Genomic DNA, 57,671 nt, shown 5'->3' with positions numbered 1-57,671 from the left:
CAGCTGTCGCGATAATCGCTGATATGCTTGCCCCACGAAAGGGCTTCGAACGCGATACGAAGGCCGCGCTTTGCCGCCCGATCACCAAGTTCCGCCAAATCCTTTGCCGCGCGGTCAAGCCCGCCAAGCGACTGCGGGGAAACGTTCGAACACACCATCAAAAGATCGGTGCCAAGTTCCTCCATCAGGTCGAACTTGCGTTCTGCCCGTTCAAACGCGCGGGTGCGCTGGGGTTCGGGCATGCCCTCGAAATCGCGGAACGGCTGAAAGGTAACAAGCTTAAGGCCAAGGTCCCGGATCGTCTTGCCGACATCGGCCGGTGACCCGTCAAAGGACAAAAGATCGTTTTCAAAAATTTCGACACCGTCAAAGCCGGCTGCGGCTATGGCATCAAGTTTTTCCTGAAGGTCGCCAGACAGTGAAACTGTGGCAATCGAGGTCAGCATTTTATCCCTCCGGACTACGCAAAGAGTGTTCCGGCCCCGTCGGGATACCTGCTGTGACTTGCCAGAATGGTCTGGTCAAATGCGTCGGGCGGCCAACCAAAAGCACCACCCCAAACAGGTCAGTCCTGCGAACGATGCCGGTAGGTTTCAATATGATCGGTCAGCCGTGCGATCGCGGCATCTGCATCACGTGCAAGTGCCAGTTCGCAAAGTGCCCGATGCTCATCGATAATTTCCTGACCACGGAAACCGTGGGTTTTCAGTTCGATCACGACATAGCGCCGGAACTGATCGAAAATCTCGCGGTGAAGACGCAGATGAAGGTCCGAACCGCATGCCGAAATCAGGGCCTGATGAAATTCGCGGTCATACTGGCTCCAGCGAACGGTCAGTTCGCGGCTGTCTTCAACCATCATCTTCTTTTCAATGGCAGCAAGCTTGTGATGGGCCGCGGCAACCCGGGCTTCCCATTCAACATCGCCGTCCTTCATCGATGCACTCAGCCCGTCGCGTTCAAGCAGAAGCCGCATCGCCGTCAATTCCTTGAAATTGGACGGCGATGTTTCGACGACACGAAAACCCTTCTGGCCTTCGACAAAGACAAAGCCCGATGCCACAAGACGGTTAAGAACTTCGCGCAGCGTGTTGACCCCGACGCTATAACGTTCGCGCAGCGCCTCAAGCTTAAGCTTCACGCCCGGCTGCAATTCGCCATACAGAATGTCATCGCGAATTTCGTTATAGACTGTCTCGGCAACGGTACTGCTGCTCATTTCTTGCTCCCTACCCTGTCAATGCCTCGGGATAGGCATTGAAGTATTCTGTTCTTGCAGCATCGGCATCGATTTCTGCCCCGCTGAAAACCTCGAATGCTTCAATACCCTGAAAGAAGAAGAGTTCAAAGCCAGTCATGACTTCAATCCCCGATTTCGCCGCCGAGGTCAGAAACGCCGTCTGCACCGGGGTATAAACCGCATCAAACGCCCATTTCTGTCCCCCAAACAGGGCCGTATCAAACGGACAGCCGGGATATTGGTTCATCCCGACCGGGGTACAGTTGATCAACCCGTCGGCTGATCGCACCGCATCGGCAAGATCGGCTTCGCCAACAAATTCGGCCGCGGCATCAGCGGCAACAAGGGTTGCCACAAGTTCTTCACCACGCGCGGCATCCTTGTCATGGATCAGGATTTTGTCCGCCCCGAGGCCGCGCAAACCAAATGCGGTTGCAAGCCCGACGCCCCCCGCGCCGAGCTGCAAGACCGTACCCGGCTTTGCATCGCCAAATTGCTGGCGATAGCCGCGCATGAAACCGACGAAATCGGTGTTGTCCCCGCGCCATCCGTCTTCACGAAACACCACGGTATTGACCGATCCCAGGGCTTCGGGAAGGCGCTTGCGCGGGGTGATCAGTTTACGTGCACTGGTTTTGTAGGGATGGGTCACATTGACCCCCGCATAACCGGTCTGTGCACATTTGGTCAGCTGTCTGATCAGATCGAAATCGGCGATCTGATCGCTATCAAGATAGTCGTATGTAACATCCATCCCGCACATACGGCCCAGCAAAACGTGCAGTCGGGCTGACTGGCTCCGTGAAATGCCTTTACCGATAAGACCGAGCTTCAACATGGAATGGTATCCTAAAATCCAAACAGGTTAGGCAAGAAGGTGACGATGTCAGGCACAAAGGTGATGAGGATCAGCACCATAAGTTCGACAATAAAGAACGGCATGATCGCGCGGATCATCCTGGCCATCCCGACACCGGCAATCGCATCGGCGACAAACAGGCAAAGCCCCATCGGCGGTGTGATCAGACCGATCATCAGGTTAAAGATGACAATGATGCCAAAATGGGTCGGATCGATGCCAAGGCTGATCGCAATCGGATGCAGGATCGGCACCAGCACCAGCATCGCCGCAATGCCTTCAAGTACAAGGCCAACCGCCAGCAACATCAGGTTGATCAAAATCAGGAAGGTCGCAGGACTGTCGACATAGCCCAGAACAAACTTGCTGATCGACTGCGGGATACCGGCAAATGTCATGAACCAGTTGGCCGCTGCAACCGTTGCCATAATGATCAGGATGCTTGAAGAATCACGCATTGCCCCGGAAAAGATCCCCGGCAAATCCGATGGTTTGAGTTCGCGAAACACAAACAAGCCAACCACCAGCGCATAAAACACCGCAAAGCTTGCCGCCTCGGTCGGGGTCACGATCCCCGCCAGGATCGAACCGATCACGAATACCGGCATGAAAAGCGGGATCAACCCGTTCCACACGGCTTTGAGCTTTTCACCCATATTCATGCGTTCGCGCGGTTTGGCGTAATTCTTGACAAAGAACCGTACATAAACCGAAAGCGCAATCGCCAGCAGAATGCCCGGCACAATCCCGGCAAGGAACAGGGCTGGAACCGACACATTGGTGGTAATCAGCGCATAGATAATCACCGGAATGCTTGGCGGAATGATCGGACCGATCACCGACGAAGCAGCAGTCAGAGCCGCGGCAAAATCACGCGGATAGCCTTCCTTTTCCATCGACGGGATAAAGATGCGCCCGATTGCCGATGTATCGGCCACCGCCGATCCCGAAAGTCCGGCAAAAATCACTGATGACCAGATATTGACCTGTGCCAGACCGGCCTTGGCATGGCCGACCAGCGCATTGGCCAGATTGATAACGCGCGATGTGATGCCGCTGGCATTCATCAACTCACCGGCCAGAACAAAAAGCGGAATTGCCAGAATGGTAAAGCTGTCCATGCCGGCAAAAATGCGCTGCGGCAGCAAATCAATCCCGAACGTTCCGGTGCTGATATAGGCCACAAGACCAAGTGCGATGGCAAAGGCAACCGGTGAGCCGATCGCCAGCAGAGCCAAAAGGGTAACGCCGGTAATCATGCCTCACCCCCGGTCGAATTCTTGTCAAAAATCGATGCCAGACGCAGCAATGCCGCAATCACAAGGCAAACCCCGCCAATGGTAATTGCGATCTGCGCCCAATACATTTGAATGCCGATGCCCGATGCGACAATCCCGCCGCGCTTGGCGGCAAAAATCCATCCGGCATAGGCAAGAACACCGCCCAGCACCAGCGTTGTGGCATCGACCACAATCGCAAGCTTGCGACGCAAACGGGCCGGCACGGTATCAATCACGATGCTGAATGTGATCTGGGTACCCTGGAGATAGGCCAAAGCCACACCAAACATGCAGCCATAGATCATCGCGTATTTCGCGACCTCTTCGCTCCATTGCAGCGGGGAAGAAAATAAATAGCGGCTGACACTGCCAGCAAAAACAACACCAAACACTACGAGGATGCTGATCCCCGAAAGTCCGGCGAGCAAACGCTTGAACGCTTTCTCTGCGCGTTGCATGGGTTCCCCCGGATCGTCGCAGAAAATTCAAATGCCCCTGGGGCACCATGGCGGGAAAAAAGGGCAGACCAGGAACAAGGAGGAGCCCCCGGTCTGCCAATGCCGATTACATGGAAGCTTCTGCTTCGGAAACGGCTTTCTGCAGTTTTTCAATCCACTCGGCGTCAATCTGGCCCGACAGCCAGTTGATCACAGCCGGCTGGGCTGCATCACGGAATGCCTTAAGCTGTTCTGCGGTCGGCGTGGTGACTTCCATGCCTTCTGCTGCCAGCTTCGCCACACCTTCTGCGGAATTGAACTGCTGGATTGCGCGACCAACATTGGCGGCAATTCCCGCAGCACGACGCAGAAGCGCCTGATCCGCATCCGACAGACCCTGATAGGTTGCTTCATTGATCACGATGAAGTCGGTGCCATATACGTGACGGTCCAGCGTCAGGTATTTCTGCATCTCATAGAATTTGTTGGCATAGATCACGCTGATCGGGTTTTCCTGACCGTCAACCGTCCCGGTGGTCAGTGCAGTCGGAACTTCCGGCCACGGAATCGGGGTCGGATCACCGCCAAGTGCTTTGACCATTTCCACGAACAGCGGAACGGTCATGACGCGAATCTTCAAACCTTCCATATCTTTCGGTTCGGCGACTGCACGCTTGGAGTTGGTAAAGTTACGGAACCCGGTTTCACCATATGCCAGCGTCCGAAGACCGGTTTTTTCCAGGCAATGCTCGGCAAGTTCCTTGCCAAAACCACCATCCAGAACATTCCAGGCTACGTTGGCATTCGGGAAGATATAGGGAATATCAAGAACGGCTGCCTCGGGGCAAACCTTGGAGAACGGACCCGATACCATCGACATGGCCAGCGTACCGTCCTGGGTATTCTGCAACAGATCGGTTTCACCGCCCAGCGCACCGGCCGGGAACAGTGCGACCTCAATACGGCCGCCGGATTCTGCTTCGACAATATTTTTAAAGACCTGGGATGCCGCACCCTTCTTCGAGGTGGTCCACTCTGCCGGATCGACATGGGCAAAGTTCAAGGTCACGTCAGCTGCCTGCGCGGAATAACCGAATGACGCGGCAACCATGGAAACGGCGCCAAACAGGGCACCCTTGGAAATCATCTTCATTACTTCCTCCCAATTGAACGAAATCCCGCAGACCGTGGTTGCTTGTGACAATCTTGTTCTTGCGCAGTCTGATTCGGAATTAGGATAATTTAAAAAACATAGGAGATTTTGTCAAACATTCTATATTTTTACGAAACCCGCCATTTACCGGGCCTTTCGGCCCCGTGATCAAAACCGCCCCGCCTGATTTCTGCCGCCACATGGGTTCCTTGTTGCCCCGTGATTGCGTCATCGAGTTCACATAGACATTGGGTGCTGTGGGCAAATCGCCAATGTGCGCATGCCGATATTCCCCGCCATCGCGCTGTTTCCCAACGATCATCCCCGGTTTGCCCCAAGGACGGAGAAATCGAAAACGCTTGCTGTAAATCGGGTTATTTGTGCTACTTTGGCTTAGAAACGTGACGATTCGTCCCTTTAAGTAACGCTATTTCCAAAGTGAATTCCGTGAACAGTGTCAACGGCCCAACATCACCGCAGCTTGCAAAAATCGCTTCGCGTATTTTGGCGGGCAGCTTTTTGTTTGAGGATCTCGATCCTGAATTGCTCGAACAACTTTCCGGTCAGGCAACCGTACGCCGACTGGAAGACGGGCAGTTGCTGTTTGAAAAGGGTGCACCGGCCGACGGACTTTATGCGGTCGAGGCCGGCAAGGTCCGCATTTCATCTGTTTCGGAAACCGGCAAGGAAATCGTCCTGAACGTTCTGGCACCCGGTGCCGTCTTTGGCGAGATCGCCCTTCTTGATGGCGAACCGCGCACGGCAACCGCACGGGCTGTCGGCCCGACCCGGACCCTGTTCATTTCACGTGATGACTTCTTTGAAATCTTTGACCGCGAAGCACCGCTGCGGCGCCATATCACGGCCCTTCTGTGCCGTCGCCTGCGCTGGGTCAGCGATCTTCTTGAAGATGCCAATTTCCTTGATCTGACCGCACGTCTGATCAAACGCATTCTGTGGCTGGCCGAACGTCATGGCGGACCCGATCCCGAAGGCATCCGCATAGCACTTCCGCTGTCGCAACAGGAACTTGGTCTGATGCTTGGCGTGACGCGCGAAGCCGTAAACAAGAAACTGCGTGAACTTGAAAAACAGGGGATGATCACCCGCCGTGACGGCCGACTGATCATCAAGGACAGCGACGGGCTGAAACAACTTCTTGCTGATGCCATCAAAAACTGAACCTTCGGATTCATTGTTTGACCGCCTTGTCGCACGCGAGGAAAAGCGCGGGCTGATCCTTGTCGCGTTTTTGCGCATCTGCATGCTGGCCTTTATCCTGTTGCTGTTCAGCAAACCCGATTCCCCCACCGGCAAACTTTATACCCTGCTCGAAGTACTTGGCTGGTTCATTCCCGGCGTGTTTATCCAGCTGTTTGTCGCCTTTCGCGGCGGCAAGACATACTGGATGATCTATCTGCTTGCGGTGATTGATGCGGCCCTGATCGTCTATGTTTCGGTCGTGCCCGATCCGCTCAATCCGTTGATTGATCACCCGGCATGGCTTTACGGATTTGTTGTTCGTGACCGTGGCGTCGTCTTTTCGATGATCATGATGGCACTGGTCATCATGACCTTTTCGCCGCGTTTGATTTTATGGTTCGGGTTCTGGCTGTTTGTTGCCTGGTGCGGGGCGATCTGGTGGCTTGTCACCCGTCCGGGCGTGATTGTATCGCAGCATTTCGGCGACGAATGGAACCCGACCCAGCAGGAACTGATCGATACCTATAACCTGCCGGAATTCGTCGATATCTCGGCACTGGCCGAACAGGTCATTATCGTCATCGTCTTTACGCTGGCCTGTGCGGTGATGGTTTCGCGCCTGCGTGTTTTGATCAACCAGTTTGCCGCGGCTGAACGCGCCCATGGCAATCTGGCGCGCTATTTCCCCACCGCCCTTGCCGATCAGCTTGCCGATCGTGATGAACCGGTCCGGGTCGGCGAACGGCGCGAATGTGTCATTCTGTTTGCCGATATCATGGGCTTTTCGCGCTTTGCCGAAAAACGCGACCCACAGGAAGTGATGCGGTTTCTCAATCAGTTTCACCAAATCACCACCAGCCAGATCGGGGCATATGGCGGGATTGTCGAAAAATATATCGGCGATGCCGTAATGGCGAGTTTCGCCGCCTTTGACAATCTTGAACGCCCCGCCGCCAATGCCTTTTGCGCGGCCCAGGCCATCATCAATCAGGTCGCCGAATGGCAGGCCACCGATCCCGCCGATGGTGACGAACCGCTCAGGATCGGGGTCGGTCTGAATTTCGGAGCCGCCGTTGTGGGTGATATCGGCCAGCGCGAAGCCATGACTTCGGCCGTGATCGGCGCCAGTGTAAATCTGGCTGCCCGCCTTGAACAGGCCACCCGCGAACTTGGCAGCGAAATGGTCATCAGTGCCGATTTCGCCAACAAACTCCGCAACGAAGTCCCGGTTTGTGCGCCTGTTCTTCTGGCCCCGTACAGTCAGACCGAAACCATTCAGGTCAAAGGTTTCAGCGAACCCGTCGGTGTCCTTTTCCGGCCCGCCGAACAGGGGTGATCGGAAAATTCCGGCGCATCGGGCAACCCCTTGAAATTCCGGGATACCGGACCAACGTGCTTTGCATTAGGATTGGTTCGATACGCGATCTGATCAGCAGGAGGAAACGATGGTCAAGACGCTTGACGTGAATGCACCGGCTGCGGACGCCGTTCCGACTGCCGTGACGCTAACCACCCTGTTTGGTGAACGGGAATTTGCTTGGGACAAGGCAATCTATTTCCCGGCCGGTCTCAAAGGCTTTCCCGATCATAACGTCTTTGCACTGGCAAGTTTCCCCGGCGACGGGTCCAATGCCTTTATCCTGATGCAATGCCTGACCGAACCGGAATTGGCCTTTATCGTCGCCCCCTACAATCTTGATAGCGACACCATCCGCCCCGAACATCTTGAACAGGCCTTTAATATTCACGGCATCAAGAAAAATGACGGCGCGGTGTTGCTGATCGTGACTCTGCACAAACCAGAAGACGGCGATATCAGCATGTCGGTCAATCTGCGTGCGCCGATCATCATCGATACCGCCCGCCAGTCGGCCTATCAGCACCATCTGCCGGAAATGGGTGGCTATTCGTTCCGCCACGTCGTGAACTGACGCAAATCCCCTGACGCCCGGCATTTCAGACGCCGCTTGATACCGACCCCTGCCTGACATGGTCGCGACAATAGCGACCATGTCAGGCAGGGCGTATTTTTGCGGCAATGACTTGGCCTTGTCCGCCGCTTTTGACGCGGCACTTAAAATCGTCCAGCCCTTTCCTTGATCCTGCCATCTTTTCACGCGATGGTAGCAGTCATTACTTCTTTAAAATCAATCAAGGGACCGGAAATGGCTGGAACTTTGCGTAACCGTTTTGCGCTGGCTGCGATGTTGGGCACGGCGGTATTTTTCGGACAGGATATCGAAGCGGCCAGTGCCCAAAGCACGGTCGAGGAACGCAACAATCTTGGCCCGGCCATCCCGCTTTCGACGGATGCGCGCACCAAGTTGCAGTTGACGGTTTATCCGGGCAATCTGTCACTGATCGCCGAACAGCGCAAAGCCACCATTCCCGATGGCCAAAGCACGCTACGCATCAGCGGGCTTCCCACCACTCTGATTGATGATTCATTTCTGATCGGTACTGCGACCGACAGTGATCTGGTCTGGACGTCACTACGCAATCGCGGCAATGGCTACAACGCGTTTGAAAGCCTGCTGCGCGATCAGATCGGCAAAACCGTCACCATTCGCCGTGGCGATGACGACCTGATCGAAGGCAAACTTGTTGCCCTGACCCATCTTGCACTGGTTCAGACCGATGCCGGGATCGAACAGGTGCCAATGGATCGGATCATCATCAACGACCTGCCGGACGATTTCACCACCGGTCCGTCGATTGATGCCGACATTGCCACCACAGCCCCTCTTGACCATGTCTCGATGGCCTATCTTCTGGGCGGGATTGGCTGGAACACGTCCTATGTTGCGGTTTATGACAGTCAGACAAACCAGATCAAACTCTCGGCCATTGCGCGTGTCACCAACAATTCGGGCAGCACCATCGATGGCGCACAGCTTCGACTTGTTGCCGGCGACATGAACCAGGTCGGCGCATCACCGATGGCCAAAGGTGCGCGCACCGAAATGATGATGTCCGCCATGGCCGACAGTGCCGCACCGGGTGCCGGTGCCCCGGACCGCGAGACATTTGAAAATCTGCATGTCTATGGTCCGTTCAACGATCTTTCGATGAAAAACGGCGACACGGTCATCCTGCCATTGATTGATGCCCAGATTTTGCCGGTTGAACGCCGGGCCATTTTCCAGGCATCAAGCAACCCTTATGGCATGGGCCAAAGCAGCCAGACCGATTTTGTCCGCCCCGATCTTGAACTGAAACTGACCAATGATGGTGGCGCGGATGAAAACAGTCCATGGCCTGCCGGCATCACCCGCATCTTTGCCAAGGCCCCGTCGGGTGACACCGGATTCCTTGCGGAAAATTACATGTCGCTGACCCCGGTCGGACGCGATGCGATCCTGCCGATCGGTCAGGCCAGTGAACTTTCAGGCACCCGGGAAGTTACCGCCTTCTCGCGCACGGCGCGCCCGAACCTGCCTGATGCGGTCAAGGCAGATCTGAACTGGACCATCCGCAACACCAGCGACCGCGAAGAAACTGTCACCCTTCGCGAAAATGTACCGTCTGACTGGACGGTCACCAAGGAAAGCCACAAGCATGACCGCCCGGATCCCGGTCTGATCACCTGGACGGTCAAGGTCCCGGCAAAATCCGAAATCAAGGTCAGCTGGTCAGTCGAAAGCAGCCGCTAGGCCCTTTCCACCCACCCGTCCCGACGGCTGCAAGACCCATGGTTTTGCAGCCGTTTTTTGTTTGGCCGGGCGGTTACGTGCGGCCTTTTCGTGTGCTGTAGAACGCCTTGGCCAATGGCAATAGCAATGCGGCATCGGGCAGACGCCCGATCACATTGCATAAATCGGCGTAAATGCAGATCAGCTTGGTCAGAAGAACAAACGCTTCCTGATTGTGCATCCCGGCAAACTTGCCCAATACGTGAATTGCCTCGGCCGCGGCATCACAGGCATGATCGTTATGCCCGGCACCGCGCATGGCCAGAACAAGTGCTGCCAGCGAATAACCAAGATCAAGGCGCTCTGTATCATCCTTCCGCCCGACGCAATTGCGCAGCCTGTCGCGTCTGAGTGCCACGGCCTGACTGGCCGCATCAATCGCCCAGTCCCATTCTTCGGCCTCCAGTTCAAGTGCCGCCCGGTTATTCAGACTAAGTGCAAGACCGGCAATCGCCGCATCGCGTGATGTCGGAAGATGTTTGGCGAAAATCGTATCGGCCTTGTCAAACAGGCTCAGGGCATATTCACGGTCGCGATAATGCTGGCCGCTTGCCATTTCCAGATACAGTCGCGCCACCGCCAGCGAATTGGCATCTGCCTGTTCAAGATAGGACAAACGCAACGCATATTCGTCCGATTTGTCCCCCATCCTGATCCCGCCAGTTTGTTGTTCAACCCTCATGCTGCACGATGACCGCGCCTCAAAAAGACGTTTCGAACAGGTGTTTTGTGAAGGATCGTACCTCTTGGGGGGATAACCCGCGATAAGCTGTTTCACTGTACTGGGCAGCCTGATAGGCTTGGGGACCTGATTGCATTTCAACTTGCCCCACTGCCCGGAAATCAGTCTTCAATGAGCTTACAAACCGAAACTCTGCGTGCCTTGTATGGCACATGGCGTATCGCCCGTGGTGATACGGGTGGACTTGCGTTTTTCAATTTCTCGCTCGAAGGATTCTGGCGGTCCTTTCTGGCGGCTGTGATCATCTTTCCGGCATTTGCGTTTCTGCGCTGGCATGATCTTGTTTCCGCCCCGGATGACTTTCCGGTCCTGCGCTATATGACGACCGAAGTCATCGCCTATGTCATCAAATGGGTCGCCTTTCCGCTTTTGATGTTTCACATCACCCCGATGCTGGGCCGCGCCGAACGCTATGTCGCCTTTATGACCGTCTATAACTGGGCAAGTGTCCTTCAGATGGGTGTCTATCTGCTGGCTTTGGCACTCGGTGTGCTGTTTCCGATGCTTGGCACCGGCGGATTTGTCATGATTGCGGTGATCGCGACACTGATTTACAGCATCTTTATCACCCGCCTGACCCTGTCCGTACCAATTCCCACTGCCAGCGCCATTGTCATTGCCGACTTCCTGTTATCGATTGTCATCACATCAATCGGTATCCGTTTGGCCATCGGGCAGTTATTCTGACTTTATAACGATTTGAAAAATCACCTTCATCAGGGAGAAACACAAAAATGAAACCCGTCCTTGCCGTCACCCGTCAATTGCCCGAAGCCGTCGCCAAACGCGCCGCCCAAAGCTATGACATCCGCACACAGGAAGGGGACGACCCGCTGTCGCGCAATGAAATCCTGGCCCTGTGCCACGGCGCAGACGCGGCCCTTGTTTCCGTCGGCGATCCGATTGATGCGACCTTTTTTGAAGAACTGCCCGACAGTGTCAAAATCGTCGCCACCTTCTCGGTCGGGACCGATCATATCGATCTGGCTGCAGCCCGGAAAAAGGGCGTGATTATCGGCAACACACCGGGCGTTCTGACCGATGCGACGGCCGATATCGCGTGGCTTCTGATCCTTGGCGCGGCCCGCCGTGCCAGCGAAGGCGAGGCCGAGGTCCGCAACGCCACCTGGTCAAGCTGGCGTCCGACCCATCTGATGGGCACCCAGGTCACCGGCAAACGTCTTGGCATTGTTGGTATGGGCCGCATCGGTCAGGCCGTTGCCAAACGCGCGCGCGGCTTTGATATGGAAATCCACTATTACAATCGCCGCCGGCTGCCCGCTGATCAGGAACTCGGCGCGACCTATCACGACAGCATTGATGGCCTGCTGCCCCATTGTGATTTTCTGTCGCTGCATTGCCCGTCGACCCCGGAAACCCGCGGCATGGTCAATTCCGACTTCATCGCCAAGCTGCCCGATGGCGCGATCATCGTGAATACCGCACGTGGTGATGTGGTCAATGATGGTGACCTGATTGCGGCCCTGAAATCGGGCAAACTCACCGCGGCTGGCCTTGATGTCTTTGCAGGTGAACCAAACATCGAACCGGCCTATCGCGATCTTAAAAACACGTTCCTTTTGCCGCATCTGGGATCAGCCACGGTTGAAACCCGCAATGCCATGGGTTTCCGTGCGCTTGATAACATCGACGCCTTTGTCGCTGGCAAGGAAGTCCCCTATTCGGTCTGATCGGTATCCCCGAACCCGAAACAGGAAAAGGCGCTGATACCAGCGCCTTTTTCATTTCCCGAACCTGTTTGCTGTCTGGCGGCCCTATCGCCACCTATCCCAGATCGCTTTCCTCGCCAGCAGGCAGGATACAGGCGATCTCGCGGCCATCGCGGCTGATCTTGACGCGACCGCCATGGATTTCGACCACCGCACGGACCATCGCCATGCCAAGAGCACGGCGGGCGGATGGCGATTCCCCATCACGCAACCCTTCAAACAGCATCGGTTGCGGGGCTTCATCGGAAAGCGAGATCGAAATTTCGATATCCTCGCCACGGCGGCGTGCCACCACGGAAACCTCGCTGCCTTCAGGGGCGGTGCGCAACACGTTGGTCACCAGAATGAACAAGGCCTGTTTCAGGCGGCGTTCATCGGCCACCATCCAGCCGATATTGCGCGAACAATACAGGCGCAGCGACACATTAAGTTCCGCCAGGCGGGCCCGCGTCAGGGCCTCCAGCGACCGTAACAGGCGACGCGGATCCACCGTATCAAGTTCAAGTGCGACCTGCCCCGATCCCAATGTCGCCAGATCACGCATATCATCAACAAGGGCCAGCATGCTTTGCGCTTCGGCCCGGATGGTTTCGACCGAACGCGCCACATTGCCGGTCAGATGCGGGATCAAACGATCAGATTCGCCATTGATATGATCAAGCGGCTTGGTCAGTTCGCGCGATACCGTGGAAATGAAATCCGACTTCATCTGATCGGCGGTGCGCAGCGCCTCGTTACGTTCACGAAGCGCACGTTCGACCCGGATGGTATCGGTCACATCGATATAAGACATCATCACCGCCCCGTCAGGCAGCGGCACAATGGCGAAATCAATGATGGTGTTATCGGCCCGTTCAAGTCGTCCATTCATCGGCTCGTGATTGGTGATACGTGCCACCATCCGGCTTTTGAACTTTTCCCAGTCTTCGCGTTCGCGCCAGTAGTCCCGGGATTTTTCAACGACCTCGGCCAGATGCGGTGCCGCATCAAGGAAGGCCGGATCAAGTCCCCACAGATCGGCAAAGCCATGGTTATACAAGCGCAACCGCCCGTCGCCACTGATCACGCCAACCGCTTCATGCAGACTTTCAAGCGTCTCGCGCTGAACCGCAATCAGGGTGTTATAGGAACTTTCAAGCACCAGCTTGTCTGTCACATCCTCATAGACAAACATCAAACCGCCAAACGGGTGGGGCGATATGAACCGGCGCAAGGTCATGCCATTTGGCAGATGCATCAAATCTTCTTCAGGCTTCAAAAGATCTGTAAATCGCTGATTTTCGGCATTGCGGAACTGGGTAAAATCGGTGACTTCGGGCAATTTGCGTTCATCGCGCAGGCGGCGCAAAACATCGTCATGGGTTGGCTCCGACCACAGCCATTCGTCATCCAGATCCCAAAGCTTGGTAAAGGCGGTGTTAAAGAAAATAAGCCCCTTGTCCCCGCCATAAACCGCAATTGCCGTTCCCAGATTTTCCAGAACTTCGGCATGGGCGCGAATATGGCGCGACAGATCGGACTGCAATTCCTCGACCGGGGTACAATCAATCGCAAATCCGATCAGCCCGTCCGATCCATTGGCATCGGTGGACGGGGATTCGGTAATACGCAGCAATTTGCGGTCGCCCCTGATCACCACATGATAATCCCGTGTCAGGCTTTCGCCATTGCGCTGAACCGATGCGGCAAGCGACCGCCCGTGATCGGGAATGATCCCCGCCCCGATTTCGGCCTGATTGGCCAGCGCATCTTCGATGCTTGGCTGTTCGACCGCATCGGCATAGGCCGCATTGCAATCAATCAGACGCAATTCGCTATCGCGCCGCCATACCGGGAACGGCAAACTGTCCAGCAACACCCGAAGGCCCGATACCTCGTGCTTCAGGGCCTGAAAATCACCAAACTGGCTTTCACGCTCGCGCGTATGGCGGGTTTCATCGCGGAACCACAATCCATGGGCCAGAACCTCGCTTGACCGGTCCTTGCGCGCCGCCATGCCGGTAACATGGAATTTGCGCTCATCAAGGGTCGTGATCCACAATTCAAACCGGTCATGTCCGGCCTTAAGGTTGCGCACACGCTCCTTCAGGGCCTTGGCATCCTCGTCGCGCAACAGATCAAGCAAATCGGGGAACCGGCCATCCGTGCCCAGTTGAAACGCCCGGCGCAAAGACGGGCTTGCGCCTTCGGCAAAGCCCTGCTGGCTCCAGTAATAAACCGGATCGGGCCCGGCAAACAAAAGATGGGTGAAAAGCTCGCTCTCACCGGCCAGCTCATGTTCGTGATCTTCAACTTCTTCAAGATGGCGGCGCATCCGAAGCGACATCCGCCAGCCGATCCAGCCGGCAATCGCCGCCCCGCCAACAGCGGCAAGTGCAACCACCAGCCAGTCACGGTCGCTTAGTCCGGCAAGGCTTCCGAAAATTGTCGCACCGATTCCTTCGGGCGCGGCGGTTTGCGCCGGCGCATTCAGGCGAAATTTTTCCTGGGCAACAAGGTTTGCAGCAGGAAACAGCATCGATGCGATCGCCGTTCCGCCCGCAAGAAGGGCAGACAGCCGACATCTGGGCAAGTTGCGCAAAAATGCCCTCACCTGTTTCCTTCCCCCGCTCAGTTTGGAAGCTTGCTCGGATGCGTTCCGTGTCACGTGTTGTTAACCGTTTGTGTTTATGAGCTATTATTATGGTGAAAACAGGGTGCTTTTACCACCGTTTCGCATCATCTCGGCAACAGCCTTGTGCAAAGCCGTGTTTCACGGGGTTCGCCTGTGGAAAAACCGCAATGACATGGGCACTGAATCCGTTTATGTCTGCGGGACCGACATTCGTAACAGATCAAGTGTATCTATAATCTCAGATGAGTCCCAAACCGCAGCTAGATCTTTTTGCTCCACGTGCGGCGGCCAAGCCGGCCGCACCACAAAAGGACTCTGCCGCGCTGAAGGCCGCGCAAAATACCGGCCCTGAAATCGGCGATCTGTTTGACAGCAATTTCAACGCCGATGACATTGCCGAATGGGAACTGCTGTTTCGTGATGTCCCGCAATATAACTACCATTTCAAACGCGCCCAGATCGCCTCGGCCTTTGACCGGCCGCTGCATAAAAAGCTGATCGCATCGCACGCCTTTGAACGGCTGCGTGAAATCTCGTTTTTGGGCGCGATCGACTATCTGTTCCATCCCAATGGACGCCCGGCCAATATCCGTCATTCGCGCTATGACCACACCATCGGCGTTGCCCTTCTGTCGCAACGCTATTGCCGCCTGATGGGGTTATCGGATGCCGATTGTGATTTGCTCGGTGCTGCGGCACTTTTGCATGATATCGGCCATGGACCGTTTTCCCATACGCTGGAACCGGAATTTGCCCGGCGGTTCAACCTGAACCACCATCAGCTGACCGAAAAAATCATCACCGGCGAAGTCGAACTTGATCTGTCGGTCAATCATCTGCTGGTCAAACACAATGTTGATCCTGATGAAGTGATCGCGCTTCTGTCGAAGAAATCAAACCACCCGCATGCCAGCCTGTTTTCCGGTCCGGTCAATATCGATACCCTCGAAGGGATCAGCCGCACGAAAACCTATGTGCATCCCAATCACGTCCATTGTCACCCGCGCCTGCTGCTCGAAGCTGCCGTCAAACTTGATGCGGACTCGCTCAAACGCCTGGACAAATTCTGGCAGCTCAAAGAAGACATCTATCGCAATTTCATCTTTGGCCCGATGTGCTTTGCCACCGACCATCTGTGCCGCGAATTTGTCGTTAAAAATGCGCCGGACTTTGCCGCCGATGACTTCCTTCTGACCGAAAAGGCGTTCCTGAACAGCCACCCGGCCTTCAAGAAATTCCTCCATAGCCTGAAAAACCGGATCGAGCTTGATGGCGTTGCCGACGCGGTTGACCACCAGATCAGCGCGTCGGCCAGCACCTTTGACCTGAACGAGGCCAAAGTCCCGCGCCGCGAGTTTCACATCAACAAGGATGTCGAAGTCCGCTGCTTTGCCGATCTGTCAAAACGCTATTACGAGGAAAAGCATTCCTTCCTCAGACGCGTCGGCAGCCTGACCGACCCGGCCCAACAGGCCGCAGCAGCAAGCCTGTTTGACTGATAACAAAGGTCGTTATCACCTAGTCACGGTGGATTGATGCCACGAATGTCTGGTGTGCCGTTGCCAGATGACGTTCAAGCGCCTTCACGGCTCCAACCTGATCCCGATCCAGAATCGCATCAATAATTTCAAGATGTTCGCGGATGGCAAGAATGATGCGTTCAACCTGGTTCTTGTTGGACCAGCGATAATGGAAATGGAAAATCAGTGATATCGAATCCTGGAAGCCATCCATGAACCGGTTGCCGGTCGCGGCATTGAGGATGCGGTGAAAACGGCTATCAAGTTCTGAAAACTCGATAAATCTGGTGTCGATCTCTTTGCGCAATTGAATATGTTCTTGCCGGATGCGCAGCATCTTTCCCCAGAACGGGGCTTCCTTGGGGATTGTAAAAATCGCGCTGATCGCACGCGTCTCGAACATCTGGCGCACCTCGTGCAGCTCAAGGGCATATTGTTCGGTAAACCCTTCAAGGATCCAGCTGCGCTGTGGTTCTTTGCGAATGAAGCCAAACCGGCTTAGGCCGATCAGAAATTCACGAATGGTTGTATTTGAAACGCCGAACTGTCGGGCCAGAACGGCTTCGCGCAGGCGACTGCCCGGGGGCGGCTGCGTGGTACGAAGCCACATCATGAAATCGGTTTCAAGTTGCTCTTCAAGGCTTCTGATATCGGCGTTCGAAAAGTAATCGGACTTGGTCGTCTTGCGCAAAAACACAACCGGGAAGCTGTCCTCGGCAATCAGGCCGATCTCGCGCGCACGGTGCAGGATACTGCGCGCCAACGTCCGGCTCACTCCCAGCAATCTTGCCAGTCCCGATATGGATTCCGGGCAGTTTCCGACCGCAACACTGTCAAGCCAGGTATTGAAGCTGGTTTTGAATTTCTGGTCCGAACGCGCCACCAAAGCCCCTGTCTTTATGGATGTTTTTTAAGCATTAAAGACAGTTGAGGTCCTTGGCAACTGTTCCCTAAGATCAATTGGAAAAAACAAAAAATAAAAATAACCACAATCAAGGAGGACTAAATGTTCACTCGGAAATTGTCCCGTACGCTTCTGATGGGATTGACGGCCTTTGCAACCCTTGCAGGAATGTCCAACGCATCCAAGGCGCAAGAAGTCTTGAAATTCGGCCATGTTTACGAAGTCGATACTCCGTATCATCGCGCCGCACTTGAAGCCGCATCGATGTTTTCGGAACGTACAAACGGCCGCTATGAAATCAAGGTTTATCCTGCCTCCCAGCTTGGCAAGGAAGCCGCCATCAACGAAGCCCTGACGCTGGGTTCCATTGACATCATCTATACCGGCGTTGCCTATCTTGGGCAGACTTACCCGCCGATCTCGATCTCGGACTATCCCTTTGCGCTTCGCGGCTATGATCATTGGTCAAATTACGTCAAATCCGATCTGTTTGCCGAATTGTCCAAGGAATATACCGACGTCACCGGCAACCAGATTGCAGGGCTTGTTTACTATGGCGCGCGTCATGTCACGTCCAACAAACCGGTCCTGACCCCGGCGGATATGAAGGGCCTGAAAATCCGCACGCCCAATGCACCAGCCTATCAGATGTTCCCCAAGGAAACCGGTGCCAATCCGACACCGATGGCCTTTTCCGAAGTCTATCTTGCCTTGCAACAAGGCGTTGTTGATGCACAGGAAAACCCGCTTCCGACCATCAAGTTCAAAAAGTTCTATGAAGTTCAGTCAAACATCAATCTGACAGGGCACATCATCAACTCGCTGATCATGCTGGTTTCACCTTCGACCATGTCCAAACTGGGTGAAGAAGACGGAAAACTGTTGCTTGATACCCTTCAGGAAGCCGGCATTCACGCATCCGATGAAATCGTCAAAAGCGAAAAAGAACTGGCTGACTGGTTCACCACACAGGGCGTTACGGTCAACAAGGTTGATCGTGGTCCGTTCATTGACGTTATTGCTCCGCGCCTGAAAAGCGACGACATGCCATGGGATCCGGAAATTTATGAACGCCTTCAGGCGATCAAGGGTTAACCCCGCCTGACCTTTCCATCCCGAATCCGGCCGGGGGAAACCATTTCCCCCGGTTACGTCATGTCCCGTTCCCAACGGAGAGACAAAAATGTCTGACATCAACGGGGATCTTTTCAAGGAACAGGAACAACAAGAAGCCGAAACGAATTTCCGCTTGAACATCACTTGGGCCGACTTTCCGGCTTTGCTGGTGTTTTGTGCCTTGTTCGTCACGGTGTTCCTGCAATTCTTCACCCGCTACGTCCTGAATGACTCACTGGCCTGGACAGAGGAAGTCGCACGTTACCTGCTTATTCTCCTGGCCTTTGTCGGGGCGATCAAATGCCAGCTTGTCGACAGCCATATCCGCCTTGAATTTATCGACAAACTTGCCGGGCGGGGTCTGACCAAGCTCAAACTTGTCGCACTGTTGCTGTCATCAGGCTTCTTTGGCTTTGCCATCTATTCCCTGAACGAGCTGATGACCAAGACCTCCTACCAGAAGATGGTCTCTCTGCCACTTCCCAAATACTACTTCTATGGATTGATCCTGGCTGCCCTTGGCGTCCTGATGGTCGTCCATCTTTACCAGATCTATCTTTTGCTGCGGAGACCGCGCTGATGAGTTTCATTCTTCTTCTGGTATCGCTGGTCGTCCTGATCGCCCTGCGCTTGCCGATTGCCGTGGCACTTGGTCTTTCCTCGCTGCTTTATATCCTGCTTGAAGGCATGCCGCCTGTCGTGCTGCTTCATAACATGATCAACGGCATGAACAGCTTTCCGCTTCTCGCCATTCCATTCTTTATCCTTGCTGGCGGATTGATGAATTCGGCCGGTATCACCAGCAGGATTTTTGCCTTTGCCCGCGCCCTTGTCGGCTGGGCCCATGGTGGTTTGGGCCACGTGAATATCGGCGCCAGCATTGTGTTTGCCGGCATGTCCGGTGCCGCTGTTGCCGATGCCGGGGGCCTTGGATCAATTGAAATCAAGGCAATGCGCGACGCCGGATATGATGACGACTTTTCGGTCGGCATCACGGCCGCGTCCTCAACCATCGGGCCGATCATTCCGCCTTCGCTGCCGCTTGTTATTTTTGGTGTCATGGCCTCGGTCTCGATCGGGGAACTGTTTGTCGCGGGTATCATCCCGGGTCTTCTGATGGCGGCATCCCTGATGGTCATGGTCTGGTGGATGGCGCGTAAACGCAACTATCCGCGCGACGTCGCCTTCAGCCCGAAGCTTGTCGGATCGACCTTCAAGACCGCCTTTCTGCCACTTCTGACCCCGGTCATCATTGTCGGTGGCATTGCATCTGGCATGTTTACCCCGACCGAGGCCGCTGTTTGCGCAGCAAGCTATGCCATCCTTCTGGGCATGGCGGTTTACCGGACCCTAAGCTGGAAAAAACTGATCCGGGTTTCGATTGAAACCATCGAAACAACTGCATCGATTTTGCTGATTGTCGGGACCGCCAGTGTCTTTGCCTGGATCCTTGCCGCCAATCAGGCCGCCGTTGTGTTCTCTGAGACCCTGCTTGGCCTGACCCAGAACAAGGCCCTGATTCTTCTGATCATTACCCTGATCGTGCTTGTGATCGGGCTGTTCATGGAAACCATTGCGGCAATTTCCATTCTGGTACCGGTCTTGCTGCCCGTCTCGCTGCAGCTTGGCATCGACCCGATCCATCTGGGCATCATCGTCATCCTCAATCTGATGATCGGCCTTCTGACACCGCCCATCGGCATGGTGCTTTATGTGCTGTCCAAGGTGTCGGCCATATCATTTGAACGCTGTGCCAAGGCCACCATGCCGTTCCTGGTTCCGCTGATCGCTGTGTTGTTGCTTTTGACCTATGTTCCTTCGATCACCCTGTTCTTGCCTGAACTTCTTTATCGGCAATAAAGCACGAAAATAGATGCAAATGACCCAATCCCCACCCATCAGCATCTTGCTGCATCCCGGCGACAATGTCGAAATTGCCCTGGCGGACCTGAAAACGGGGGCAGAACTTTCGCAAAGTTCTGTCACCCTGACTGCTCCGGTCGCACGTGGCCACAAAGTCGCAATACGTCCAATTGCCGCCGGCCAATCTGTTCTGCGCTATGGTCAGATCATTGGTGTTGCCACCACCGACATCAAACCCGGCGATCATGTTCATACCCACAATCTCGGCATGAGCGACCATCGCCAGAACTATGATTTCAGCAAAGATGCCAAACCTTTGCCTCCCGCATCGGATACGCGCTTTTTCATGGGTTATCCGCGCAGTGACGGACGCTTTGGCACCCGGAACTATATCGGTGTTCTGACATCGGTGAATTGCTCGGGCAGTGTCGCGCGTTTCATTGCCGAACAGGCGAAAAAAACCGGCTGGTTTACCGATCTTGAAAATGTCGATGGCATCGTGCCGATCGTGCATGGCAGTGGCTGTGGCATGGGCCGCCATGACGAGGGCTATGACACCCTGTTTCGAACCCTTGCGGGCTATGCCAAACATCCGAATTTTGGCGGTATCCTTCTGGTCGGTCTGGGGTGCGAAGCCATGCAGGTCGAAGATCTTGTCGGTGCTGAAAAACTGCGTCATGACGGCAATTTCCACTACATGACCATCCAGAACAGCGGCGGCACACGCCAAACTGTCGAACGCGGCGTTGATATTGTTCGTGATCTGGCCCTTCGCGCCAATCAGGCCAAGCGGGTCCGCGCACCGGCATCCGAATTGATTGTCGGTCTGCAATGCGGTGGATCGGATGGATATTCCGGCATTACCGCCAATCCCGCACTCGGCTATGCGTCCGATTTGCTGGTCCGTCACGGCGGTACAACCATCCTTTCGGAAACACCTGAAATCTATGGGGCCGAACATCTTCTGACCCGGCGCGCCATCAATGACGCGGTTGGCCAGAAACTGGTCGACCGGATTTTGTGGTGGGAAAACTACACATCGGTGCGCGGCGGCGAAATGAACAACAACCCGTCGCCGGGCAACAAACGGGGCGGCTTGACCACCATTCTGGAAAAGTCACTGGGCGCCGTTGCCAAGGGCGGCACCGCCCCCCTGACCGATGTCTATGAATTTGGTCAGATCATCACCAACAAGGGCTTTGTCTTTATGGACAGCCCCGGCTACGACCCATGCTCTGTCACCGGCCAAATCGCAAGCGGGGCTACCCTGATTGCCTTTACAACCGGTCGCGGATCGGTTTCGGGCTATGTGCCAAGCCCGTGCATCAAGCTGGCAACCAACAGCACGATGTATGAAAACATGTCCGAAGACATGGACGTCAATTGCGGGACCATTGTCGATGGTGCCGTTACAATCGAAGAAAAAGGCCGCGAAATATTCGACCTGTTTCTTGGGATTGCATCGGGCACCAAAAGCAAAAGCGAGGCCCTTGGCTTTGGCAGTGCGGAATTTGTCCCCTGGCAAATCGGGGCGGTGATGTAGCGATCATGAACCTCGGATGCGAACTGTCGCATGACGTCATATTTTCAAGGATGTCGGAAACCGGGCTGGCTTGAGCACGCCGTCAAATACGATGCCCAGCAAGGCAGTCCTTCCTGTTACGCGGGACTGCCTGACGCGCTGGCCGATATCGCCCCGCAACGCGCTGACACAATGTCAATCGACCACAAACAAGGTCGCACCGCTTTTGGTTGATGAACGGTGGGCTTCGGCATTGTCGGCCACCTGGTAGCTCATACCGGGTTTGAGAATGAAGGTCCGGCCATCGTCAAGTTCGGTCACAAGTTCGCCTTCAAGGCACAGCAGGATATGCCCCTTCGAACACCAGTGATCGGCAAGATAGCCCGGTGAATATTGCACCATTCGAACCCGGATCGGACCGAATTGTCGGGTGCGCCAGGTGGCAAATCCGGTCTCGCCGGGATGTCTGGTGGCTTCAACACTTGACCAGTCGGTCGTGCCGAATGGCAAATTGGCGATGTCCATGGCGGGAATCTTTTCTAAAAATCTGTGGGGCGCGGTTTCCGGTGCCGAAACCCGGGCGCCAAGTTTGGGCTTTTTAACCGGACCGTCAATCATCTTAATCCCCCACACCCCATATAAGTTAAACGCGGTATTAATCTTTAACCGTTACGCAGATAGTTGGTAATCAACGAGTCGCACCAAGAGGCTGTCCCGATCTTGTTACCCGCAACCATCGCCATCAATCAGGATTACTCTGCCCGTCGCCTGGCAGAGATGCGTGATGCGTTGGGCAACCGCCTGACGGGTGATAATTTTTGCGTTGTGGTAACCGGTTCCTATGGCCGGCACGAGGCATCCGATCAATCCGATCTTGATTACTTCATCATTGGCCGCGAAGCCGAACGTGATCAGGCCCCCCATCAGGATGTCGCCGATATCCTTGGCAAAATGGTGACCCGCAAACCGGCCGTAAACGGCCCGTTTTCATCCTATGTCACCGCCGAAGAACTGGTAAATCGCATCGGTCTGGATGGCGATACCAACTCGATTACTACCCGGCGGCTGCTGTTCCTACTGGAATGCGAATGGCTTTATAACGAAGCGGGCAAACGCAAATTCTTTGACGATCTGATCGCCAATTACGTCACCACATCGGTCACCCGGGACTCGATTGCGCGATTTCTGGTCAATGATGTGATCCGCTATTACCGGACCATCAGTGTCGATTTTGAAATCAAAACCCGCGAAGGCGACGCCAGCAAGGCCTGGGCGCCACGGCGGCTGAAACTCGTCTTTTCACGTAAAATGCTTTATTTCGGCGGCATTATTGCGGCTGCTGAAACTGCGGGTCGTGATTATGCGGGGAAACGTGAAAAACTGTCGGAACTTTTACAACTTCCGCCTATTACGCGCCTGCAAACCGTGTTTGGTGAAAAAAGCCTACCTGCGCTTGAACTTTATGACCGGTTCCTGCGCGAATTGTCCGATCCCGATGTGCGCGCACGTCTGGACGGGGTCGGCCCGCATGATCGCAATGATGCGGAATTACGGTCGTTGCTTGATGCCGGAAAGGAATTCTCGCGTGAGCTGATCAAGCTTCTCAATGACCGATACGGGCCAGATCACCCGATCCACGAAGCCCTTCTGATGTAATCAGCCGGGCACCTGTGCAACACCGGTGACATGTTTGTGGTAATTGGCCCGGTCAAGGTCATGGACCTCGACGGTAAATTGCACCGCATAATCCCCAACCAGCCATTCCAGCCGGTCGCGCAAGGCCGCAAGGGCCGCTTCGCCGGTGGCAAATTTCGCCCGTTCACTGCGCCCCGACAATAAGCGGATATCAAGATGAACCATGGCATGCCGGTCACTGCCATCGGCAATCACCACATTTTCAAGCGGTGTAATCCGGGTTTTGAAAGACCCAAGATCCGCATCGGCTTCGCGCGCGACAACATAATGAAGATCAACCGCAAGCTTGGACAACTCGTCGGCAATCGGCAGTTTGGCGGAATATTCGATTTCAAGCTGGGGCATGGATCGATTTCTCTGTGGTGGCGGAATGGCGCTGACAAGCCGGAAAGAACCGGCTCACATCAGTTCAGCTTCCCATACAATCATATAAGTCACACCCGATCCTAGAACCTTTTCAATTTGCTGTGCATCGATTTTGTTTCTGCCCGGTCAGGCGTCGATCCCATGGGTATAAAACACAAAAAAGCCGGTCTGAACGAACAGACCGGCTTTGATGCAGATCGGTGATAACCGATTAGTAGCGGTAATGATCCGGCTTGAACGGACCAGCCTGCGGAACGCCGATATAATCAGCCTGTTCCTGGGACAGTTTGGTCAGTTTCACGCCAAGACGGTCAAGATGCAGGGCTGCAACTTTCTCATCAAGGTGTTTGGGCAGGACATAAACCTTGTTTTCGTAGTTCGCGTGGTTTTTCCACAGCTCGATCTGTGCCAGCACCTGGTTGGTGAAGGATGCCGACATCACAAAGCTCGGGTGACCGGTTGCGCAACCAAGGTTGACCAGACGACCTTCGGCCAGAACGATCAGACGTTTGCCATCCGGGAACTCGACTTCGTCGACCTGCGGCTTGACGTTGTCCCACTTGTAATTGCGCAGCGAACCGATCTGGATTTCGGAATCGAAGTGACCGATGTTGCAAACAATTGCGCGGTCTTTCATCGCACGCATGTGGTCAAGCGTGATGATGTCGATGTTACCGGTGGTGGTGACAAAGATATCGCCAACCGGGGCTGCGTCTTCCATGGTGGTGACTTCGTAACCTTCCATTGCGGCCTGAAGCGCGCAGATCGGATCGATTTCGGTTACCAGAACGCGGGCACCCTGACTGCGCATCGAAGCAGCAGAACCTTTGCCCACGTCGCCAAAGCCGGCAACAACCGCGATCTTGCCCGCAACCATCACGTCGGTTGCGCGCTTGATGCCATCAACAAGCGACTCACGGCAGCCATAAAGGTTGTCGAATTTCGACTTGGTGACCGAGTCATTGACGTTGATCGCCGGAACCTTGAGCGTGCCTTTTTTCGCCATTTCATAAAGGCGATGTACACCGGTGGTGGTTTCTTCCGACAGACCTTTGATGTCTTCGAGAAGTTCCGGATACTTGTCATGGATCAGCTGGGTAACGTCGCCGCCATCATCAAGAATAAGGTTCGGCTTCCAGCCGTTCGGACCGGAAATGGTCTGCTCGATGCACCACCAGAATTCTTCCTCGGTTTCGCCTTTCCATGCGAAGACCGGAATTTCAGCAGCCGCAATCGCCGCAGCAGCCTGATCCTGGGTCGAGAAGATGTTGCACGACGACCAGCGAACTTCAGCACCAAGTGCCGTCAGCGTCTCGATCAGAACTGCGGTCTGGATGGTCATGTGCAGGCAGCCGACGATGCGTGCGCCAGCAAGCGGTTTTGCATTGCCATACTCTTCGCGCAGCGCCATCAGGCCCGGCATTTCGGTTTCGGCAATCGCGATTTCCTTGCGGCCCCACGAGGCCAGCGAAATGTCCGCGACCTTGTAATCGGTAAAGTTCGACATGTCGTCTCCAATCAAACAGGAATGGCGCATCCGCCAAAGACTTCTGGTCTTGCCGATACGCCGAGAAATTCTGTTGCGATCACTTCTCTGACCGCGATGGGTCACATATAAAGATTTCTTTATATCGTTTTCAAGTCTTTTTTTTGCCCAAATACGCAACATGCATCGCGCAAACGGCAACGCGCCGCCGAAATCCGCCGGATCGCCGTGCAAATTGACTTGGGTGTCCCCTATGTCGGGATGATTGTCTGTTTGGGCAAGACCGCCCGGCCATGCAATCAGGCCAGATCGTTAAAATCGTCAAGCATCATGGCGATCCGCGCCGAATCCCATTGTTCCATGACCCGATTGGCCTGATGGTGGGAATTGCGGGTATCAAGCCGGCGCAGCCGCTGTTTGACCGGCAACAGATTGACCGGCGACATCGAAAGATTGCGCAACCCGAACCCGATGAAAAGCGGCACATAGCGCGGATCACCGGCCATTTCCCCGCAAACACTGACCGGAATGTCGCGTTCGCCCGCCACCCGGATCACATCCCGGATCAGGCGCAGCACAGCCGGATTAAGCGGATCATAAAGACCCGCGACCTGATCATCGGTTCGATCGATCGCCAGGGTATATTGCGTCAAGTCATTGGTCCCGATCGCAAAGAAATCGCATTCCCGCGACAGGGTATCAATGGCAATCGCCGCGGCGGGAATTTCGATCATTGCGCCCAGCGGTGGCAAGGTTTCGGGGATGGCATGCCCCTCCTTGCGCAGGCGTTTGGCCACGGTTTCATATATCTGGCGCGCCCGGGTCATTTCATGCACCCCGACCACCATCGGGATCAGAACCCGCACCGGTCCATGCAATGACGCCCGCAAGATGGCGGCAAACTGCACTTCAAGAAGTTCCGATTTCCGAAGCGACAACCGGATACCGCGCAAACCAAGGGCCGGGTTTGGCCCCGATGCGATTTCCGACTGCAAGGCCACGGCCAGCTTCTCCCCCCCGATATCAAGGGTACGGATCGTCACCGGCTTGCCGTCCATCCGCTTTACGATATCGGCCAGTTCTTCGTATTGCTCATCCTCGTCGGGCAGGTAATCCTTGTTCATGAACATGAATTCACTGCGCAAAAGCCCGATGCCCGTCGCCCCGTTTTCAAGGGCGGCCGAAAGTTCGATCGGCAATTCGATATTGGCATGAAGATCAATATCCACCCCGTCGCGGGTCGCCGATGGCACATCACGAAGGGCGGCAAGCTTGTCACGTGCTGCCAGCCAGTCGGCACGACGCTGACTGTAATGTTCGATATCGGCGTCCGTCGGCGACAGAATGACTTCACCGCGCCCGCCATCGACAATGATCTGGTCCCCGCCAGATACCCCGCGAATAATATCAGCCGCCCCGAGAACCGCCGGAATGCCAAGGGATCGCGCCATGATCGCGGTATGCCCCTCGGCCCCGCCAAGGGCCGTGACAAACGCGGTCATTTGTCCCGGTTCAAACCGTGCCATGTCGGCCGGGCTGACATCTTCTGCAATCAGGATCGCCCCCTTGGGCGCCTTGTCCACCGCCCGGTCGGTTTCCCCCATCAAACAGCGCATCAGACGCAGGCCAACTTCGCGGATATCGGTGGCACGTGCGGCGATATAGCGATCATCCATGCCCGAAAACTGGGTCGCGATGGCGTCGATCACCTCGCTGACCGCATGCACCGCATTAAGGCGGCGCGACACAATCAGTTCTTCTGCTCCGCGCACCAGACGCGACTGGGTCAGCATGTGGATATAGGCATCCAAAAGGAAGCCAAGCTCCTCGGAGGCGGCACTGTCGGCGGTCGATGATTGGGATTTCAGCCGTTTTAGCTGATCGATACTTTCGCCAACACCGTCATGCAGACGTTTGCATTCGGCCTGAATGGCGTCTTCGGCAACCGGTTTGCGGCTGATCTGGATATATTGCCGGTCCAGAACAAAGGCCCGACCAATCACAATTCCACCCGATGCGCCCAGCCCGGTAATGACGCGGCGTGCGCCGGTTGCGTGATCGTCGGTGATGGTTGTGTCTTTTGGCGGAACTTGCAAACCTAGGGTCAGAACCTGTTCTTGTTGTTTTCCCGAAAGTCAGAAGTCTTGGTTTCAGAAATCTTGGGTATTGCCGGTCGGCTTATTCTTCGTCGAACTTTGCATCGACCAGTTCGTTCAGGGCCTCGATCGCCTTGGTGGCGTCCGGTCCGGTGGCTTCGACTTCGATCTCGGTACCGATCGATGCCGCAAGCATCATAAGCCCCATGATCGATACGCCCGAAACTTCGGTGCCGCGATTGCGGACCATGATGCTGGATTCAAATTCACCAGCCAGTTTAACAAATTTCGCCGCCGCCCGCGCGTGCAATCCACGCTGGTTGCTGATCGTAAGGATTCGTTTTTCCTTTTGCGCCATCTATGTCCCCGCCAGCCGGATGCGTGATCGCGATACATCCGGCCTTCTTATTTTTGTTGCTGACTTATTCCTCGCCGCTTAGCAGACGCGACGCGACGTTGATATATTTGCGTCCGGCATCCTGGGCCGCATTTACCGTCTCGGCCAGTGTCCCGTCGATGCGAACAGATGCCAGTTTAATCAACAAAGGTAAATTTACCCCTGCGATAACTTCGACATTTGCCTGTTCCATGATGGAAATCGCCAGATTGGACGGAGTCCCGCCAAACATGTCAGTCAAAAGGACAACCCCCTTGCCGCTATCGACCTTTTCGACGCTGGCAAGAATGTCCGAACGGCGTTGTTCCATGTCATCATCGGGTCCGATACAGACCGCTTCGACATTTTCCTGCTCGCCAACGACGTGCTGCAAGGCAGATACGAACTCTTTCGCGAGATCGCCATGGGTGACCAGCACCATCCCGATCATGCAGTTTTCTCCATTTTAGTCACTCCCCCGATGTCGGTTCATCTGGCTTGTCTCGATGTCCGAGATGTGTGTCATATCCCAGATCGGCAATCCAGTCATTGAGTATCCGCGCGATATAAACCGAACGATGTTGTCCACCCGTACATCCGATCGCAATGGTCAGATAGCTTTTCCCTTCTTGCGCATAGCGCGGCAAAATCGGCTCCAGCATTGCCTTCAAACGGGTGATGAACCCTGCGAAGTCCGGGTCTTCTTCAATATATTTGCCCACCCGGTCATTCATCCCGGTCAAAAGGCGAAGCTCGGGATCATAATGCGGGTTGCGCAGAAAGCGAACGTCAAAAACCAGATCGGCTTCTGCCGGCACACCCTGACGGAACGAAAAGCTTTTGACAAAAATCGCCATGCCTTCGTTTTCGCCAATGTCGAACTGGTCCTGAAGGATCTTGCGAAGTTCGGCCGATTTCATTCTGGATGTGTCGATCCGCATGTCCGCCGTCGCCGCAATCGGCGCCATCAGGCGTTTTTCATGCTCGATCGCATCCACCAGCGGCCGGTCGTGGCTTAACGGATGGGGACGCCGCGTCTCGGTGAAGCGGCGCTGCAATACCGATGTCTCGGCATCGACATAGATCATCAACGGTTCCATGCCGGTCTGTTTGCGCAAACGTCCGACAATGTCGACAAACTGGTCCACGCCGAAATCACGGGTACGGATATCCAGTCCGATGGCAATCGGACGGTCGGGGCGGCAATCGCTTGGCACCAGTGCCGACAACATCCTAAGCGGCAGGTTATCCACCGCATCAAACCCGAAATCTTCAAGGATCTTAAGGGTGGTCGTCCGACCGGCCCCCGATACACCGGTGACAAGAACAAGACCGCTTTTGCCATCAAAACTGCCAAGCGCGGTTTGCAGGTCATCAGACGATTTGACAGGCGTTTTCTGCAAAACAGAGTCCTTAAGCTTCAAGTCGCATTTCACCGGTCGCAACTGCCAGCGCGACCCTGATCTTGGCATCAAGTGCCCGATCGGTTGCACATAATGTCCAACGCGGGACAGTTATGCCACAAATCTCTTCGGCAGTGCAGTGCGGCATTCTTTCAACCTGGGTTGCGTCCGCCACCAGATCAATCAGAACCCTGACATCGCCTTCGGCGGCAATCGGCAATCCGCGTACAATGCCGATGCCGCGCACTTCGCACAACCCGGCAATCGTTGATGGCGCTGTTGCGATCAAACGTCCGTCACGCGCAACAAGGTCCGTCCGATCATCCGAAATCAGACAGCCCCCCGCATCAATCAGGCGCAAGGAAATACTGGATTTTCCCGAACCGGACGGCCCGCGCAATAACAGCGCATGGGCACCGATCTGGACACAGTTTGCATGAAGTTGGGACATAATGGGAAAACGATGCGGGGCCGGGCGTTTGTTGTCAAACACCAAACAAGCGGATCGGGCGCAACCTGACCTTCCGCATAAGCGTTTGGCGGTTTCTGATCGGAAAATTCTTATTCCAGCGGCAGGCGAATGGTGAATATCGCGCCCTTGACCGCGTCATCAACCACCCGATTCTGTGCACTCAGTTCGCCGTTATGGGCAGAAATGATCCGCTTGGAAATCGAAAGACCAAGCCCCGAATGCTGCCCGAATTTCTCGGTCGATGGCCGCTCGGTATAGAAGCGGTCAAAGATCGCCTCTTCCTTACCCGGCGGAATGCCCGGCCCGTCATCTTCGATCGTGATTACCGCCCAATCCTTGTCACGCCATGCCCGCACGCGGACTTCGCCGCCTTCGGGGCTGAAGGTGATGGCGTTTGAAATCAGGTTTCTGAACACTTGGGTCAAGCGGCTTTCAAGGGCGGGAACATTCAGATCTTCGGGCACAGATACCCGAATGCGCGGGCCGCTCGGATCGGCATTGTAAAGCTCGCCCAGCGTCTGCAACAGAACCCGAAGATCGACCTCTTCGCTTTCGGCACGCGACAATTCGGCATCCATGCGCGAATAGTCGGAAATATCACTGATAAGTCGGTCAAGACGCTGCACGTCTTCGGCAATGATTTCCATCAGACGGCGCTGGCGTTCCGGATCTTTAAGCCGGGTGGCCGTTTCCACCGCACTGCGCAGCGATGTCAGCGGGTTTTTGATTTCATGCGCGACATCGGCGGCAAACCGTTCAATCGCATCCATACGATCCCAAAGCGTTTCGGTCATATCGCGAAGGGTGGTCGAAAGATCGCCGATTTCATCGCGCCGGTCCGAAAGATCGGGGATGGTGAATTGGCGGTTTTTGCTGCGCCGGACCCGTTCGGCGGCGCGCGCCAGACGATTAAGCGGACGGGTAATCACCCCGGCCAGATAAATCGACAGCAACACCGTGATGCCAAAGGCAAAAACAAAGATTTTCAGGATATCAAGTCGCACCGCATGCAGGGCACTTTCGATCTGCTCGCCGCTTTTGGTCAGCATCACCGATGCCAGCACCTGCTTGAACCGTGCCACCGGCACCGATACGGACAAAATACGCCGCCCCTGGCTATCAACCCGGACCACGCCGCGCGAATAGCCGGCAAGGGCTGCGCGCACTTCCGGATAATCGGCTGCACTGGCAACCGGCGGATCAACATAAAGCGGCAAGGGCTGCTCGCCTTCAAACAGGGTCAAAAGCCCGTCTGTCAGTTTGCGCATGATTTCGGCAAAGGCATCTTCATCGCCCGGTGCGGGCAATTCTTCGGCCTGAATGGTGCCCGCGCCAAAGGACTGGATATTGCGGCTATCGGCCATCAATTTGCCGTTGGTGGCAAAAAGCCGCGTCCGCGCGCCGGTAATCCCGACCAGACGGCGCACCATTTCGCGTGCGACTTCAAGTTTCACCCGGTTGGTTGCATCATCTTCGGAACTGACGGCCGATGTCGAAAGCGCAGCAGCATACATTTCGGCCTGTACGGCCATCGCTTCAAGCTCGGAATGAATGAGTTCCTGCTTGTAGCGGCCGAGATACAAAATCCCCGCCACCAAAACAAACAGCGCCAGCGCATTCACGGCAAGAATGCGCCAGGTCAACGGGGAAAACAGCCCGTGGCGTTCCTCTATGCGTGCCGTCCGTGTTTCGGACTGGCTTGTCGTCTGGTCCTGATCGCCAGCGCTTTGATCGCTCATTCAAACCTGCGTAACTGGCCCGTCATGGTCGGGCCGGCAAAAATGACAGATGCCGGAACATATGTGTCCCGGCACCATAATTCGTCTGATCAACCTGCAACAGTGGCAGAGTCGCGATACCGGTATCCGACGCCATACAGCGTTTCGATTTCCTTGAATTCCTTGTCGGTTTCGCGGAACTTCTTGCGCAGGCGCTTGATGTGGCTGTCAATCGTGCGGTCATCAACATAGATATGCTCGCCATAGGCCGCATCGATCAGCTGGTCACGGTTTTTCACATGGCCCGGATGTTTCGCAAGTGCCTGGATCAACAGGAACTCGGTCACGGTCAGGTTCACATGCTGGCCTTTCCAGCTGCACATGTGACGCGACGGATCAAGAACCAGATCCCCACGCTGCAACACATCATCCGACCCGTTCGGGCGCACACCGCCTGCGCGCATGATTTCCGAACGGCGCAACAATGTGCGGATACGTTCAATCAGCAGACGCTGGGAAAACGGCTTCTTGATATAATCGTCTGCCCCCATGCGAAGACCGGTCAGCTCATCAACCTCGTCATCTTTCGATGTCAGGAAAATGACCGGCATTTCGGTCTTCTTGCGCAGATGGGTCAGAAGCTCCAATCCGTCCATGCGCGGCATCTTGATATCAAGCACGGCAAGATCCGGTTCTTCCTTGGTCAGGGCATGCAGCGCCTCCGAACCATCCGAATATGTCAGAACCTCATAACCCTCTTCTTCCAGGGCCATGGAAACAGACGTCAGGATATTACGGTCGTCATCAACAAGTGCGATCTTACTCACCTGGACCTCGTCATCTGGACAGATACAATTTGCGGGCCGAAACCCAATTCAGTTTTGCGACTATACAATTTACATTCCAATGTGGCGAAAAAATAACCGCTTGCGGCATAATTAAGGCCTATCGAATACACGCACAGCAATCACCGCGATTTACCTGTATTTGTTGACTTTACGCCAACCCGCCCAATAACAATCACCATCCCGGGGTCAATTCGCCAATCCATCGGAAACGCGCGACACGGATAATTGATCCCTGATGCTGTCGGAGGCCGCAATTTTTTACTGGTTACGCAATTTCAGCCGCGCAAGCCTGACCTTCGCAGGCACGGTGATTTCGGCCCTGGTGGTGTGGCTTGCCGTCAGTTCGACCGGCAATCTGACGATCCGCGAACTTGAAACCACAGGACAGGCGCGCCTTGCCCTTTATGACAGTTCCCTGCGCGCGGCAATCGACCGGTATCGCTATCTGCCCTATGTCGTGGCCCGCCATCATCAGGTGATTGATGCGATCTCCGATCCGCAATCAGCCCAGATTGCCAATTTCTATCTTGAACGGGTCAATGACCGGTCCGGGGCCGCGGCGCTTTATGTTCTCGACAAAACCGGGATGACCGTTGCCTCAAGCAACTGGAACACGCCCGACAGCTTCGTTGGCGAGGATTATTCATTCCGCCCCTATTTCAGTCAGGCAATCGCTGGCAACGAGGGATTCTTTTTTGGCATCGGGGTCACCACCGGGCGGGCCGGCCTGTTCATTTCCAATTCCATTCGCCAGAATGGCGCGGTTATCGGGGTTGTTGTCGTCAAACTCGAACTCGATGAACTTGAAATGAACTGGCAGGAAGGCGGCGAAACCGTCTTCGTTGCCGATGCCGATGGCGTTATCACCCTGACCAGTCGTGGCGACTGGAAATACCGGACCCTGTCGCCCCTTTCGGATGCCGATCGTGCGCGCATTGTGCGCAACCGCCAATATTCCGGCCGTGATCTGACATCGCTTAATGTCGGACAGCAACTGGCCAAGGGTTCGGGCATCGTCACCATCAGTTCCCAGCGTTTCCTGTTTGACAGCAAACCGATCCGCGGCAGTGACTGGCGCATCTATTATCTGACCTCGATGGATCAGGTTACCGACCGTCAGGCCGCCGTCATGCTGATTGCCATTATCGGCGGGGGGATGATCGTGCTGGTCATCCTGTTCTTGCGCGAACGCGAACTGAAACTGGCATCCCAGCGCGAAGCCCGCGAATTCGAACGCATTCAGGCACTCAACACCCGGCTGGAAGAAGAAATCAACGAACGCCGCAGGACCGAAGAAGAACTGCGCGGCACCCAGAATGAACTGGTTCAGGCCGGAAAACTGGCCGCCCTGGGTCAGATGTCGGCGGCCATCGCCCATGAAATCAATCAGCCGATTGCCGCCATCCGGACATTCTGCGCCAGTGCCAAACTGATGATCGAACGCGGCAAGACCGACCAGCTTGATCAGAATATCGGCCAGATTTCATCACTGACCGAACGCATGGGGGCGATCACCGGACAGCTCAAGACATTCTCGCGCAAATCAACCGGCGTGCTGGAGGCCGTTGACCTCAAGATCGCGCTGAACAACGCCCTGCAACTTCTCAGCCCGCAACTCGATTCTGAAAACTGCACGCTCGAACGCCACGAACCCGAAACACCGCTTTTTGTCCATGCCGATCTGGTCCGTATCGAACAGATTTGCGTCAACATCATCCGCAATGCGCTCGATGCCATGGAAAACAGTTCGGTCAAACGCATCCGCATCGATCTGAGCAGCAACCGTAACGATGTCGTCATGCGCATTACCGATACCGGACCGGGCATGAATGACGAAACGCTGTCGCTGCTTTTTGATCCGTTCTTCACCACCAAGGACCCGGGCCAAGGTGTGGGATTGGGACTTTCGGTAACTTATGGCATTGTGCGGGACTTTGGCGGCACCATCAAAGCCTATAACACCACTACCGGCGGTGCCTGTTTCGAAGTTCGATTGCCGTTGCTCAGGGACAAGAAAACGTGACGTCATCAGATCAGACCCAGGATCAATTCGCAAAACCGCACATCATTATTGTCGATGATGATGCCGCCATGCGCATGGCGCTGTCGCAATGGCTGGAACTGTCTGATTTCGATGTCACCGTCTATGAGGACGCCCGCGAAGCCCTGCGCGATATCCGCCCGGATTTTGCCGGGGTCATCCTGACCGATGTGAAGATGCCCAAACTCGATGGCATCTCCTTTACCCGCTCGGTGCTATCAGCCGATTCCGATATCCCCGTCATCCTGATGACAGGCCATGGCGATGTCCCCATGGCGGTCGAGGCCATGAAAAGCGGCGCCTATGACTTTGTCGAAAAACCGTTTGAACCCAAAGACATTGTCGAAAGCCTCGAACGTGCCATCGAAAAGCGTCGGCTGGTTCTGGAAAACCGCAAGCTGCGCCAACAGATCGCCCAGCGCGGCAGTCTGGACAGTCGCCTGATCGGCAACTCTTTGCCGATGCGCGCCCTTAAGGACGAAATTGCCAATATCGCACCGACCGAAGTCCCGGTCCTGATTTCCGGCGAAACCGGCACCGGCAAGGAACTGGTCGCGCGTGCCATCCATGATCTGAGCGACCGGCGCGACGAAAAATTCGTCGCAGTCAACTGTGCCGCCATTCCCGAAAGCACTGCGGAAAGCGAACTTTTCGGCCATGAAAAGGGTGCCTTTACCGGGGCGGTCAGTCAGCGGGTCGGCTGGATCGAACATGCAATCGGCGGGACGCTTTTCCTTGATGAAATCTCAAGCATGCCGCTTGCCCTTCAGGCCAAATTGCTGCGCGTGATCGAACAGCGCGAAGTCGTTCGCGTCGGCTCAAACGCCCCGGTAAAGGTCGATTTCCGGCTGATCTGTGCCACCAACGAAGATCTGGTCGAAGCCGTCTCAGCACGGAAATTCCGCGAAGATCTGCTGTTTCGCATCAATACTTTTGAACTGGCCATCGCCCCCTTGCGTGATCGCAAGGATGACGTGGCCCTGCTGTTTGATATCTTTGCCGAACGCGCCGCCGAACGGTTTGAACGCCCCTATGAACGTCTGGGACCGGTCCTGATCGGGCAGCTTAAATCCCATGACTGGTCGGGCAATGTCCGCGAATTGAAAAACATGGCCGAACGCTATGTCCTTCTGGTCGGAAGCCCTGAGGAAAGGTTCAAGCGCCTGTTCAAGGCCGGATTTGAGAAAACATCACGCTTGCCCGGTGACCTTGCCCTGGCCGATCAGCTGCGTGATTTCGAAGAACGTGTTATCCGCGATGCCCTTGATCGCCATGACGGCAATATCAAGTCGGTGATGGAAGAACTCGATATCCCGCGCCGGACCCTGAACGAGAAGATGAAAAAGCTCAATATCCGCCGCGAAAAGCCGGTCTGAGCCCCGGCCCATCGGCAAGAATCCGCCGATTGATTCCGGCATATCGGCAAAATTATGCCGATTTGTCAAAAAACTGCAAAATAAGCATTTGATTTTAAATAGTATTTTTTATTTCTGTTTTGGCATACTCATTGCACATTCGAGTACCAAAATGATAAAATGATCGAAATACAGGGAGGAGACCACACAACCAGCCCCGTCCGGGGTGACGGAATGGTTGTTTTCAAATCAACTCTCTTGGACGATTTCAGCGGCCCGTATCAAACGCCCTGCCCGCAGGTGGCGTTGGCGGAAACCGGAACCTGATCGGGAATCTGCCCGACGGATTTTTGTCCGGCCAGTTCGCGAAATCCAAGAATAACAGGCCATGACAATTGGCCGGTCAAGAACGTGAAGAACCGATTTCTAAAGCGATCTTTGATTAATTGGACGTAAAGAGTGTTAACCCTAGGGAGGACTACCATGAAGCTACGTACTCTGCTTTCAGCAGCAGCCGCAGCCATGATGCTGACCGCTATTCCTGCTTCAGCACAGCAGCTTTCAATTGCAACCGGTGGTACCGGCGGTACCTATTATCCGTATGGCGGTGGTCTCGCAGAACTGATCACCAAATACATCGACGGCACCAGTGCTGTTGCCGAAGTTACCGGCGCATCTGTTGAAAACATGGGTCTGATCGCCCGTGGTGACAGTGATATCGCCATCGGTCTGGCCGACACCGTTTATGCGGGCTACACCGGCACCGGCAAATTCGAAGGCCGTACCCTTGATAACGTCCGTGCCCTGGCATCGATCTATCCGAACGCGGTTCAGATCGTCACCATGGCTGACAGCGGCATCAACGGTCTTGCCGATCTTAAAGGCAAACGCGTTTCTGTTGGCGCACCGGGTTCGGGTACCGAAGTTTCGGCCAAAACCCTGCTCGAAGCCAATGGCATCACCTATGATGACATCGAAGAACAGCGCCTGAACTTCAACGAAACCGCTGACGCCCTTCGTGACGGCGACATCGATGCCGGTTTCTGGAGCGTCGGCCCGCCCACCAGCTCGATCCTGAACCTCGCAACCACCCGCGACATCAAGCTGATCGCTCTGACCGACGAGGAAATCCTCGCTGCTCTTGACGCAGAACCGACCTTTGCACCGTACGCCCTGCGTACCGGCGTTTACGAAGGCGTCACCGCACCGGTCAACACCATCTCGACCCCGAACGTTCTGTTCGTGAATGCCGACATGGATGAAGAACTGGCTTATCAGATCACCAAGACCCTGTTTGAAAAGGTCGACGAACTGATCGCCATTCACCCGGCCGCCAACGACACCACCGTTGACTTTGCTCTGAACTCGACTCCGATTCCGATGCATCCGGGCGCACTGCGTTACTACGAAGAGACCGGCAACCCGATTCCGCCGCAGCTCTATCCATGATTTCCAAAAAGTTCGGGCGGCCTTTACTGGCCGCCCTTCTTCTCTCGATCACGGCCTGTGCTGGTCCCGCCAGCCATCAGGAAGTCAAACCCGGCACAACCGTCGACCATCTTGAAGTCATCGGTGCCGACGGATCGGTTCTTGCGCGGACCGATATTGCCCGTCAAACCGGATGGTGCCTTTACTGGAACCATTCTGTTACCGGTGATGGCGTGATCGACTGTTACGTAGACGATCTTGGCAAGATGGTTCTTCATCGCGCCTATCAGCCCGACTTCGCAGCGGGACTGGGACATTTTCCCGGTCGCGGCATTCTGACCAGTGCCGAAGGCGGGGGATACTGGATCGAAGATATTGACGAACCCGTGCCTGGCAATGCCTATGTGCTGCGCGTCGGGTCGCTTGCGGTTAACCATCGTATCGTCACAACCGATGGTGACGAAATCTATCTTTCAAAGATGGCTGAACATACACGTGTCACCATCCGCCTTGATTCCGGGGAATAAGTTTAATGTCTGAACCGGCACCGCTTCCGTCCATGACGGACAAACTGCCACAGCCCAAACTGGTTGTGCTGGCAATTTCGATTGTTGCAGTCGCACTCTCCTTGTTCCAGATGTATGGCGCAGGGATCGAGCCGCTTGGTTTGTTCTACCAACGCAGCATCCATCTTGCCTTCGTCATGTTCCTGGCCTTCCTGATGTTCCCGGTTTTCGGCAGCAACAAGAAACGCGGCGTGCTTGGATGGGCGATTGATCTTGCCTTTCTGGCCGGTGCCTTCACCACAGGCTTCTATCTTTCCTTCTATCTCGACGAAATCATCAACCGCGCCGGTTTCTGGAGCAGCTCGGACCTGATCATTGGCGTGATCGCCACCATCACGGTCCTCGAAGCAAGCCGCCGCGCTGTTGGTCTTGGCATGACGATCATCGGGATTGTCGCCATCGTCTATGCCCTGTCGGGTCCGCGCGGGGCGTTGCCGTGGCTTGGCGAATGGCTGCCGGGCATCCTGTCCCATCGCGGTGCGGATATTGATCGTCTTGTCGGTCAGCTCTATCTCGGTCAGGAAGGCATCTATGGCCTGCCGATGGGGGTTGCGGCGACCTATATCTTCATGTTCGTTCTGTTCGGCGCCTTCCTTGAAGTCACCGGTGCGGGCAAATTCTTTATCGATATGGCCTATGCCGCGACCGGCAAAAAGGCCGGTGGCCCGGCAAAGGCTGCTGTTCTGGCATCGGCCGGCATGGGATCGATCAGCGGATCGGCAATTGCCAACGTGGTCACCACCGGTGCCTTTACCATCCCGCTGATGAAGCGCCTTGGCTATCGCCCGGCACAGGCCGGCGGTGTCGAAGCCGCGGCATCCACAGGCGGTCAGATTACCCCGCCGCTGATGGGTGCGGGTGCGTTCCTGATTTCCGAATACACCCAGGTGCCCTATCTCGATATCGTCATGATCTCGATCTTCCCGGCGATCCTGTATCTTGGCACCGTCTATCTGTTCGTGCACATCGTAGCGCTTAAAAACGGTATGCGCGGCATGCCGGCATCCGAACTGCCTGACTGGCGTCAGGTCCTTAAGGAAGGCTGGCAGTTCATTCTGCCGCTGGGCATCCTGATTTATCTGCTCGTGCTCAATATCTCGCCAATGCGGGTGGGCTTCTGGGCCATTCTGTCGGTCATGGCGGTTGCCGCCCTGCGCTATGTGCTGTGGTACTTCTTTGTCGCTCCGCAAAACGGGGTAAAGCCAAGTCACGATGGCTTGAAACAGGCGATCAAAAAAGGCATCGCAATCACCATTGCCGCCCTTGAACTCGGTGCCAAAAACGCCGTTGCCGTTTCGATGGCCTGTGCGGTTGCCGGCATCATTGTCGGGGTTGTCGGTCTGACCGGCCTTGGCCTGAAATTCTCCTCGATGATGATCGCGTTTTCGGGCGGCAACATCGTTCTGGCACTGGTTCTGGTTCTGATTGCCAGCCTGATCCTCGGGATGGGTCTGCCGGTAACGGCGTCCTATATCGTTCTGATCGTTCTGGTTGGCCCGGCACTTTCGAACGAGTTCGGCATTCCGCTGCTGATCGCCCATCTCGTGGTCTTCTGGTATTCGCAGGACAGTAACGTCACACCGCCCATTGCGCTGGCCGGGTTTGCGGGAGCGGCGATTGCCAATGCCAATCCCATGGAAACCAGTATCCAGGCATGGAAATTCGCCAAGGGTCTCTATCTGATCCCGGCCTTCATGGTCTTCAATCCGGAAATCATCGAAGGCGGCTCGATCCAGATCGTTCTGTGGACCGGCTTTACCGCCATCCTGTGTCTGGTGGCCTTTGCCGCGGCTCTTGAAGGATACCTGTTCGATCATATGGATGTCATTTCGCGCATCCTGATCGTTCCGGCCACCGTCGGTGTCTTCTATCCCGATCTCAAGGCCGAGATTGCCGGCACCGTCGTGCTTCTGATCGTCCTTGGCCTGAACTGGTGGAAAGGCAAAAAGAACGGCCCGACACCAAGCGTCGCGGCCAGCTGATCCAGCCTGATCCGAAACACTACAGAAAAGCCCGCAACATCTTGTTGCGGGCTTTTCTTTTGGCATATCCACCCTACCCGACCGGGCAGTAGACCCAAGCAGATTGAATCGATACAGTAATACTCATACAAATAAATCGGTTCCTGAACGCCCCTGTAACTCCGGACACCCGCCTTTCATGCAGTTCATCCTTCTGCTGCGCCAGGCCCCAAGGCAGCTTGCCTTTGGCGCATTGCACAGTTTCGGCTCATCTTTCGGTCAGACCTTTCTGGTGGCCCTTTTCGTTCCGTTTATTTCGGCCAGCCTTGGCCTGAACGAAACCGAATTTGCCAATATCTATGCCGGGATCACGATTGGCAGTGCACTGTGTCTGCCGGTTGTCGGGCGCTGGATCGATAAAGTCGATATCCTTTCCTACAGCCTTGCGACCATGGCGCTGCTTGCACTTGGCTGTGTGATGATCTCGCTTGCCGGCAATGTCTGGATGCTGATTGCCGCCCTGTTTGTCCTGCGTCTCGCCGGTCAGGGCTTGATGACCCATGTCAGCATGACCGGCATCGCGCGATATTTCACCAAACATCGCGGTCGGGCGCTTGCGGTTGCCAGTTTCGGCTTTCCCTTGGCCGAGGCCATCCTGCCTGCCACCCTGCTTGCCCTGATTGCGGCTTTTGGCTGGCGCTATACCTATGCCGGGTCGGCGGTATTTATCATCATTGTTCTGGTGCCCGTCGCCTTTTTGCTGATCCGCCGCGATCAGAAATTCCGCGCGGTTCCGACCCGCAGTTCCAAAACCGCTGCAAAACAGGCATCCGACTCCAACGGCCCGACGGATACCACCACCGACAGCATGCCCGACCAGTTATCGCCAACTGACCCCGAACATCCCCGGCTGTTCAGATCGCTTTATGTCTGGTTCTGTATGCCGATGCTCGCCGCACCGCCATTAATCATGACCGCCCTGTTTTTCCATCAGGGTGCTATTTCCACCCACAAGGGCATTGAACTTGGCTGGTTTGCTGCGGGCTTTACCGTTTTTGCCGTGACATCGGTTCTGGGCGCTTTTGGCAGCGGCCCGCTGATTGACAAACATTCCGCACGCCGTCTGTTTCCATGGCATCTGATCCCGATGATGGCGGGCATCATTGTTCTGGCAATCAGTCACCAGCCCTTTGTCATTCTGATTTATATGGGGCTTGTCGGCATCACGGTCGGCTTTGCCACCACCCTGCGCACCGCCATCATTCCCGAACTGGTGCCGCTTGATGAAATCGGCGCGGTACGCAGTACCCTTACCGCGGTCATGGTACTGGCCTCGGCCATGGGGCCAGCGATCTATGGCTGGATGTTTGCCGCCGACATTTCAATCGAAGTGATGCTGACAGCCACCCTGATCGTCATGGCCGTGATCAGTGTGCTGTCATGGCTGTCCGAACGTCCGGGCTTCTACGTGCCGCCGGGCATCAGCCCACAGGATTCGCATTGATGAAAAATCGTCCGATGTGACGGTGGATGCGTTTGGCATCGTAATCGGCACCATAATCGGGATCCTATTTGATGCCACATTCGGCACCGCATTTGACGCCATGTTGAACGCGGCGGGCTACCGGATCCGTTGGCATCACAAAGATCGCCTGCAACCAGATACCGACTGCTGATGCCACATGCGCTGCTAGCACGGCTTTGGCACGGTGTTTACCGGTACTGCGCTTGCCGGTACCACGATTCTGGCACCACAACGCCTGATCCCACATTTACCGGCATCGCGATCTTGATCCCGCGACTTCTCATACCCGGGCCCGTGATCCCAAGACTTTGATACCAAGACTTTGATACCAAGACTTTTGATACTGAGGCTCCGGTACCGAGATCCTGCTGCAACGCCCCCCTGATCCCGCACCCCTGACACCACAAAACGACCGATGCCGACGGCACAGACCACGCAGGCAAGCCCCAAAACCGGACAAGATCGTTAGATCATCGCCATTTCGCACGGTCGGGCACAAATCGGTCGGGTGCCGTTTGGCCAAAAAAATGGCCCGGATCACAAAGGTGACCGGGCCAGTCGGGAAAACAGCGTCAAATAGGGAGGAAGACGCTAGATAGAAATCGGTAGTCCAACAAACGGGAGCACCTCTTGGGGAGGAAACTCAATCGGCGCTCGACCGTTTGTATCTCGTCAGATTAGGCAGCACCGCCAACGGTACCAGCCGGATGCTTGATGTCGGATGCCTTGTCCGAACCTTTGAACAGGTTGCGGAAGAAGGAACCTACGAACTCAGCGCGCAGCTGCTGACCTTTACGTACACCTGCTTCGATTTCGGTGGTGGAGATGTAACGGGTGGTGATTTCTTCGTAAGTGGCCATCTTGACCTCCTAAATATTTCGTTCGTTGCGACGCCGTGTCGCTCTCGATGAACTCAATCTAATTTTCTTTACCGGGAAAGAGAATTAGCTCAATATGCACATTACTTGTGAATGATCGTCATAAATAGGAAGTCCGAGATATGGATCGTGCCGCGGAAATGGAAATTTTTGTCCATGCAGTTGAAGAAGGCAGCTTCTCAGCAGCAGCAAGGACAATGCGTCTGTCACCATCAGCCGTGTCGAAATATATTTCCCGTCTGGAAGACCGGCTGGGCGCACGTCTGTTGATGCGCACCACCCGTCAGCTCAGCCTGACCGAGGAAGGCCGGGCCTTTTATGAACGGGCGCGCACCATCCTTAATGAAATCGAAGAAGCCGAAGAAGTCGTCACCCAGCTTTATGCCGCCCCGCGCGGGACGCTGCGCATCAACGCATCGGTGGCCTTTACCAAGATGCAGGTGGTCCCCCTGATCCCGGAATTTCTGGCCCGCTATCCCGATGTGCGGATCGAACTGACCCTTGATGACAAATTCACCGATCTGGTCAACGATGGCTATGATCTGGCCATTCGCCTGTCCGCGCTGGAAGATTCATCCCTGATTGCGCGCAAATATGCGGTCAACCGCCGCATGATTGTTGCCAGCCCGGAATATCTCGAAAAGAACGGCATCCCGCGCAAACCCCAGGATCTCGAAAACCATAACTGTCTGCATCTGTCATCGCGCGAAAGCTTCAATGACTGGCACTTTGAAACCCCCGACGGTCACGTGGCCTTCCGCGCCCAGGGATCATTTTCGGCCAATGACGGTGATGTGCTCCACGAAGCAGTCCTTGCCGGGCTTGGCATGGCGCGTCTGGCCGAATATCTGGTTCACGAAGATATCCGGGCCGGTCGCCTGACGCCGGTTCTGACCGAATATGTGCATGATCAGGCCTGGATTTCCGCGGTGTATCCGCACAAACGCCACCTGTCGCCCAAGGTCCGCGCCTTTGTCGATTTCCTGGCTGAAAAATTCACCCCGGTCCCGCCGTGGGAGCTTGGATATCGCGATGCCCGTTCGGTGCGACGCAGCCCGGATGCCTCAGACAGCACCGCCGACAGCCGCCCGACCGAATCTGCCGATCAGTAACCGCAATGCACATGTCGGGGATATCCCCCTAAAACGACAGCGCCTTCTGATAGGCGCCAAAGTCAAACCGGAACTGATATTCCGAAGATGCGCTCAGATCATCAAGAATGCGGCTTTCGCCTGTGCGCGCAAAGCCGCATTTTTCATAGAACCGATGCCCGGCTTCAAACCGTGTATCGGTCCAGAGCATCACGGTCGCGCAATCAGGATGGGTCTGACCCAGCCACGCCAGCGCCTTGGCCATCAATTTTTGCGCCATGCCCCGACCACGGGTATCACGATGCAGATAGACCTTGTGAAGTTCGGCTTCTTTTGCCGGCGCATCATATTTGATCCCGAAACAGCCAAAAACCCGGTTGTCGGGATCAACCGCAACCCAGATACGCCCGTCCGATGATTTGAAATCATCGGCAATCGCATCAAGTTCCGGGAATTCAAGTGCACGGTCATAGACACAGCCGGGATATTCCGCAAACACGCCCGCGATCAGGGTGCCAATCGCGTCACCGTCACTGTTAAAGGCCGGGCGAATCGTCAAATCGCTGGCGGTTGATTGTCCGCCTTGCGGCTTTGCGACATCGCGCCCCATCAGCCCAGAACCACGCCCTTGGCCAGCTTGTCATAACCGCGCAGCACCGCGTCGGTATCCATCGCCGCCTTGCCGGGGCGCTGAATACGGGTCGGGCGCAGGGCCCCGCTGCCACACCCGATGGTAAGCGCATCATCAAGGATTTCACCCACCGGGCCGGATTGGTCCGTCACCTCGGCGGCCTGCACCTTGATCCGTTCCTTGCCCAGTTCGAAATAGGCCCCCGGCCACGGGGTAAAGGCACGGATTTTCCGTTCCAGACTTGCCGCATCATCGGCAAAATCAAGTTTGGCCTCGGCACGTTCGAGTTTCGCGGCATAGGTCACGCCCTCTTCGGGCTGTTTGGTGGCAACAAGCTCACCTTTCGGAAGCTTTTCAAGCGCCTCGACAATCATTTCCCCGCCAAGGGCGGCCAGATCATCATGCAGCGCATTGGCATAGGTTTCGCCCGTGATCGGGATATCGCGGATCAACAACATGTCGCCGGTATCAAGCCCGACATCCATCTGCATGATGGTGACACCGGTGGCATCATCGCCCGCCAGAATAGCCCGCTGGATCGGGGCTGCCCCGCGCCAGCGCGGCAACAGGGACGCATGGATGTTCAGGCACCCGTATTTCGGTGCATCCAGAATGGCCTTGGGCAGGATCAGCCCATAGGCCGCCACCACCGCTACATCAAGATCAAGATCGGCAAAGGCCTGCTTTTCCGCATCCGACTTAAGCGATACGGGATGGCGGACTTCAATACCCTGATCCGCCGCCCAGGCATGAACCGGGCTTGGCGTTTCCTTGTGCCCGCGCCCGGCCGGGCGCGGCGGCTGTGAATAGACACAAACAACATCATGTCCCGCCGCCACCAGATCCTTAAGCGCCACAAGGGCAAAGTCCGGGGTTCCCATAAAGGCAATGCGCAGCTTGGTCATATCGTCACGTCCATTCATCAAAGGATCAGGCATTCATCACAAGATCGGGGCAAGACCGTTGGTCTTTGTACTTCCAAGCCGGCAATTTGGCGCTATCTTGGCAAAATGACAAGCCAAGCCTTACCCGAACCGCACAAATACCCGGTCAATCATATCTGGCATGCTGACTGGAGCATCTCGGCCACGGCCCGCTGGGTTGCCAAGGCCCGCCGTGTCACTGGCGGCTGGCAGATATATGCGATCGAACCGGTCGGGATGTTAAACCAGTTTCTCGGCGCCCTTGCCGATCACGGGCATAAGGATGCCCTTTGGCTTGGCCTTGATATGCCCGTCGGCTTTGCCGATTATTGGTATGATGGCGCGAATATTCAAAACTTTAAGTCCATATTGAAAAACGGATTGACCGGATCCCTTGAATATTTTTCAACGGTCTGCGAACATCCGGATCAAATCACCTATCATCGGCCTTTCTATCCCAGATCATCCGGGCCAAAGGGCAGTGTCAAACGCGACCATCTCGTAAAGGCCCTTGGCCTTTCGCGATTTGATGACCTGCATCGGCGCTGCGAACGCGCCACCAATGATCGTGCTGCCGCCTGCCCGTCCTTCTGGACCCTTGGTGCCAATCAGGTCGGCAAGGGGATGCTGCATGGTCTTGAACATCTGATCATTCCCGGTACGCGTCTTGGTTTCAATATCTGGCCGTTTGACGGTGATCTTGCCGCCTGTTGCCAGCGCCCTGGCGTGACCCTGATGGAAACATATCCCGGTGAAGTTTATGGCTGGCTCGGAATTAGTGAGTTAACTAAATCAAATCAGAAAAGCCGGGCAAAGGCCGTTGAATTTCTGATCGATTATGCGGCACGTAACGCGGTTGAAATCACCCCGGCGGTCATGGCCGATTGCAAATCGGGCTTTGGCCCGGATCAGGGCAAGGATGATGCCTTTGACGCGCTGGTCGGTGTTTTGGGACTGATCCAAATTGCCGATGGCAAACGCCCCGAATATCTGCCAGATGAGCCGGGCATTCGCGAACGCGAAGGCTGGATCATGGGTCTTGATCCGGCCGATATCAGAACGCCAAAACCATAAACCGCCCAAAATAAAAGGGCCGGAAAACCGGCCCCTTGTCACAGCATATGGCGATCCGTTCAGGCAGACTTTTTCGTCTTCTGAAGCTTCTGGACCTTTTTGATCATCATGTTGCGTTTAAGCGCGCTCAGATAGTCGGTGAACAAAACGCCATCAAGATGATCGATCTCGTGCTGGATACAGGTCGCAAGCAGACCATCCGCCTCGATCTCGTGTTCCTTGCCGTTTTCGTCAAGGTACCGCACGCCGACCTCGGCCGGGCGTTCGACATCGGCATATTGTTCGGGGATCGAAAGACAGCCTTCCTGATAAACCGATGTATCTTCCGATTCCCAGATGATTTCCGGGTTGATCAGTTTCATCGGTTCGGGCTTGTCCTTGTCATCGGAAACATCCATGACGACAACGCGCTTCATCACCCCGATCTGCGGCGCGGCAAGGCCGATGCCCGGGGCTGCGTACATGGTTTCAAGCATGTCATCAAGAAGGTCTCTGATCTCATCATTCACCTCGGTGACCGGTTCGCACTCCTTCTTGAGGCGCGGGTCTGGAACGATAAGAATTTCACGCAAGGCCATGGGTCTTTGATCCGGTTTCGAACTTGATTCTGGTCTGTATTATAGCGAATTTCGCGCTTCGAGATAAGGTTTCCCGTCCCCCAAGTCAAGAAAGCTGCGCCAAATAGACCGGGTAACAGCCATGCTTCGCACCGCATGGCCGCATGATTGCGTCTTACTTTTCCTCTGGCTTGGTATCGGGTTTGTCGTCCGGTCCGGCCAGAAGTTCCATTTTCGTGATGTCACGCACATGGGTTTCCGACGGTGCCGGTTCCTCGATCATGCGGTCATCGGCAACGATATGCTTTTCCTTAAGCTTGCGCGCCGATACCAGAACCGATCCCTCAAGCGTGCCAAGCGTCTTGTTGTAATTCTTGACCGTACTTTCAAGCGACTTGCCCATGGAACTGAAATTCTTGGCAAGCGTCCCCAGACGATCAAACAATTGCTGGCCGATCTCGCTGATATCGCGCGCACTTTCGGCCAATGCTTCCTGACGCCAGCCATACGCCACCGCCTTGAGCAACCCAAGAAGCGTGGTCGGCGTTGCCAGGATCACCCCGTCGCGGAAACTGTCCTCGATCAGGCGCGGGTCGCGTTCAAGTGCGGCCGAGAAAAAGCTTTCACCCGGAAGGAACAGCACCACGAATTCGGGGCTGTCGACCGACTTCCAATAGGATTTTTTCGAAAGCTCCGCGATCACCTTGCGCACATTGCCGACATAGGTCGCAAGCAATGCCTCGCGGCGTTCATCGTCATATTTCTCGTCAATTGCTTCCAAATAGGCCGATGTCGGGGCCTTGGCATCGACCACGATGTTTTTCCCGCCGGGCAGGTGAATGACCATGTCGGGTTTCTGGATGCCTTCGTCGGTATTGAAATGAACCTGCTCGTCAAAGTCACAATGTTTGAGCATCCCGGCAAGTTCGACAATGCGCTTGAGCTGCAATTCGCCCCACTTGCCCGATACTGATGAACTGGACCGAAGGGCGGAACTCAGTGTCTGGGTCTCTTTTGAAAGCCGGGTCTGCGATTGCACAAGGGTCCCGACCTGTTCGCGCAACTCGCCGTATGCTTCCTTGCGGCTTTTTTCAAGCTCGTTAACCTTGTTGTCAAAGGCCTCAAGCCGTTCTTTGATGGGTTTTACAAGGCCGTCAATTGCCTGTTGGCGTTTCTCAAGATCGCCCTTGGCACCTTCCTGAAGGCGCGAAAAGTTTTCACGCGCCAGCTTGAGAAACTCGTCATTATTCATCTTGAGCGCATCGGACGACAGCGCCTTGAAACTATCAAGCAGCTTGGTCTTGGCATCTTCAAGCATCGCAAGCTTTTCGGCCGCTGCCTCGCGCTCTTTCTCAAGGGCGGTTTCAAGCTCCGACCCCTTTTCGCGCCACTGATCAAGGGCGGTGCGCAGCTCCTTCATCTCGGCCTCAAGGATCGGCACCCGGTTGGCCGTGGTTTCGGCAATGGCCCGTTTTTCAGATACCTCGGCCAGTTTGTCGCGCGTGATTGCCAACTCGCCTGCAAGATCGCGCCGGGTTGCTTCGGTCTGTTCAAGCTGGGATGACAGCAATGCGGTGCGCGACTCTGTCTCGGCATCTGCGGCATCCTTGATGCGTTTGATCATCATCGCGCAAAAAACCAGTGCCAGAACCGACGCGCCAAACGCGCCCGCGGCCAAAGAAATCGGATCCATTGTCCCACCATTCAATTATCGTCTGGATTCTTTGTATCTGTTTTGTTCCATCAAATCCAGAACCGAACAAAACCGGTTTTGTTCGGTTCTGATCAAATTTTGTCAAAGCCATTGCTGGCGTGAAACCGAATTTCGACTATATATCAACAAGATATTCAGAAACCAATCACGCCACCCACCAAACCTGTATGTCTTCACATCCCCGGTCTGCACCAGATTGCCGGTTCATCAAAGCCGAATTTAAGCAGGCAATCCGCCAGTTTGGGCAGTCCTAAAGTTGTATTCCCTGAATATCTTCTGCGCACTAGCATAGGGCGCAAGCGACAGGATCATATTGTTTGCCCGTTTTGCGCACTGCACCGAACGGAACCGGCAATACAGAATCTCTGAACCGCACCGAAATACCGCATCGGCACGGACGCCGTTTCCGACACACCGGAAAACAATGGCTGCTACCTGATGCATCAGAGACCACAGGAAACGAACAAGAGGCCACATATGTCTGCGAACGTTTATCCCGTACCCGGCGACATCGCAAAGAACGCCCTGATCGACAAGGCAAAATACGATGCCATGTATAAACAGTCGGTCGAGGACCCGGATGGCTTCTGGGGCGAACATGGCAAACGCATTGACTGGATCAAGCCATACACCAAAGTCAAAAATGTCAGCTATGACGCCAAGGACCTCTATATCAAATGGTACGAAGACGGCACCCTGAACGTCTCGGCCAACTGCCTGGATCGCCATCTTGAAAAACGCGGTGATCAGACCGCCATCATCTTCGAAGGCGATGATCCCAATGTTTCCGAACACATCACCTATCGCGATCTGCATGAACGCACCTGTCGTTTTGCCAATGCGCTGAAATCGATGGGCGTTGGCAAGGGTGATCGCGTTGTCATCTATCTGCCGATGATCCCCGAAGCCGCTGTCTCCATGCTGGCTTGTGCGCGAATCGGTGCGATCCATTCCATCGTCTTTGGCGGTTTCTCGCCCGAAGCACTGGCCGGTCGCGTCGAAGATTGCGGCGCCAAGGTCGTGATCACCTCGGACGAAGGTCTGCGCGGTGGCCGTGCGGTTCCGCTTAAACGCAATGCTGACGAAGCCCTTTCACATCCCGGTGTCAAATCGGTCGAGAAAATGGTCGTCGTCAAACGCACCGGCAAGGATGTCGCCTGGAACGACACCCGCGACGTCTGGTATCACGAAGTTTGCGCAGCGGCCTCGACCGATTGCCCGCCGACCGAAGTCAATGCCGAAGACCCGCTGTTTGTTCTGTATACCTCGGGTTCGACCGGCAAGCCGAAGGGCGTTCTGCACACCTCGGGCGGTTACCTTGTCTATGCATCGATGACCCATCAGTATGTCTTTGATTATCACGAAGGCGATATTTACTGGTGTACGGCCGATGTCGGCTGGGTTACCGGTCACAGCTATATCGTCTATGGGCCGCTGGCCAATGGCGCGACCACGCTGATGTTCGAAGGTGTGCCAAGCTATCCGGATGCTTCGCGCTTCTGGCAGGTCTGTGAAAAGCACAAGGTCAATATCTTCTATACCGCACCGACCGCGATCCGTGCCCTGATGCGCGAAGGCGTCGACTGGGTCAACAAGGCCGATCTTTCGAGCTTGCGCATCCTTGGTTCGGTGGGTGAACCGATCAACCCCGAAGCCTGGGAATGGTATCACGAGCATGTCGGCAAACGGAATTGCCCGATTGTCGATACCTGGTGGCAGACCGAAACCGGCGGCATCCTGATCACCCCGCTTCCCGGTGCAACCGATTTGAAACCGGGTTCGGCAACGCTTCCGTTCTTTGGTGTTCAGCCCGCCCTTCTTGATAACGAGGGCAAGGAACTGACCGGTGCCACCGATGGCAACCTTGTCATCAAGGACAGCTGGCCGGGTCAGATGCGTACGGTCTATGGCGACCATGAACGCTTTATCCAGACCTATTTCAGCACCTTTGACAAAGTCTACACCACCGGTGACGGCGCCCGTCGCGACGATGATGGCTATTACTGGATCACGGGCCGCGTTGATGACGTCATCAACGTATCGGGTCACCGCATGGGTACGGCCGAAGTCGAAAGCGCGCTTGTCGCCCACGCCAAGGTTGCCGAGGCCGCCGTGGTCGGCGTTCCGCACGACATCAAGGGTCAGGGCATCTATGCCTATGTGACGCTCAATGCCGGCGAAGAACCGACCGAGGAGCTTCGTCTTGAACTGGTCAAATGGGTCCGCAAGGAAATCGGCCCGATCGCAAGTCCCGACTTCATCCAGTGGTCGCCGGGTCTGCCGAAAACCCGTTCGGGCAAAATCATGCGCCGTATCCTGCGCAAGATTGCCGCCAACGAATATGACCAGCTTGGTGATACCTCGACCCTGGCCGATCCGGGCGTGGTCGACGATCTGATCGAAAACCGTCAGAACCGTTAATCGTCACCTGCGACTATCTTTGATTGGCATCTTGCTGATCACGACATCAAACCCGCCGGGAAACCGGCGGGTTTTTTCGTGTGTCCCGAAACCGGCATGGCCCGATGCGTGCCCTGTGGTTGTGCAAAAACTTAAATTGGTATAGGTACAGCCTGCTGCGACGCAGCAACGAACAGGATGGTTTGGGGACCCCTGTCGCCGCACGGATCGGCTGACGGGAAAAGATGACCCTCCTGATAACTTCCTGCCAGGACGGGGGACAGCCTTGATCGTCCGGGCATACGGATACGGAGACTTTCTGTGAATAGCGATTTTCTTCCGCGTTTGCGGGCTGAGTGGCTTGGCAACATTCGCGGTGATGTGCTTTCGGGCCTTGTGGTGGCACTCGCCCTCATCCCGGAAGCCATTGCCTTTTCGATCATTGCCGGTGTTGATCCCAAGGTCGGGCTTTATGCCTCCTTCTCGATTGCCGTAATCACCGCGATCTTTGGCGGACGTCCGGGCATGATTTCGGCGGCAACGGCGGCAACGGCTGTTCTGATGGGGTCGCTGGTTCGTGAACACGGGCTGGATTATCTGCTGGCCGCCACCATTCTGGCTGGCGTGATCCAGATGCTGGCAGGCGCGCTCAAACTCGGCAATCTGATGCGCTTTGTCTCCAAATCCGTGATGACCGGCTTTGTGAATGCGCTGGCGATCCTGATCTTTATGGCGCAGTTGCCCGAACTGATCGGGGTTTCGAACATGACCTATGTGATGGTGGCCGGTGGTCTTGCCATCATCTATCTGTTCCCGCGCATCACCAAAATCATCCCGTCCCCGCTGATTTGCATCATCGTTCTGACCGGTATTTCGCTATTTATCGATGCCGATCTGCGCACGGTTGGCGATATGGGCGCGCTTCCCGATGCCTTCCCGGCAATCTATCTGCCCGATGTGCCGCTGAACCTTGATACCTTCCTGATCATCCTGCCCTATTCAGCGGCGGTTGCGGCTGTGGGTCTTCTTGAAAGTCTCATGACCGCCCAGATCGTCGATGATCTGACCGACACCACGTCAAACCGCACCCGTGAATGCTATGGTCAGGGGATCGCCAACTTCTTTACCGGCTTTATCGGTGGCATGGCCGGTTGTGCGATGATTGGCCAATCGGTGATCAACGTGAAATCCGGCGGCCGTTGCCGTCTGTCGACCTTCCTTGCCGGTATCTTCCTTTTGATCCTGATTGTGGTTCTGGGGGATCTTGTCGCGATCATTCCGATGGCGGCCCTGGTTGCCATCATGATCATGGTGTCGATCGGGACATTCAGCTGGTCGTCGATCAAGAACCTGCGCGAACATCCGCGCAGCTCGTCGATCGTGATGCTGGCCACCGTGATCACGGTTGTCGGATCGCACAATCTGGCGATTGGTGTTCTGGTCGGTGTGTTGCTGTCGGGCATTTTCTTTGCCTGGAAGATCGCGCAGATTTTCCGTGTTACCAGCACCCTTTCGGCTGACAACACGCATCGCACCTATGAAGTGCGCGGTCAGATCTTCTTTGCCTCGGTCGAAGATTTCACCAAGGCATTCGATTTCCGCGAAGCCCTTGATAAGGTGACGATTGATGTCAGCCACGCGCATATTTGGGACATTTCAAGTGTTGCAGCCCTTGATATGGTCGTGCTCAAATTCCGTCGTGAAGGGGCCGAAGTCGAATTGATCGGTCTCAATGAAGCCAGCGAGACAATCGTCGATAAACTGGCCATCCACGACAAGCCCGGCGCACTTGAACGCCTGATGGGCCATTAAGGCCACCGCAAAAGGGAAAAGGAAACGATCAATGACCCATCTGATCGCACTGATTGACGGTTCAGGCTATTCGCAAAGTGTATGTGACCTTACCCGCTGGGTGGCGGAACGCACAGATGCATCCATTGACCTGATGCATGTTCTGGGCCGTCGTTCGGTCGGCTCCGAACCAGCCGATCTGAGCGGCAACCTGAAACTCGGTGCACGCACCGCACTTCTCAAGGAACTGGCCGATCTTGACGAGCAGAAAAACAAGCTCGAACTCAAACGCGGTCGCCTGCTGCTTGAAGAAGCCAAAACCGGTCTCGAAGATGCCGGTCTTGCCAATGTCGGCACCAAGCTGCGCCACGGGGATCTGATCGAAAGCATCGCCGAGTTCGAAAATGACGCCGATCTGATCGTGGTTGGCAAACGCGGCGAAGCCGCCGACTTTGCCAAAATGCATTTGGGATCGAACCTTGAACGGGTTGTCCGTGCGGCCAAAAAGCCGGTTCTGGTCGCATCACGCGCTTTCAAGCCGATCAACAAATTCCTGATCGCCTTTGATGGCGGCGAAAGTGTCATGAAGGCCGTGCGTCACATCGCAAGCGGCAAGCTGTTCACCGGGCTTCCCTGTGTTTTGCTTTCGGTTGGCAAACCGACCGACACCATGCAGGAAAAACTTGATGAAGCCGCCGCCATCCTGCGCAAGGCGGGATATAGCGTCGATGCCGGTTTTGCATCGGGCGAACCCGAAGACGTGATCAAGGACAAGATCGAAACCGACAAGATCGATCTTCTGGTCATGGGGGCCTATGGCCATTCACGCATTCGCAACCTGATCATTGGCAGCACCACTACCGAAATGGTGCGTTCCTGCCAGGTGCCGGTGATGATGTTCCGCTGATAAGCGTCACCACTCGCACGACCCAAAAACATCTTGATGCCCCTGTCTGATTGCCGACAGGGGCATTAATTTTATCAACATGGTGTCCTAAATCGCGTTTCAGGACGCCAAACCCCGCAAATGCGCGCTTTCCTGACCTTCAAGTCATCGACAAGAAAGGTCTGCCACCATGCGCTTTGCGTTATGCACCGTTTTCATTCTTCCTCTACTGATCGCAATATCGTCTGCCGCGTTTGCCAGCGATGTCGGATTTGCCAAATTCTCCCTTGTTGCCAACGGACCTGATCAACGCGACCTGTCTGGCGTGATCTGGTATCCGTCACGCGATGACACGCCAGAAGAAACAATCGCCGAAAACATCGTGTTCCATGGTCAAAAGGCACGCCCGGGCGCAACACCGCTGCCCGGGTCCTATCCACTGGTTGTTCTGTCCCACGGTTTTGGCGGCAACTGGCGCAATCAGGCATGGCTGGCCACCGAACTTGTACGCCACGGCCGAATTGTCGCTGCCCTCAATCACCCGGGCACCACCAGCAAGGACCTGCAAGCCCTCGACGGGCGGATGCTTTGGAAACGCCCACAGGATATCGCGCAGTTAATCACCTATCTCACCGGTCATTCCGACTGGTCGTCCTTGCTCAGGACAAATGATATTGCTGTTATCGGGCATTCACTGGGGGCCTGGACGGCACTTGCAATTGGCGGTGCACGCACCGATGCCAGTCGGATGCTGGCCGATTGCCGTAACCATGCCGATCTTGCCGCATGTGATGTGGTTGCCGATTTCGCCATCGGTCACAACAAAACCGATCAACAGCTCCTCGCACAATCTCTTCGTATTGCCAATGTCTCGCGGGTCGTCAGCCTCGATCTCGGGCTGGCGCGCGGCTTTACCCCCGAAAGCCTGTCAAAAATTGACATTCCGGTTCTTCTGATCGCAGCAGGAAGCCCGAACCCCGGTATTCCCCATGCCGTCGAAACCGGCTATCTGCGGCCATATCTTAATGCCGCCTCGACCGAGTTTCATCTGATCGAACAGGCCGCACATTTCAGCTTCATGCCACGGTGCAAACCGGGCGCGGCCCGCTTGCTCGACGACGAAGTTCCCGGTGACGGGGTGGTTTGCCGTGACGGGAATGGCACCCCGGATGGCACGCGCCAAATCATCCATCACCAAACCGCCCGGCTGATCATCGACTTCCTGGATCGCACGCACTAGCCACCCAGAAGCCGGGAATTCCTGCCCTCAATCACGGCACGCCCCAATCATCAGACAAATAAAAAGCCCGGCAATTTCCTGCCGGGCTTTTGTCATACCATTTCGATATCCGGCCTAGCGCAGGATGAAACGCCCCAGATTGGAATTGATCTGGCGTTCCAGTTCGCGGTCCAGATCCATCAGAAGGGCGGCTGTCGCGTCGTAAATCGCCTGTTCGCGTTCGGCAACCGACATCGATTCCGAAAGCGTGCGTGACCGCGATGCCATCGCCTGGACTTCGCCTTTCTGCACACCATTGGCATCCATCAGCTCAAGCTTGGCTGCGACCTTGAGTTCGATCTTGTCGGACTGGTCATCGGTAAACACGCCCTTGATGCCTTTGGTGGTCTTGAGCGCATTTGACGTGATTGATGCTTCGGTCACCGAATAGCGCAGCATATCGCTGGTGCCTGCGGTCTGAAGACGGTCATCGGGCCAGTTCATCGCCATTTTGCCAAGGCTGAACGGCAAATCCGACGCAATCGATCCGTCTTCGGTATTGCTCCAGGCGGCAACTTTTTCAATCGGGCCTGCGGCAAATACGATCGGCGTAAGATGGCGCCATGTCACATCGGGGTAATTTGCCACCGGTGCGCTGGTGCAGGCTGCCATCAGGGCAAGTGCCGCACCCGCAACCACGGTACGCAGACCATTGATGGACAATAGCTTCATGACTTCAAACTCCCTTGCCTCTGACTTCGATGCCTAAATTAACCTGTTGGGCGGCCATACAAAAAACGCCACCACAAGCTTTATAGCCATGGTGACGTTGCATGATGATTAAGGCAAGGCTATGACGCGCCCGATACCTGTTATTTCACATGATGGCATGTGTTCGGGCATCTGATCCGTCAGGCAGACGGGCTGTCTTCTGCCGTGCTGTCTTCTGCCTTGGCGTCAGCAGTGGCATCGTCGGCCTTGAGGGCGCGCAAGTCACCCTCGTCAAAGCCATAACGCGTATTGCAGAACTGGCAAGAAACACCAACCTCGCCGGTATCTTCCTCGCGCATCGACAGAAGTTCCTCAAGCGGATAGGTAACCAGCGCACCTTCGATCTTTTCGCGCGAACAACGGCATTTGAATCGAAGATCGGACTGCTCATAAACGCGCGGTTCCTCGTCATGGAACAGACGCCAGATCAGGTCATGGGCCGACAGCGAAATATCCACAAGCTCGTTCTCGGTCGCACTCGCCATCAGGATGGTCGAACGGTTCCAGTCCTCGGCAACCTTTTCGGCCTCTTCCGGGGTGGCGGCATCGCCCGATGCACTGACCGGCATTTTCTGCAAGAACAGACCCCCAACCCACCAGTCGGCATCGGTTTCACCCCGATGCACTTCAAGCTTGAAGGCGGTTTCAAGCTGCTCGGACTGACGGAAATAGGCTTCTGCACATTTGGCAAGGGTCTCGCCCTCAAGCGACACAATCCCCTGATAACGTTCATGTTCATCGCCCTGATCGACGGTAAAGGCAATATGCCCGCGTCCCATCAGTTTAAGAACCTGCCCGCGCAGGGCTTCCTCGCCGCCGTCTTCCTCGGCAATCATCGCCTTAAGGCGTTCTTCATCGACCCGAAGACAGGCACGCACATTGCCGTCACTGTCAACATCGACCACCATCATGCTGATCGGCCCGTCCGAGCTGGTCTGAAGGGTAAAAAGCCCCTCATATTTCAGCGACGACGACAGCAATACCGCAAGCCCGATGATCTCGCCCAGCAGATGATTGGCAAGCGGCGGGTATTTGTGCTGACCGATAATGGTCTGCACCGTCGGTCCAAGGCGCGTAAAGCGGCCGCGAATATTGGAATGATCCAGCGTGAATGGCTGGCAAAAATCGACAGCGATCTGCATGTTCGGCTTCCGCGTGGTTAGGTGTTTGGGGCCGTATAACAAGACAAGCCCCCGATTGTCGAGGCGCGTTAACACAACGCTTTACCCGACCTCTGACAGCATAACAAAGGGCGGCCAAAGCCGCCCTTCAAATTCGATCTGCCTTATTTAGGCGCAAGGATCAGGATGGCAAGCCGTTAAAGCAGTATAACAGAACCCCTTTTTGCGCATGCAGGCGGTTCTCTGCCTCGTCAAACACCACCGATTGCGGCCCGTCAATCACCTCGTCGGTGACTTCCTCGTTGCGGTGTGCCGGCAGGCAATGCATGAAGATCGCATCATCCTTGGCCTGGGCCATGGTTTTGGCATTGATCTGATAGGGTGCGAGGGCTGCCATGCGGGCATCGTAATCTTCATCCCCCATCGAGACCCAGCAATCGGTCACGACCACATCGGCCCCTTCAAGCGCACTGTCCATATCGGTCAGACGGACCTGGCCGCCCTGCGCATTGGCATTTTCAATCAGGCCCTGATTGGGGCGATAGCCAACCGGGCAGGCCATATCAAGCGCAAAGCCGAATTTCGGCGCGGCATGGATGAACGATGTCGATACATTGTTGCCATCGCCAACCCAGGCAAATTTAAGGCCTTCAAGCTTGCCCTTGTGCTCCTTGATCGTCATCAGATCCGCCATGATCTGACACGGGTGGCTCTGATCGGTCAGGCCATTGATCACCGGAACCGTGGCATATTGCGCCAGTTCAAGCAGCTTGGACTCATCGGTGGTCCGGATCATGATCGCATCGACAAAACGCGACAGAACACGTGCGGTATCGGCAATGGTCTCCCCGCGGCCAAGCTGGCTGCTTTCGGCATCAAGGATCACCACATCACCGCCAAGCTGGCGCATGCCGACTTCAAACGAAACACGGGTCCGGGTCGACGGTTTTTCAAAAATCAGCGCCAGCGTCTTGCCCGCAAGCGGCTTGACGCCAAACGGGGCATTGCCGGCTTTTTCGGAATCGCCAAGGGCGAGAATATCTTTCAGTGTTCCCGACGGCAGTTTGTCGAGATCAAGAAAATGACGAATATCAGTCATGGTTAGTCTTCCTTCCTGCGCCCTTATTTCGCCAGGGCTGCGGCCGCTGCTTCAATGGCAGCAAGCGCTTCGTCAACATGGGTTTTGGTGATGTTGAGTGGCGGCAACAGACGCACCACATTATCGCCGGCCGGAACTGTCAGAACATTGAGCTCGCGCAGCTTGGCAACAACATCGACATTGGTCGGGACCGTTTTCATCCCCAACAACAGACCCATGCCACGGATTTCCGCGATAAAGCCCGGATGTTTCCGGGAAATGGCCGCAAGGCCGTCGCGGATCAATTGGCTCATGTCCAGAACATG

General features: G+C 55.5%; 52 protein-coding genes (2 of these 52 running past the window's edge). 24 read left to right on the top strand and 28 right to left on the bottom strand.

Going from position 1 to position 57,671, the window contains the following annotated elements:
- The 6 genes from CU041_RS11105 to CU041_RS11080 form a co-directional block, all read right to left on the bottom strand.
- Positions 1-446, bottom strand: the 5' portion of a protein-coding gene (locus CU041_RS11105) for a bifunctional sugar phosphate isomerase/epimerase/4-hydroxyphenylpyruvate dioxygenase family protein (RefSeq protein WP_101246941.1). 1,432 nt of this gene lie to the left of the window's left edge; the window shows 446 of its 1,878 coding nt (coding positions 1-446); its start codon is at positions 444-446; its stop codon lies off the left edge, out of view.
- A 119-nt stretch (positions 447-565) separates the two neighbouring features.
- Positions 566-1,219 carry a GntR family transcriptional regulator gene (locus tag CU041_RS11100; RefSeq protein WP_101246940.1) on the bottom strand — a complete coding sequence of 218 codons (654 nt, stop codon included), beginning with the start codon at positions 1,217-1,219 and terminating at the stop codon, positions 566-568.
- A gap of 10 nt (positions 1,220-1,229) precedes the next feature.
- On the bottom strand, positions 1,230-2,078 hold the full coding sequence (locus CU041_RS11095; protein WP_101246939.1) for a shikimate dehydrogenase family protein: 849 nt from the start codon (positions 2,076-2,078) through the stop codon (positions 1,230-1,232).
- Positions 2,079-2,089: 11 nt separating this feature from the next.
- Complete coding sequence (locus CU041_RS11090; RefSeq protein WP_101246938.1) at positions 2,090-3,358, bottom strand: TRAP transporter large permease; 1,269 nt, start codon at positions 3,356-3,358, stop codon at positions 2,090-2,092.
- Entirely contained in the window at positions 3,355-3,837 is a 483-nt protein-coding gene (locus CU041_RS11085; protein WP_101246937.1) for a TRAP transporter small permease, read from the bottom strand. Before CU041_RS11085 ends, CU041_RS11090 begins: the two co-directional genes overlap by 4 nt.
- 106 nt (positions 3,838-3,943) lie before the next feature.
- A complete protein-coding gene (locus tag CU041_RS11080) occupies positions 3,944-4,969 on the bottom strand; it encodes a DctP family TRAP transporter solute-binding subunit (RefSeq protein ID WP_101246936.1) in 1,026 nt (341 codons plus the stop codon).
- A 447-nt stretch (positions 4,970-5,416) separates the two neighbouring features.
- On the opposite strand from CU041_RS11080, the gene CU041_RS11070 reads away from it, so the two are divergent.
- The 4 genes from CU041_RS11070 (at position 5,417) to CU041_RS11055 (ending at position 9,825) form a co-directional block, all read left to right on the top strand.
- Entirely contained in the window at positions 5,417-6,151 is a 735-nt protein-coding gene (locus tag CU041_RS11070) for a Crp/Fnr family transcriptional regulator (protein ID WP_101246934.1), read from the top strand.
- Positions 6,135-7,508, top strand: a complete 1,374-nt coding sequence (locus CU041_RS11065) for an adenylate/guanylate cyclase domain-containing protein (protein WP_101246933.1) — start codon at positions 6,135-6,137, stop codon at positions 7,506-7,508. Before CU041_RS11070 ends, CU041_RS11065 begins: the two co-directional genes overlap by 17 nt.
- A gap of 109 nt (positions 7,509-7,617) precedes the next feature.
- Positions 7,618-8,103, top strand: coding sequence for a flagellar assembly protein FliW (gene fliW / locus CU041_RS11060; protein ID WP_101246932.1), 486 nt, complete (start codon positions 7,618-7,620; stop codon positions 8,101-8,103).
- Positions 8,104-8,337: 234 nt separating this feature from the next.
- Entirely contained in the window at positions 8,338-9,825 is a 1,488-nt protein-coding gene (locus CU041_RS11055; RefSeq protein ID WP_101246931.1) for a DUF4139 domain-containing protein, read from the top strand.
- 73 nt (positions 9,826-9,898) lie between these two features.
- Here the strand turns inward: CU041_RS11055 and CU041_RS11050 are convergent, their stop codons facing one another.
- Entirely contained in the window at positions 9,899-10,513 is a 615-nt protein-coding gene (locus CU041_RS11050; protein ID WP_101246930.1) for a hypothetical protein, read from the bottom strand.
- A 204-nt stretch (positions 10,514-10,717) separates the two neighbouring features.
- Between CU041_RS11050 and CU041_RS11045 the strand changes: the two genes are divergently transcribed.
- Both CU041_RS11045 and CU041_RS11040 read left to right on the top strand, forming a co-directional pair.
- Positions 10,718-11,293: a hypothetical protein gene (locus tag CU041_RS11045; RefSeq protein WP_101246929.1), complete on the top strand. Its 576-nt coding sequence runs from the start codon at positions 10,718-10,720 to the stop codon at positions 11,291-11,293.
- 47 nt (positions 11,294-11,340) lie between these two features.
- Entirely contained in the window at positions 11,341-12,297 is a 957-nt protein-coding gene (locus CU041_RS11040; protein ID WP_101246928.1) for a 2-hydroxyacid dehydrogenase, read from the top strand.
- A gap of 94 nt (positions 12,298-12,391) precedes the next feature.
- On the opposite strand, the gene CU041_RS11035 is transcribed toward CU041_RS11040, so the two are convergent.
- Complete coding sequence (locus tag CU041_RS11035; RefSeq protein ID WP_233433084.1) at positions 12,392-14,929, bottom strand: sensor histidine kinase; 2,538 nt, start codon at positions 14,927-14,929, stop codon at positions 12,392-12,394.
- A gap of 263 nt (positions 14,930-15,192) precedes the next feature.
- Between CU041_RS11035 and CU041_RS11030 the strand changes: the two genes are divergently transcribed.
- A complete protein-coding gene (locus CU041_RS11030) occupies positions 15,193-16,449 on the top strand; it encodes an HD domain-containing protein (RefSeq protein WP_101246926.1) in 1,257 nt (418 codons plus the stop codon).
- A 19-nt stretch (positions 16,450-16,468) separates the two neighbouring features.
- Here the strand turns inward: CU041_RS11030 and CU041_RS11025 are convergent, their stop codons facing one another.
- Positions 16,469-17,353, bottom strand: a complete 885-nt coding sequence (locus tag CU041_RS11025; protein WP_147250585.1) for a GntR family transcriptional regulator — start codon at positions 17,351-17,353, stop codon at positions 16,469-16,471.
- 123 nt (positions 17,354-17,476) lie between these two features.
- Between CU041_RS11025 and CU041_RS11020 the strand changes: the two genes are divergently transcribed.
- The 4 genes from CU041_RS11020 (at position 17,477) to CU041_RS11005 (ending at position 21,896) form a co-directional block, all read left to right on the top strand.
- Positions 17,477-18,469, top strand: coding sequence for a sialic acid TRAP transporter substrate-binding protein SiaP (locus CU041_RS11020; RefSeq protein WP_101246924.1), 993 nt, complete (start codon positions 17,477-17,479; stop codon positions 18,467-18,469).
- A gap of 88 nt (positions 18,470-18,557) precedes the next feature.
- Positions 18,558-19,070 (top strand): TRAP transporter small permease, encoded by a 513-nt coding sequence (locus tag CU041_RS11015; RefSeq protein WP_101246923.1) that lies wholly within the window; start codon positions 18,558-18,560, stop codon positions 19,068-19,070.
- The gene (locus CU041_RS11010; protein WP_101246922.1) at positions 19,070-20,350 is read left to right on the top strand and encodes a TRAP transporter large permease; all 1,281 of its coding nucleotides are present in this window, start codon (positions 19,070-19,072) and stop codon (positions 20,348-20,350) included. The genes CU041_RS11015 and CU041_RS11010 overlap by 1 nt, the downstream gene beginning before the upstream one ends.
- A 19-nt stretch (positions 20,351-20,369) precedes the next feature.
- The gene (locus CU041_RS11005; RefSeq protein ID WP_101247058.1) at positions 20,370-21,896 is read left to right on the top strand and encodes a UxaA family hydrolase; all 1,527 of its coding nucleotides are present in this window, start codon (positions 20,370-20,372) and stop codon (positions 21,894-21,896) included.
- A 174-nt stretch (positions 21,897-22,070) separates the two neighbouring features.
- Here the strand turns inward: CU041_RS11005 and CU041_RS11000 are convergent, their stop codons facing one another.
- A complete protein-coding gene (locus CU041_RS11000; RefSeq protein WP_101247057.1) occupies positions 22,071-22,400 on the bottom strand; it encodes a DHCW motif cupin fold protein in 330 nt (109 codons plus the stop codon).
- A gap of 195 nt (positions 22,401-22,595) precedes the next feature.
- Between CU041_RS11000 and CU041_RS10995 the strand changes: the two genes are divergently transcribed.
- Positions 22,596-23,531, top strand: a complete 936-nt coding sequence (locus CU041_RS10995) for a DUF294 nucleotidyltransferase-like domain-containing protein (protein WP_101247056.1) — start codon at positions 22,596-22,598, stop codon at positions 23,529-23,531.
- Here CU041_RS10995 and CU041_RS10990 read toward each other — a convergent pair whose 3' ends face one another.
- The 9 genes from CU041_RS10990 to CU041_RS10950 all read right to left on the bottom strand — a co-directional run bounded on the left by CU041_RS10990 (position 23,532) and on the right by CU041_RS10950 (position 32,314).
- Positions 23,532-23,915 carry a 5-carboxymethyl-2-hydroxymuconate Delta-isomerase gene (locus CU041_RS10990; protein ID WP_101246921.1) on the bottom strand — a complete coding sequence of 128 codons (384 nt, stop codon included), beginning with the start codon at positions 23,913-23,915 and terminating at the stop codon, positions 23,532-23,534. It lies immediately after the preceding gene.
- Between the two features lie 232 nt (positions 23,916-24,147).
- The gene (ahcY, locus tag CU041_RS10985) at positions 24,148-25,443 is read right to left on the bottom strand and encodes an adenosylhomocysteinase (RefSeq protein WP_101247055.1); all 1,296 of its coding nucleotides are present in this window, start codon (positions 25,441-25,443) and stop codon (positions 24,148-24,150) included.
- Positions 25,444-25,721: 278 nt separating this feature from the next.
- Positions 25,722-27,518, bottom strand: a complete 1,797-nt coding sequence (gene ptsP, locus CU041_RS10980) for a phosphoenolpyruvate--protein phosphotransferase (protein WP_233433083.1) — start codon at positions 27,516-27,518, stop codon at positions 25,722-25,724.
- An 82-nt stretch (positions 27,519-27,600) separates the two neighbouring features.
- Complete coding sequence (locus CU041_RS10975; RefSeq protein ID WP_101246920.1) at positions 27,601-27,876, bottom strand: HPr family phosphocarrier protein; 276 nt, start codon at positions 27,874-27,876, stop codon at positions 27,601-27,603.
- A gap of 64 nt (positions 27,877-27,940) precedes the next feature.
- Positions 27,941-28,345: a PTS sugar transporter subunit IIA gene (locus CU041_RS10970; protein WP_101246919.1), complete on the bottom strand. Its 405-nt coding sequence runs from the start codon at positions 28,343-28,345 to the stop codon at positions 27,941-27,943.
- A 19-nt stretch (positions 28,346-28,364) separates the two neighbouring features.
- Complete coding sequence (gene rapZ / locus CU041_RS10965) at positions 28,365-29,297, bottom strand: RNase adapter RapZ (RefSeq protein ID WP_101246918.1); 933 nt, start codon at positions 29,295-29,297, stop codon at positions 28,365-28,367.
- A gap of 10 nt (positions 29,298-29,307) precedes the next feature.
- Positions 29,308-29,748 carry an HPr kinase/phosphorylase gene (locus CU041_RS10960; protein ID WP_101247053.1) on the bottom strand — a complete coding sequence of 147 codons (441 nt, stop codon included), beginning with the start codon at positions 29,746-29,748 and terminating at the stop codon, positions 29,308-29,310.
- Positions 29,749-29,858: 110 nt separating this feature from the next.
- Entirely contained in the window at positions 29,859-31,508 is a 1,650-nt protein-coding gene (locus CU041_RS10955) for a stimulus-sensing domain-containing protein (protein WP_228195039.1), read from the bottom strand.
- An 89-nt stretch (positions 31,509-31,597) separates the two neighbouring features.
- Positions 31,598-32,314: a response regulator transcription factor gene (locus CU041_RS10950; RefSeq protein WP_101246917.1), complete on the bottom strand. Its 717-nt coding sequence runs from the start codon at positions 32,312-32,314 to the stop codon at positions 31,598-31,600.
- A 256-nt stretch (positions 32,315-32,570) separates the two neighbouring features.
- Here CU041_RS10950 and CU041_RS10945 point away from each other — a divergent pair, with 256 nt between their 5' ends.
- From CU041_RS10945 to CU041_RS10920, 6 genes are all read left to right on the top strand, one after another.
- Entirely contained in the window at positions 32,571-34,358 is a 1,788-nt protein-coding gene (locus CU041_RS10945; RefSeq protein WP_228195038.1) for a sensor histidine kinase, read from the top strand.
- Positions 34,355-35,752 (top strand): sigma-54-dependent transcriptional regulator, encoded by a 1,398-nt coding sequence (locus CU041_RS10940; protein ID WP_101246916.1) that lies wholly within the window; start codon positions 34,355-34,357, stop codon positions 35,750-35,752. Before CU041_RS10945 ends, CU041_RS10940 begins: the two co-directional genes overlap by 4 nt.
- A 462-nt stretch (positions 35,753-36,214) precedes the next feature.
- Complete coding sequence (locus CU041_RS10935) at positions 36,215-37,180, top strand: TAXI family TRAP transporter solute-binding subunit (protein WP_101246915.1); 966 nt, start codon at positions 36,215-36,217, stop codon at positions 37,178-37,180.
- Positions 37,177-37,686 carry a DUF1850 domain-containing protein gene (locus tag CU041_RS10930; RefSeq protein ID WP_101246914.1) on the top strand — a complete coding sequence of 170 codons (510 nt, stop codon included), beginning with the start codon at positions 37,177-37,179 and terminating at the stop codon, positions 37,684-37,686. The genes CU041_RS10935 and CU041_RS10930 overlap by 4 nt, the downstream gene beginning before the upstream one ends.
- Positions 37,687-37,691: 5 nt before the next feature.
- Positions 37,692-39,707, top strand: a complete 2,016-nt coding sequence (locus CU041_RS10925; RefSeq protein ID WP_101246913.1) for a TRAP transporter permease — start codon at positions 37,692-37,694, stop codon at positions 39,705-39,707.
- A gap of 178 nt (positions 39,708-39,885) precedes the next feature.
- A complete protein-coding gene (locus tag CU041_RS10920; RefSeq protein WP_101246912.1) occupies positions 39,886-41,190 on the top strand; it encodes an MFS transporter in 1,305 nt (434 codons plus the stop codon).
- A gap of 698 nt (positions 41,191-41,888) precedes the next feature.
- Here CU041_RS10920 and CU041_RS10910 read toward each other — a convergent pair.
- A complete protein-coding gene (locus tag CU041_RS10910; protein WP_101246910.1) occupies positions 41,889-42,071 on the bottom strand; it encodes a hypothetical protein in 183 nt (60 codons plus the stop codon).
- Between the two features lie 140 nt (positions 42,072-42,211).
- Here CU041_RS10910 and CU041_RS10905 point away from each other — a divergent pair, with 140 nt between their 5' ends.
- Positions 42,212-43,201 (top strand): LysR family transcriptional regulator, encoded by a 990-nt coding sequence (locus CU041_RS10905; protein ID WP_101246909.1) that lies wholly within the window; start codon positions 42,212-42,214, stop codon positions 43,199-43,201.
- Positions 43,202-43,229: 28 nt separating this feature from the next.
- Here CU041_RS10905 and CU041_RS10900 read toward each other — a convergent pair whose 3' ends face one another.
- Positions 43,230-43,790 carry a GNAT family N-acetyltransferase gene (locus CU041_RS10900; RefSeq protein ID WP_101246908.1) on the bottom strand — a complete coding sequence of 187 codons (561 nt, stop codon included), beginning with the start codon at positions 43,788-43,790 and terminating at the stop codon, positions 43,230-43,232.
- Positions 43,790-44,716 (bottom strand): methionyl-tRNA formyltransferase, encoded by a 927-nt coding sequence (gene fmt, locus CU041_RS10895; protein ID WP_170310208.1) that lies wholly within the window; start codon positions 44,714-44,716, stop codon positions 43,790-43,792. The genes CU041_RS10900 and fmt overlap by 1 nt, the downstream gene beginning before the upstream one ends.
- Positions 44,717-44,821: 105 nt before the next feature.
- On the opposite strand from fmt, the gene CU041_RS10890 reads away from it, so the two are divergent.
- Complete coding sequence (locus CU041_RS10890) at positions 44,822-45,808, top strand: methyltransferase type 12 (protein WP_101246906.1); 987 nt, start codon at positions 44,822-44,824, stop codon at positions 45,806-45,808.
- Between the two features lie 59 nt (positions 45,809-45,867).
- Here CU041_RS10890 and def read toward each other — a convergent pair whose 3' ends face one another.
- A complete protein-coding gene (gene def, locus CU041_RS10885; protein WP_101246905.1) occupies positions 45,868-46,386 on the bottom strand; it encodes a peptide deformylase in 519 nt (172 codons plus the stop codon).
- A gap of 154 nt (positions 46,387-46,540) precedes the next feature.
- The gene (rmuC, locus tag CU041_RS10880; protein WP_101246904.1) at positions 46,541-48,058 is read right to left on the bottom strand and encodes a DNA recombination protein RmuC; all 1,518 of its coding nucleotides are present in this window, start codon (positions 48,056-48,058) and stop codon (positions 46,541-46,543) included.
- Between the two features lie 498 nt (positions 48,059-48,556).
- Between rmuC and acs the strand changes: the two genes are divergently transcribed.
- The 4 genes from acs (at position 48,557) to CU041_RS10860 (ending at position 54,396) form a co-directional block, all read left to right on the top strand.
- Positions 48,557-50,500: an acetate--CoA ligase gene (acs, locus tag CU041_RS10875; protein ID WP_101246903.1), complete on the top strand. Its 1,944-nt coding sequence runs from the start codon at positions 48,557-48,559 to the stop codon at positions 50,498-50,500.
- Positions 50,501-50,800: 300 nt separating this feature from the next.
- On the top strand, positions 50,801-52,291 hold the full coding sequence (locus CU041_RS10870) for a SulP family inorganic anion transporter (RefSeq protein WP_170310196.1): 1,491 nt from the start codon (positions 50,801-50,803) through the stop codon (positions 52,289-52,291).
- A gap of 31 nt (positions 52,292-52,322) precedes the next feature.
- Positions 52,323-53,177, top strand: coding sequence for a universal stress protein (locus CU041_RS10865; protein ID WP_101246902.1), 855 nt, complete (start codon positions 52,323-52,325; stop codon positions 53,175-53,177).
- A gap of 169 nt (positions 53,178-53,346) precedes the next feature.
- Positions 53,347-54,396, top strand: coding sequence for an alpha/beta hydrolase family protein (locus CU041_RS10860; protein ID WP_101246901.1), 1,050 nt, complete (start codon positions 53,347-53,349; stop codon positions 54,394-54,396).
- A gap of 114 nt (positions 54,397-54,510) precedes the next feature.
- Here CU041_RS10860 and CU041_RS10855 read toward each other — a convergent pair whose 3' ends face one another.
- From CU041_RS10855 to CU041_RS10840, 4 genes are all read right to left on the bottom strand, one after another.
- Positions 54,511-55,107, bottom strand: a complete 597-nt coding sequence (locus tag CU041_RS10855) for a hypothetical protein (RefSeq protein WP_101246900.1) — start codon at positions 55,105-55,107, stop codon at positions 54,511-54,513.
- 179 nt (positions 55,108-55,286) lie between these two features.
- Entirely contained in the window at positions 55,287-56,288 is a 1,002-nt protein-coding gene (hslO, locus tag CU041_RS10850) for an Hsp33 family molecular chaperone HslO (protein WP_101246899.1), read from the bottom strand.
- Positions 56,289-56,448: 160 nt separating this feature from the next.
- A complete protein-coding gene (argF, locus tag CU041_RS10845; RefSeq protein ID WP_101246898.1) occupies positions 56,449-57,366 on the bottom strand; it encodes an ornithine carbamoyltransferase in 918 nt (305 codons plus the stop codon).
- A gap of 23 nt (positions 57,367-57,389) precedes the next feature.
- On the bottom strand, positions 57,390-57,671 hold the 3' end of the coding sequence (locus tag CU041_RS10840; RefSeq protein WP_101246897.1) for an aspartate aminotransferase family protein. It continues 876 nt past the right edge of the window; 282 of the gene's 1,158 nt are visible here — the last part of the coding sequence; the start codon falls outside the window, past its right edge; its stop codon occupies positions 57,390-57,392.

The organism is Thalassospira povalilytica, from assembly GCF_002844235.1.
GTDB lineage: Bacteria > Pseudomonadota > Alphaproteobacteria > Rhodospirillales > Thalassospiraceae > Thalassospira > Thalassospira povalilytica.
This window is presented reverse-complemented; position numbering and strand designations above follow the sequence as displayed.

Coding starts and splice junctions, on each gene's coding strand:
- CU041_RS11100 (WP_101246940.1), bottom strand. CDS start 1,219: ATGAGCAGCAGTACCGTTGCCGAGACAGTCTATAACGAAATTCGCGAT.
- CU041_RS11095 (WP_101246939.1), bottom strand. CDS start 2,078: ATGTTGAAGCTCGGTCTTATCGGTAAAGGCATTTCACGGAGCCAGTCA.
- CU041_RS11090 (WP_101246938.1), bottom strand. CDS start 3,358: ATGATTACCGGCGTTACCCTTTTGGCTCTGCTGGCGATCGGCTCACCG.
- CU041_RS11085 (WP_101246937.1), bottom strand. CDS start 3,837: ATGCAACGCGCAGAGAAAGCGTTCAAGCGTTTGCTCGCCGGACTTTCG.
- CU041_RS11080 (WP_101246936.1), bottom strand. CDS start 4,969: ATGAAGATGATTTCCAAGGGTGCCCTGTTTGGCGCCGTTTCCATGGTT.
- CU041_RS11065 (WP_101246933.1), top strand. CDS start 6,135: ATGCCATCAAAAACTGAACCTTCGGATTCATTGTTTGACCGCCTTGTC.
- fliW (WP_101246932.1), top strand. CDS start 7,618: ATGGTCAAGACGCTTGACGTGAATGCACCGGCTGCGGACGCCGTTCCG.
- CU041_RS11055 (WP_101246931.1), top strand. CDS start 8,338: ATGGCTGGAACTTTGCGTAACCGTTTTGCGCTGGCTGCGATGTTGGGC.
- CU041_RS11050 (WP_101246930.1), bottom strand. CDS start 10,513: ATGGGGGACAAATCGGACGAATATGCGTTGCGTTTGTCCTATCTTGAA.
- CU041_RS11045 (WP_101246929.1), top strand. CDS start 10,718: ATGAGCTTACAAACCGAAACTCTGCGTGCCTTGTATGGCACATGGCGT.
- CU041_RS11040 (WP_101246928.1), top strand. CDS start 11,341: ATGAAACCCGTCCTTGCCGTCACCCGTCAATTGCCCGAAGCCGTCGCC.
- CU041_RS11030 (WP_101246926.1), top strand. CDS start 15,193: ATGAGTCCCAAACCGCAGCTAGATCTTTTTGCTCCACGTGCGGCGGCC.
- CU041_RS11020 (WP_101246924.1), top strand. CDS start 17,477: ATGTTCACTCGGAAATTGTCCCGTACGCTTCTGATGGGATTGACGGCC.
- CU041_RS11015 (WP_101246923.1), top strand. CDS start 18,558: ATGTCTGACATCAACGGGGATCTTTTCAAGGAACAGGAACAACAAGAA.
- CU041_RS11010 (WP_101246922.1), top strand. CDS start 19,070: ATGAGTTTCATTCTTCTTCTGGTATCGCTGGTCGTCCTGATCGCCCTG.
- CU041_RS11005 (WP_101247058.1), top strand. CDS start 20,370: ATGACCCAATCCCCACCCATCAGCATCTTGCTGCATCCCGGCGACAAT.
- CU041_RS11000 (WP_101247057.1), bottom strand. CDS start 22,400: ATGGACATCGCCAATTTGCCATTCGGCACGACCGACTGGTCAAGTGTT.
- CU041_RS10990 (WP_101246921.1), bottom strand. CDS start 23,915: ATGCCCCAGCTTGAAATCGAATATTCCGCCAAACTGCCGATTGCCGAC.
- ahcY (WP_101247055.1), bottom strand. CDS start 25,443: ATGTCGAACTTTACCGATTACAAGGTCGCGGACATTTCGCTGGCCTCG.
- CU041_RS10975 (WP_101246920.1), bottom strand. CDS start 27,876: ATGGCGCAAAAGGAAAAACGAATCCTTACGATCAGCAACCAGCGTGGA.
- CU041_RS10970 (WP_101246919.1), bottom strand. CDS start 28,345: ATGATCGGGATGGTGCTGGTCACCCATGGCGATCTCGCGAAAGAGTTC.
- CU041_RS10960 (WP_101247053.1), bottom strand. CDS start 29,748: ATGTCCCAACTTCATGCAAACTGTGTCCAGATCGGTGCCCATGCGCTG.
- CU041_RS10955 (WP_228195039.1), bottom strand. CDS start 31,508: ATGAGCGATCAAAGCGCTGGCGATCAGGACCAGACGACAAGCCAGTCC.
- CU041_RS10945 (WP_228195038.1), top strand. CDS start 32,571: ATGCTGTCGGAGGCCGCAATTTTTTACTGGTTACGCAATTTCAGCCGC.
- CU041_RS10935 (WP_101246915.1), top strand. CDS start 36,215: ATGAAGCTACGTACTCTGCTTTCAGCAGCAGCCGCAGCCATGATGCTG.
- CU041_RS10930 (WP_101246914.1), top strand. CDS start 37,177: ATGATTTCCAAAAAGTTCGGGCGGCCTTTACTGGCCGCCCTTCTTCTC.
- CU041_RS10925 (WP_101246913.1), top strand. CDS start 37,692: ATGTCTGAACCGGCACCGCTTCCGTCCATGACGGACAAACTGCCACAG.
- CU041_RS10920 (WP_101246912.1), top strand. CDS start 39,886: ATGCAGTTCATCCTTCTGCTGCGCCAGGCCCCAAGGCAGCTTGCCTTT.
- CU041_RS10910 (WP_101246910.1), bottom strand. CDS start 42,071: ATGGCCACTTACGAAGAAATCACCACCCGTTACATCTCCACCACCGAA.
- CU041_RS10905 (WP_101246909.1), top strand. CDS start 42,212: ATGGATCGTGCCGCGGAAATGGAAATTTTTGTCCATGCAGTTGAAGAA.
- CU041_RS10900 (WP_101246908.1), bottom strand. CDS start 43,790: ATGGGGCGCGATGTCGCAAAGCCGCAAGGCGGACAATCAACCGCCAGC.
- fmt (WP_170310208.1), bottom strand. CDS start 44,716: ATGACCAAGCTGCGCATTGCCTTTATGGGAACCCCGGACTTTGCCCTT.
- CU041_RS10890 (WP_101246906.1), top strand. CDS start 44,822: ATGACAAGCCAAGCCTTACCCGAACCGCACAAATACCCGGTCAATCAT.
- def (WP_101246905.1), bottom strand. CDS start 46,386: ATGGCCTTGCGTGAAATTCTTATCGTTCCAGACCCGCGCCTCAAGAAG.
- rmuC (WP_101246904.1), bottom strand. CDS start 48,058: ATGGATCCGATTTCTTTGGCCGCGGGCGCGTTTGGCGCGTCGGTTCTG.
- acs (WP_101246903.1), top strand. CDS start 48,557: ATGTCTGCGAACGTTTATCCCGTACCCGGCGACATCGCAAAGAACGCC.
- CU041_RS10865 (WP_101246902.1), top strand. CDS start 52,323: ATGACCCATCTGATCGCACTGATTGACGGTTCAGGCTATTCGCAAAGT.
- CU041_RS10860 (WP_101246901.1), top strand. CDS start 53,347: ATGCGCTTTGCGTTATGCACCGTTTTCATTCTTCCTCTACTGATCGCA.
- CU041_RS10855 (WP_101246900.1), bottom strand. CDS start 55,107: ATGAAGCTATTGTCCATCAATGGTCTGCGTACCGTGGTTGCGGGTGCG.
- hslO (WP_101246899.1), bottom strand. CDS start 56,288: ATGCAGATCGCTGTCGATTTTTGCCAGCCATTCACGCTGGATCATTCC.
- argF (WP_101246898.1), bottom strand. CDS start 57,366: ATGACTGATATTCGTCATTTTCTTGATCTCGACAAACTGCCGTCGGGA.